The organism is Nocardioides taihuensis, assembly GCF_042657275.1.
Taxonomy (GTDB): Bacteria; Actinomycetota; Actinomycetes; order Propionibacteriales; family Nocardioidaceae; genus Nocardioides; species Nocardioides taihuensis.
Genome location: NZ_JBHSKD010000021.1, coordinates 1 through 46,028 on the forward strand (window position 1 = coordinate 1; position 46,028 = coordinate 46,028).

Here is a 46,028-nt window from a genome sequence, read left to right on the forward strand (position 1 = left end):
CGGAGGTTCTCGTTCGTTCAACCAGGCTCGCCGCTACCAACGTCCTGGCCGGGTACATCTAGGCTCACCCGCGTGAAGCGAGCCGTCCGACCTCCCACGCCGCACCCGTCGGGCGCGACCCCGCCCGACCTGCCGCCCGAGCTGGTCCCGCGCCACGTCGCGATCGTCATGGACGGCAACGGGCGCTGGGCCCAGGAGCGCGGGCTGCCGCGCACCGCGGGTCACGAGCAGGGCGAGCACAGCCTCTTCGACGTGGTCGAGGGCGCGATCGAGGTCGGCGTCCGCGCGATCTCGGCGTACGCCTTCTCGACGGAGAACTGGTCGCGGTCGCCCGACGAGGTGCGCTTCCTCATGGGCTTCAACCGCGACGTGATCCGTCGCCGCCGCGACGAGATGCACGAGCTCGGCGTGCGCGTGCGCTGGGCCGGCCGGAGGCCGCGGCTGTGGCGCTCGGTGATCAAGGAGCTGCAGGCCGCCGAGGAGCTGACCCGGGGCAACGACGTGCTGACGCTCACCATGTGCGTCAACTACGGTGGCCGGGCCGAGCTCGCGGACACCGCCCGCCGGATCGCCGAGGAGGTCGCCGCCGGCCGCCTCGACCCGCGCAAGGTCGACGAACGCGCCTTCGCCCGGCACCTCTACGTGCCCGAGGTGTCCGACGCCGACCTGGTGTGGCGGACGTCCGGGGAGCAGCGCCTCTCCAACTTCATGCTCTGGCAGGCGGCGTACGCCGAGCTGGTCTTCTCGGACGTGCTCTGGCCCGACGTCGACCGGCGCCACCTGTGGGCCGCGGTGGAGGAGTACGCCCGGCGCGACCGCCGCTACGGCGGCGCGACACCGAGCTGAACAACGGTTCAAAGCCCCCGCCGGCGCAAGATCTCCGGCGCCGTCCCCCCGAAGGTGAAGGACCGTTCGAACTCGTCCGACCCGTGACGAGTTCTGTCATCCTGTGCGTGGGGCGGTAACAGGAACACACGGTGCGTGGGGAGGAGGGGGCTGATGAGTCATGTGCTTCCTTCTCACGAGCCTGCCCAGGAGTCGCTGACCGGGCGCCTCTTCTTCGCCGAGGATCCCGACCCCCGCGTCCTCCAGGGCGTCTTCGCCCTCATGTGCTGCCTGTCCGGCGCGCTGCTCGTCGCCGGCGGCAGCACCGCCACGCTGGACTCCTGGCCCGGCCTCGCGCTGGTGATCCTGCTCGGCCTGAGCGGACTGGCCGCCCTCGTCCCGTGGGACCACGTCCCGACGTGGGCGCTGTGGGTCCTCCCGCTGGCCGACATGGCCCTGCTCGGGATGGCCCGGCTCAGCGACTCCTCCAACGGCATCGGCATCCTGGTGGTGGTGCCCGCGATCTGGCTCGGACGGCAGTTCGGACGCCGGGGGGCCGTGGTCTCCGGCATGGCGGCCGTCCTGCTGGTCGGCGTCCCGAGCATCGCCTACTTCGGCGTCAGCGGGACCGACCTGGCCCGGCTGGTGGTCATCCCGCTCGTGGCCGCCTGGGCCGCCGCGGCCGTGGCCGCCGGCATCGAGGCCATCGAGCGTGGCCGGCGCGAGGCCGAGCGACGTGGCGAGCGGCTGACCGAGGCGCTCGAGGAGCTCGACCACCAACGGCTCTTCTCCCAGGCGATCCTCGACACCGTCGACGTCGGTCTGGTGCTGCTCGACAAGGACGGCGACTACCGGGCCATGAACCGCCGGCATGCCGACTTCATGCGGCTGGCCTTCCCTGACGGTCATGACGGCCGGGCCGGCCAGACCGGCCGCGTCTACCTCGCCGACGGCACCACGCCGTACACCAGTGAGCAGATGCCAACCACCCGGGCAGCGCGGGGCGAGGAGTTCGACGACGCGCGCATGTGGGTCGGTGCAGATCCGCGCACCCGCCGCGCGCTGTCGGTCTCCGCCCGCAGCGTGGTCAACGAGCAGGGCGAGTTCGCCGGCGCCGCCCTCGCCTACAAGGACGTCACCGACTTCATGCGCGCCCTGCGGGTCAAGGACGAGTTCGTCTCCTCGGTCTCCCACGAGCTGCGCACGCCGCTGACCTCGATCCGGGGGTACGTCGACCTGCTGCTCGAGCAGCCCGGGCTCGATGAGGAGTCGACCCAGTTCCTCGGCATCGTCAGCCGCAACGCCGACCGCTTGGACCGGCTGGTCGCCGACCTGCTGCACACCGCACAGGTCGACGAGGGCCCGATGCACGTCGTCCGCACCCGCACCGACCTCTCCGCCGTGGTCCGCGAGTCCGTCGAGGCCGCCCTGCCGGTCGCCGACATCGCGGGGCTCTACCTCGACCTCGAGACCCCCGAGCACCTGTGGGTGATGGTGGACGCCCAGCGGATCGCCCAGGTGGTCGACAACCTGATCTCCAACGCGATCAAGTACACCCAGCAGGGCGGGGTCTCGGTCCGGGTGACCGAGGACCTCACCCGCGTGGAGATCGCGGTCAGCGACACCGGCATCGGCATCGAGGCCCGCGACCGCGACCGGCTCTTCACCCGCTTCTTCCGCGCCCGGCACGCCGAGGAGCAGTCGATCCAGGGCGTCGGGCTCGGCCTGTCGATCACCAAGTCGATCGTGGAGAGCCACGGCGGACGCATCGAGGTGGAGAGCGAGATCGGCAAGGGGTCGGTCTTCCGCGTCCGGCTGCCGCTGGACGCGGTGGCCGCCGAGTAGCGGCGCACGCGACGACCTCCCGACGTCATACGTCCCGGCGGTCCTGACCGACGGGACGTATGACGTTCGCGGTGGGTCAGCGGCAGCGCGGGCAGGTGCCGAAGATCTCCAGGGTGTGGCTGACGTCGGAGTAGCCGTGCTCGTCGGCGATGGCGCGGGTCCAGCGCTCGACGGTGGGCCCCTCGACCTCGACGGTCGAGCCGCAGTCGCGGCACACGAGGTGGTGGTGGTGGGTGCCGGAGCAGCGCCGGTAGATCGCCTCGCCGTCCTCGGTGCGCAGCATGTCGACCTGGCCGGCGTCGGCGAGCCGCTGGAGGGTGCGGTAGACGGTCGCGAGGCCGACCTGCTGGTCGTTGCGCGCCAGCAGCTCGTGGATCTCCTGGGCGGAGCGGAAGTCGGTGAAGGTGCCGAGGACGTCCGCCACGGCCCGTCGCTGCCGCGTCGGCCGCCCGCCGGTCGGGGTGGGCTCAGTGCTCGTCATAGTGCGCTCCGTGCGGTGCGTGCCGGTGGCCGCCGTGCACGTAGTCGACGTGGTCACCGTGGGGGACGGCGACGTGGCCGCAGTCGGGGCCGTGCTCGTGCGGGTGCTCGTCGGTCACGAGGTGCTCCTCGGGCACCGGCCCCGGGAAGGGCGCCCGCAGGCGGGCCCGGTGCCGCAGCCAGGCGCCCACCGGCCAGGTGATGACGAACCCGGCCAGCGCCAGCAGCACGATGCTCGAGCCCGGCGCCACCGTCACGCGGTACGACGCGAGGGTCGCGATCACCAGCCCGCCGACCGAGGCGAGCACGCCGACCAGCATCGCGGCGCCGAGCGTGCTGCGGAACGACCGCGTGAGCTGCTGGGCGGTCGCGACCGGCACCACCATGAGCGCCGAGACGAGCAGCAGTCCCACGGTCCGCATGGCCACGGTCACGCTGACCGCGGCCAGCACCGCGACCATGATGTTGTAGACGCGCACCCGCAGCCCGGCCACCTGGGCGAACTCCGGGTCCTGCGCCACCGCGAACAGCTGCGGCGACAGCCCGACGCACAGCCCGACGACCACCACGGCGAGCCCGATGGTCACCCAGACGTCGGTCGCCGAGATGGTGAGGATCGAGCCGAAGAGGTACTGCTGCAGCCGGGCCGCGCTCTCGCCGCCGAGGCCGGTGAGGAAGACGCCGCCGGCCAGGCCGCCGTAGAAGAGGAGCGCGAGGGCGACGTCGCCGTTGGTGTGGCCGCGCTCGCGGATCACCTCGATCAGCACGGCCCCGAGGACCGCCACGACGACGGCGGTCCAGGTGGGGGAGGTGCCGGTCAGCAGGCCGAGGGCGACACCGGTCACGGCCACGTGGCCGATGCCGTCGCCCATCAGGGCCAGCCGGCGCTGGACGAGGTAGGTGCCGACGGCGGGCGCGGCCATGCCCGTGAAGAGGGCGGCCAGCAGGGCGCGCTGGAGGAAGGGCAGCGAGAACAGCTCGAGCGTGCTCATCGGCGTTCCTCCGTCCGGGGCTCGAGCGGCGAGGCGACGTGGGGGGCGTGGTCGTGGTGTGCCGGGCGCTGGTGGTGGTGGGCGTGCGCGAGCGCGTCGTCGGGCACCGCCCCGTCGTGGACGACCCGGCCGTCGCGCAGCACCACGGCCCGGTCGACGAGGTCGGTGAGCGGGCCCAGCTCGTGCGCGACCAGCACGATCGTCGCGCCGTCGGCCTTGAGGGCGGCGAGCGCGTCGGCCAGCGCCTGCTGGTTGGCCGCGTCGACGCCGGCGGTCGGTTCGTCGAGGAAGAACAGCTCGGGCTCACCCGCCAGCGCGCGGGCGATCAGGACCCGCTGCTGCTGGCCGCCGGAGAGCTGCGCGACGCCGTCGTTGGCCCGTCCGGCGAGCCCGACCAGGGCCAGTGCCCGGTCGACCGCGGCCCGGTCGTCGCGGCCCAGCCGCCGCAACAGGCGCCGGTGGGTCAGCCGCCCGGCGGTGACCACCTCGCGCACCGAGGCCGGCACCCCTGCGGTCGCGCCCGGGCGTTGCGGCACGTAGCCGACGCGGCGCCAGTCGTGGAAGTCCGCGAACGGCGTGCCGAAGAGCGTCAGCGTGCCGCCGGTCAGCGAGCGCAGGCCGGTGAGGGCACGCACGAGCGTGGACTTGCCCGACCCGTTGGGACCGAGCAGGGCGACGAACTCACCCTCCTCGACGGTCAGGTCGATCCCGCGAAGCACGGGGCGACCCGCGATCGCGACGGAACCCCCGGTCAGCTCGATCACGCGCATCCGTTCGCCTCCTCCAGCGCGGCCAGGTTCTCCCGCATCAGCGACAGGTAGTCCTCGTCGGCAGTCTCCTCGTCCCGGCCCTCGATCGGGTCGAGCACCGCGGTCTCGACACCCACGTCCTGCGCGAGGGCGGCGGTGAGGCGTGGGCTGGCCAGCCGCTCGGAGAAGACCGTGGTGATCCCCTCGTCGCGCACCAGGTCCTGGAGCCGGGCGAGGTCCGCGGCGGTGGGCTCGGCCTCGGGGGAGAGGCCGGCGACCGGGGCGAAGGCGAGCCCGTAGCGCGCCAGGTAGCCGAACGCATCGTGCGAGACCACCACGGTGTCGCGCTCGCAGTCGGCCAGGCCGCGCTCGTACGCCGCGTCGAGGCGGGTCAGCTCACGGCGCAGCTCGGCGGCGTTCGCGGCGTACTCGTCGGCGCCGGCGGGGTCCACCTCGGCCAGCCGGTCCGCGACGGCGTCGGCCAGGTCGGCCATCCGCAGCGGGTCGAGCCAGAAGTGGGGGTCGGTGCCGTCGCCGTCCTGCAGCGGCTGCAGGTCGGCGACGTCGGCGGCGTCGAGCACCTCGCCGGCGGCGTTCTGCTCGACCCCGTCGTCGACGGCCGGCTGGAAGCCGCTCTCGTAGACGACCAGGTCGGCGCCGGCGAGCTCGGCGGTCTCGCGGATCGTGAGCTCGAGGTCGTGCGGCTCGGTGCCGGGCTGCGTGAGGAGCGAGACGTCGACGCGGTCGCCGCCGACCTCCTCGGCGACGAAGGCGAGCGGGTAGAACGCCGCGGCCACCGAGACGCCGTCGGGCTCCTCGGACAGCGCCGCGCAGCCCGAGGCCGCCAGGGCGAGAGCGCCGGTGGCGGCGAGGGTGAGGGCCCGGACGTGCAACTGCATGAGAACCATTCTCAGTTCAGTTGAGAACGATTGTCAACTGCGGTCGCGGGGCCGGCACGGCCTACGCTGCGCGGGTGCTGGTCGTCACCCGTTTCCGCGTGCCCGAGCCCGAGGGCGAGGCGTTCCGCGCCGACCTCGACCGGGCGCACGCCGCGCTGGCCGAGCGCCCCGGCTACCTCGGGGGCCACGTGGGCCGCAACACCGACGACCCCGAGCTGTGGGTGCTCGTCACGACCTGGGAGCACGTGGGCGCCTACCGCCGCGCGCTCTCGTCGTACGACGTGAAGCTGCACGCGGTGCCGACGCTGGGCCGGGCGCTCGACGAGCCGAGCGCCTACGAGGCCGCCGAGCCCGGAAACCCGCTCAACGTGCACGACAGCCGCTCGTTAGGCTGATCCCTCCCGGTCGTCAGCCAGCCGACCGACCACCCCGAACGGAGCCTCCGTGGCCAAGCCGCCCCCCTCGACCGTCGACAACGTCGTCTCGCTCGCCAAGCGGCGAGGTTTCGTCTACCCGTGCGGCGAGATCTACGGCGGCACCCGCTCCGCGTGGGACTACGGCCCGCTCGGCGTGGAGCTGAAGGAGAACATCAAGCGCCAGTGGTGGAAGTCGATGGTCACCATGCGTGACGACGTCGTCGGCCTCGACTCCTCGGTGATCCTGCCGACCCGCACCTGGGAGGCCAGTGGCCACCTGAGCACGTTCAGCGACCCGCTGACCGAGTGCCAGTCGTGCCACAAGCGGTTCCGCGAGGACCACCTCCAGGAGGAGTACGCCCAGAAGAAGGGCATCGCCGACCCCGACTCGGTCGACATCAACGAGTCGGTCGCCTGCCCCAACTGCGGCGCCCGCGGCTCGTGGACCCCGCCTCGCGCGTTCAACATGATGCTCAAGACCTACCTCGGCGTGATCGAGGACGAGTCGGGCCTGCACTACCTGCGCCCCGAGACCGCGCAGGGCATCTTCCTCAACTTCCAGAACGTCGTGACCTCGAGCCGCCGCAAGCCGCCGTTCGGCATCGCCCAGATGGGCAAGTCGTTCCGCAACGAGATCACCCCCGGCAACTTCATCTTCCGCACCCGCGAGTTCGAGCAGATGGAGATGGAGTACTTCGTCAAGCCCGGCGAGGACGAGGAGCTGCACCAGTACTGGATCGACGAGCGGACCCGCTGGTACACCGACCTGGGCATCGACCCGGCCAACCTGCGGCACTACGAGCACCCCAAGGAGAAGCTGAGCCACTACGCGAAGCGGACCGTCGACATCGAGTACCGCTTCGGCTTCTCCGGGCGCGACTTCGAGGAGCTCGAGGGCATCGCGAACCGCACCGACTACGACCTCACCCAGCACAGCAAGCACTCGGGCCACGACCTGTCCTACTTCGACCAGGCGGCCGACGAGCGCTACGTGCCCTACGTGATCGAGCCGGCGGCCGGTCTCACCCGGAGCCTGATGGCGTTCCTCATCGACGCCTACGTCGAGGACGAGGCGCCCAACACCAAGGGCGGCGTCGACAAGCGCACGGTGCTGCGGCTCGACCCGCGGCTGGCGCCGGTCAAGGTCGCGGTGCTGCCGCTGTCGCGCAACGCCGACCTCTCGCCCAAGGCCCGTGACCTGGCCCGCGAGCTGCGGCGGAGCTGGAACGTCGACTTCGACGACTCCGGTGCGATCGGTCGCCGCTACCGCCGCCAGGACGAGATCGGCACGCCGTACTGCGTGACCGTGGACTTCGAGACCCTCGACGACCACGCGGTGACCGTGCGCGAGCGCGACACGATGAGCCAGGAGCGGATCTCGATCGACGCGATCGTGCCGTGGCTCGCTGAGCGGTTCGTCGGCTGCTGAGGCTCCTCCGCGGGCACAATGGCGCCCATGACACGACGCCACGGTCCGGTCCGCCGGACGCTGTCCGGACCGGCCGTCGGGCTGGTGCTCGGCCTGGCCCTGACCTCGACGCTGGCCGCCTGCTCGGGTGACGACGACGAGCCCGGCTCCGGGGAGTCGTCCGCGGGCGCGGCCTCGCCGTACCTGCCGGTGCCCGACGGCGTCGAGCTGACGCCGCAGGGCAGCGAGCTGGCGCTGGGCGACCGGGCGACCGTGGCCTACGAGCTCAACCAGGTCGACCAGGTCGCCGTCGTCGACATGACGGTGACGCGGATCGACAAGGCGACGTTCAAGCTGTTCGAGGGCTGGAAGCTCAGCGACGAGACGAAGTCGACGACGCCCTACTTCGTGCACGTCGACATCACCAACGTCGGTGACACCGACCTCGGCCGGCGCCCTGTCAGCCTCTACGCCGTCGACGGCGACAACACCCTGGTCGAGGCGTCGACGTTCCAGAGCGTCTTCAAGCCCTGCGACGGCGCGGTCTACCCGAAGAAGTTCGGCAACGGCGCCTCGACGAAGGCCTGTCTCGTCTACCTCGCGCCCGACCACGGCGAGGTCACCGCCGCCAGCTTCCGACCGACCGAGGCGTTCAACCCGATCGTGTGGACCGGCGAGATCACCACCGCGGAGCCCACCACCGAGCCGTCGAAGAAGCCGGGGAAGAAGGACCAGGGCAAGCAGGGCTGATTGGGCGCCAGCCCGTCGAGCCGCGACAATGGGCGGCATGTCCGTCCTGCCCGCGCCGCCGCTGACACTGGGTCCGCTGCGCGTCGCGACGCCCGTGGTGCTGGCCCCGATGGCGGGCATCACCAACGCGGCGTACCGCCGGCTGTGCGCCGAGCAGGGGGCCGGGCTCTACGTCTGCGAGATGATCACCAGCCGCGGCCTGGTCGAGGGCGACGCCGTCACCCGGTCGATGCTGGTCTTCGACGAGCTCGAGACCGTGCGGTCGGTGCAGCTCTACGGCACCGACCCGGTCTACGTCGGCAAGGCGGCCGAGATCCTCTGCGCCGAGTACGGCGTGGCCCACATCGACCTCAACTTCGGCTGCCCGGTGCCCAAGGTGACGCGCAAGGGCGGCGGGGGAGCGCTGCCGTGGAAGCGCGGCCTGCTCGCCGAGATCCTCACCGCGGCGGTCGCCGCCGCCGCGCCGTACGACGTGCCGGTCACCATGAAGACCCGCAAGGGGCTCGACGACGACCACCTGACCTACCTCGACGCCGGGCGCATCGCCCAGGAGACCGGGGTCGCGGCGATCGCGCTGCACGGGCGCACCGTGGCCCAGGCCTACTCGGGCCGGGCCGACTGGGAGGCGATCTCGGCGCTCGTCGACCACGTCGACATCCCGGTGCTCGGCAACGGCGACATCTGGGAGGCCGCCGACGCGCTGCGCATGGTCGAGCAGACCGGCGCCGCAGGCGTCGTGGTCGGCCGCGGCTGCCTGGGACGACCGTGGCTGTTCCGCGACCTCGCCGCTGCGTTCGCCGGCGAGCAGGTGGAGACCCTGCCGACGCTCGGCGAGGTGCGCGACGTGATGCGCCGCCACGCCGAGCTGCTCGCCCAGCACATGGGGGAGGAGAGGGGCTGCAAGGAGTTCCGCAAGCACGTGTCGTGGTACCTCAAGGGCTTCCGCGCCGGCGGCACCCTGCGCCACTCGCTCGCGCTGGTCGACTCGCTGGCCACGCTCGACGCCCTCCTCGCCGAGCTCGACCCGGACGAGCCGTTCCCGGCCCACGAGCTCGGCACCCCGCGCGGCCGCCAGGGCTCGCCGCGCAGCAAGGTGGTGCTCCCCGAGGGGTGGCTCGACGACGCCGACGGCGCCGGCTCGCACCTGCGCGAGGACACGGCGGAGACCACCGGCGGGTGACCGACGACACGCCGCCGGGCGCGGGGCCGGGTTTGGGGCGTGCAGACGGGGTATGACAGTGTCGACGCTTCGTCGCTCGGGCGCCCCCTGCCTGTGCGGCACTCCCTCTCGGGACTGACCCCCGTCAGCAACAGCAAAGGATCAACGCTGTGGCCCACCGCCACAAGCGGGACGCCGATGCCCGCCGCACCCCCAGGAAGCTTCCCCGCGCCCGCACGCTGGCCGGGCCGATCGCCCTCCTCGCGACCGTCTCGGTCGTGGGCACGGGCGTCGCCTTCTCCGAGCCGAGCACCCGTGAGGTCCTCGTCTCCAGCAGTGGCTCCTCCGTCTCCGCCGCCGGCGACGAGGTCGAGCGGAGCACCACGTCGCGCTCGACCTTCTCGCGCGCCGGCTACGAGAAGGCGGTCGACGACTACGAGCGTCTGCTGACCCGGGAGGCCACCGAGCGTGCGATCAAGCGGGCGGACACCCGGCTGTGGACGACCGCCCCGCTCAACCTGTGGCTCTCGCCCGACCGCGCCGCCGGCAAGACCGGCGTCCTCGAGGCGGGGGAGAAGGTCCTGGTCACCGGTCGCAAGGCCCGGGGCCGCATCGAGATCGTGGTCGGCGGCAAGGCGCGCTGGGTGACCGGCGGCTACCTGTCGAAGGACAAGCCGAAGCCGGAGCGCGCGAACGCCGGTGTCCCCGAGGTCGGCGGCGCCTGCACCAACGGCACCAGCGTCCCGTCGGGCGTCAGCCCCCACATCGCCGCCGTGCACGAGGCCGTGTGCGCGAACTTCCCGGAGATCACCACCTACGGCACCTTCCGTGGCGACGGCGAGCACGCGCAGGGCATCGCGGTCGACATCATGGTCAGCGGTGACCGCGGCTGGGAGGTGGCGGAGTTCGTCAGGGCCCACCACGACGAGCTCGGCGTCCAGTACGTCATCTACAGCCAGCACATCTGGTCGGTCGACCGGGCTTCCGAGGGCTGGCGCCCGATGGAGGACCGCGGGTCCACCACGGCGAACCACTACGACCACGTGCACGTGACGACGTACTGAGCGGTCGGCGGCCCCTGCGTCGGTCCCGGGTCCTAGAGTCGTCCCGATGGAGTCCCTCGAGGCCTACGACGACGCCGCGCGCGCCCGGTTCGTCGACGAGCTGCCCAAGCGCGTCGACGCGCCCGAGCGCACGCCGTTCGAGCGCGACCGCGCCCGGGTGGTGCACGCGGCCGGGTTCCGGCGGCTTGCGGCCAAGACCCAGGTGGTGGGGCCCCAGACCGACGACTTCGTCCGCAACCGGCTGACCCACAGCCTCGAGGTGGCCCAGGTCGCCCGCGACCTGGCCCGCGCGCTGGGCTGCCACCCCGACATCGCCGAGACCGCCGCGCTGGCGCACGACCTCGGCCACCCGCCGTTCGGCCACAACGGCGAGCGGGTGCTGGCCGAGCTCAGCGAGTCGTGCGGGGGGTTCGAGGGCAACGCCCAGACGCTGCGGCTGCTCACCCGGCTCGAGTCCAAGACCGTCGACGAGCACGGCCGCTCGGTCGGGCTCAACCTGACCCGGGCCACCCTCGACGCGTGCGCCAAGTACCCCTGGCCGCGGGCCCACGCGGGCGAGCCGCAGGGCGTGCACGCCGACGGCTCCCCGCGCCTGGTGCGCAAGTTCGGGGTCTACGACGACGACAAGGCGGTCTTCTCGTGGCTGCGCGAGGGCGTCCACGGCACCCGGCTGTGCGTCGAAGCGCAGGTGATGGACCTCGCCGACGACGTCGCCTACTCGGTGCACGACGTCGAGGACGGCGTCGTGGCCGGCCGGATCGACCTGACCCGGCTCGACCGCGAGGCCGTCTGGGAGACCGTGCGCGACTGGTACCTCCCTGACGCCGACGACGCCGAGCTGGGCGACGCCCTGGCCGGGCTGACCGACGTCCCCTCGTGGCCCTCCACCGCCCACGACGGGTCGCGGGCGAGCCTCGCGGCGCTGAAGAACCTCACCAGCGACCTGATCGGCCGGTTCTGCGGTGCGGCACAGTCGGCCACCTTCGCCGACGGCGCACTGCGGTTCGTGCGCCACGAGGCCGACCTCGTCGTGCCCCACCGGACCCGGCTCGAGATGGCCGTGCTCAAGGGGATCGCCGCTCACTACGTGATGCGCGCCGACGACCGGGTGGCCGCGATGGTCCGCCAGCGCGAGCTGCTCAGCGAGCTGGTCGCCCTCCTGGCCCACCACGGGCCCGACGCGCTCGACCGGCCGTTCGCCGACGACTGGGCGGCCGCGACCGACGACCCCGCCCGGCTGCGCGTGGTGGTCGACCAGGTCGCGTCCCTCACCGACGCCAGCGCGGTCACCCGCCACGAGCAGCTGCGTCGCGGCACCCGGCGGGGCGCCCGGTGACCGGCCCGCTGGTCTGGCTGCCCTTCGAGCCGGAGCTGCTCGGCGACCCGCCCGCCGGCCTGCGCTACGAGACCGTCGACCCCACGGTCGAGGTGCCGGCCTCGGTCGACGAGGTCGAGCTCTACGTCACGCCCTACTCCGTCGGGCCGGCGGTCGCCGAGGTGATCCCGCGGATGTCCCGGCTGCGCGTCGTGCAGACGCTGTCCGCCGGCGTCGACAACGTCCGCGACGCGATCCCCGACGGCGTGAGGCTCTGCAACGGCCGCGGCATCCACGACACCTCGACCGCCGAGCTCGCCCTGACGCTCGTGCTGGCCTCGCTGCGCGGCGTCCCGGAGTTCGTCCGCGCCCACGACCGCCACACCTGGGCCTACCAGTGGCGACCCGCGCTCGCCGACAAGCGCGTCCTCCTCGTCGGGTACGGCGCGATCGGCGCCGCGATCGAGGCCCGACTCACACCCTTCGAGGTCGAGGTGGTCCGGGTCGCCCGCTCGGCGCGTGACGGCGTCCACGCGATCGACGACCTCCCGGCGCTGCTGCCCGGGGCCGACGTGGTGATCCTCTCGGTGCCGCTCACCGACGCCACCCGCGGCCTGGTCGACGCCGACTTCCTGGCCCGGCTCAAGGACGGCGCCCTGCTGGTCAACGTGGCCCGCGGCGCGGTCGTGGTCACCGACGACCTCGTCGCCGCGCTCGCCGCCGGCCGGATCACCGCCGCCACCGACGTCACCGACGTCGAGCCGCTGCCCGCCGACAGCCCGCTCTGGGAGGTGCCCGGCCTCCTGATCTCCCCGCACGTCGGCGGCGCGTCCAGCGCGATGTGGCCCCGCGCCCACCGCCTGGTGCGCGACCAGCTCCACCGCTTCGCCGCCGGCGAGCCGCTGTGGAACGTGATGACGTCCGACTACTAGGCACGGCCTAGACTCCGCGACGTGGCAGGACGGATCCGCGAGGAGGACATCGCCGAGGTGCGCGAGAAGGCGCGCATCGACGAGGTCGTCTCCTCCTACGTGACCCTCCGGCCCGCCGGCGGCGGCTCGCTCAAGGGCCTGTGCCCCTTCCACGACGAGAAGTCCCCGTCGTTCCACGTCACCCCGTCGAGAAATTTCTACCACTGCTTCGGGTGCCAGGAAGGCGGGGACGTCCTCAACTTCCTGATGAAGATCGACGGGCTGACCTTCGTCGAGGCGGTGGAGCGGCTCGCGGACAAGTACGGCGTGCAGCTGCGCCGCGAAGAAGGCGACGTCCTCGACGACCGACCCAAGGGGCCCGCCCGCGCGCGGCTGATCGAGGCGCACCGCGTCGCGCAGGAGTTCTACGCCGGCCACCTCGCCGCGCCCGACGCGGTGGAGGGGCGGCGGTTCCTCGACGAGCGCGGATTCGACCAGGAGTCGGCGGCCCGGTTCGGCATCGGCTTCGCCCCGCGCGACGGGGAGTCGCTGCTCACGCACCTGCGCCAGCGCGGCTTCCACGACGAGGAGACCGTCGCGGCCGGGCTCGTGGCCATCGGCCGCTCGGCGTACGACCGGTTCCGCGGGCGGCTGCTCTGGCCGATCCGTGACGCGAGCGGCGACACGATCGGCTTCGGCGCCCGCCGGATCTTCGACGACGACAAGATCGAGGCCAAGTACCTCAACACCCCCGAGACCCCGATCTACAAGAAGAGCCAGGTGCTCTACGGCCTCGACCTCGCCCGCCGCGACATCGGCCGCTCGAGCCAGGCCGTCGTGGTCGAGGGCTACACCGACGTGATGGCGTGCCACCTCGCCGGGGTCACGACTGCCGTCGCCACCTGCGGCACCGCCTTCGGCGACGACCACGCCCGGGTCCTGCGGCGGTTCCTGCACGACCACGAGGAGTTCCGCGGCGAGGTGATCTTCACCTTCGACGGTGACGCCGCCGGTCAGAAGGCCGCGCTGCGTGCCTTCGGCGGCGACCAGAACTTCGTCTCCCAGACCTACGTCGCTGTCGAGCCCGACGGCCTCGACCCCTGCGACCTGCGCATCCAGAAGGGGGATGCCGCGGTGCGCGAGCTGGTCGCCCGCCGGGTGCCGCTCTACCGCTTCGTGCTCTCCAACGTGGTCGCCAAGTACGACCTCGACCGGGCCGACGGCCGCGTCGACGCCGTGCGCGAGGGCGCGCGCCTGGTCTCCTCGATCCGCGACAAGTCCAAGGTCGACGCCTTCGCCCGCGAGCTCGCCGGGATGGTGGGCGTCGACATCGAGGAAGCCCGCACCGAGGTACGGCGCGCCGCCAACCGCAGGCCCGCCCCCGCGCAGCCCGACCGCCGGGCCGCCACGGCCGCGGCCTCCGAGGCGCCGGCCACCCCGCGCCAGCAGCTGCCCGACCTGCGCGACCCGCGGTTCTCCATCGAGAAGGAGACGCTCAAGCTGGTGATCCAGCACCCCGCAGCCGTCGGGCGCAGCGCGGTCGACGTCGACGGCGACGACTTCACCCACCCGACGTACCGCGCCGTGTGGCAGCTCGTGTCGGCCGCGGGCGGGCCGCCCGCCGCCGCGAACGAGCCTGCCTGGGCCGGGCGGCTGCGCGACGCCGCCACCGACCCGGCGGTCTCCTCGGCGATCGCCGCGCTCGCCGTCGAGCCGCTCCTGACCGCCAAGGAGCCCGACCACACCTACGTCGCCGCGCACGTCTACCGGTTGCAGGAGCTGACCGCGTCGCGCCGGATCGCCGACCTCAAGTCGCGGCTCCAGCGCACCAACCCGGTCGAGCAGGCGACCGAGTACAACCGGATGTTCGGAGAGCTGGTCGCCCTCGAGAGCCACCGCCGCAACCTCCGCGAGCGTGCGGTCGGCGCCTCGTGAGGCGCCGTACCCGCCCTCCGGTCGAGGTGGCCGCGGGGGAGAAGGTGCTCGCGTGGGCGCAGGCCGCGGGCGGAGAGGTCGTCGCGGGCACCCGTGACGCCCTCTACCTCGACGGCGCCCGGGTGCCGTGGGAGGAGGTCGAGTCCGCTGACTGGGACCTCGACCACGAGCGCTTCCGCGTGAGCGAGGTCGGCACCTGGGGCGAGCCGCGCCCGGTGCACACGTTCACGATCCGTGAGCCGGGCAACCTGCTGGTCCTGGTCCGCGAGCGGGTCACGGCGAGCGTCGTGCTCCAGCGCCACGTCCCGTACTCCGGTCGGCGCGGCCTGCGCGTGGTCGCGCGGCGGGCGCCGCGGGGTGACCGCGGCATCTCCTGGTTCGTCGAGTACGACGAGGGCGTCGAGCCCGACGACCCCGACGTGCAGGCCACCGTCGCGGCCGCGCTGGCGGCGGCCCGCGATGAGGTCGGCGATCCCGGGCCCGCCGCCACCGAGGGCGATTTCTCGTGATCCTCGCGGCTTGCTAAGGTTTCCGTCGCGCGATCCCCTGTAGCTCAACTGGCAGAGCATTCGGCTGTTAACCGGAGGGTTGTTGGTTCGAGTCCAACCGGGGGAGCACAGCACCGGGACGGCCCGATCGGCGGAGCGAGAGCTCCCCGACCGGGCCGTTCCGTCGTCTGCGGCTGCGCCCTACTCGCCCCAGCCCATCGGGAACACCTCGAACGCCGCGCCGAAGGGGACGCCGAGCCGCTGCCCGGTGACCCGGGCGATGCCCTCGAGGAACTCGCGGGGGTCGAAGTTCTCCCAGCCGAGCCCCTCGATGTAGGCCTCGTGCGCCTGCAGCGAGGCGACGCCGAGGTCGAAGCTGTCGGTGATGTCCACGGCGTGCTCGGCACCGGGGGAACCGAAGGCCCACACCTCGCGCACCCCGTCCCAGGCGCCGAACCCGGCCGTGACCTGGTCGTTGAAGATCCAGCGGTTGCCGGCGTCGCGGACGGCGTCCAGCACGGCCCGCCCGACCGCGATGTGGTCGGCCTGGTTGAGGTTCTTGCCGCCCCAGGTGTCGCGGAAGTTCCCGGTGATCACGATGTCGGGCTCGTGCGTGCGGACCGCCTTGCAGATCAGGCGCCGCAGCTCGACGTTGTACTCCAGCACGCCGTCGGGGAGGCCGAGGAACTGGACCTCGTGCACCCCGACCAGCCGCGCGGACTCGATCTGCTCGGCCTCGCGCAGCGCCTTGGCCTGGTACGGCGCGAGCGCGTCGATGCCCGCCTCGCCGCTGGTGACCATGCAGTAGGCGATGTCCTTGCCCTGCGAGGTCCAGCGGGCCACCGCAGCGGCTGCGCCGAACTCCATGTCGTCGGGATGGGCCACGACGCACAGCGCGCGGTCCCAGTCCTCCGAGAGCGGGGTCAGGGGAGGCGGCCCCTGCTGCTTCTTCTTGCCGTTGCTCATGGGTCCGAGCATGCCAGCGATTCGCGCTTGTGGCCCGCACCGACGTCCGGTTGGGTGTCGCCATGGCGCAGGCGGGGGAGTGGGCGCAGGTGGGCCTGCGGCTCCCGCCGCGCAGCCCCGTCTGGGCGACCGAGGCGTTCCGCGACGAGCTGGTCGGCTGGGCGGCCGGGGAGGTCGGGGAGGTGCTGCGCGCGGAGCGCGTCAAGCTGCGGCCCTGGTCGACCGTGTGGCGGGTCGAGGCGGTCGCGGGCGTGTTCTACGCCAAGCAGAGCTGCGAGCTGCAGTCGTCCGAGACCGGTCTCGCCGCGCTGCTGGCGGACCTCGATCCGCACCGGGTCGTCGCCGTCGCCGCCACTGACGAGCGACGGGGGTTCCTGCTCACCCCCGACCACGGCCGCCCGTTGCGCGAGACCGCTGAGGAGGACGACCTCGAGGGCTGGGGCCGGGTGCTGCGCTCCGCCGCCGAGCTGCAGCGCGACCTCGTGCCGCACGTCGACGCGCTGCGCGAGGTCGGCCTCGCCACGATCGCGCCGGGCGACGCCCCGTCGTACGTCGCACAGCGCCTCGACTCGTTCGCCGCCCTGCCGCCGGAGCACCCGATGCGCCCGGACGCCGACACGGTCGCCGCGGTGGCGGCGCGACTCCCCGCCGTCCAGGAGTGGGCCGACGAGGTGGAGGCCCTCGGGCTGCCGCTCACCCTCAACCACAACGACCTCCACGACAACAACGTCTTCCACGTCGGCGCCGAGCTGCGCTTCTTCGACTTCGGCGACGCGCTGGTCACCGAGCCGCTGGGCGTGCTGCTGATCCCGCTCGACATGCTCGGCCGCCGCCTCGGTGCCGGGCCCGACGACCCGCGCCTCGTGGCGCTGGTCGAGCCGGTGCTCGAGGTGTGGAGCGACCTCGTCCCGCTCGCCGAGCTGCGCGCGGCGTTGCCGGCCGCACTCCGGCTCGGACGCCTCGGCCGGCTCGAGACCTGGCTGCGCTGCTGCCCGTCGATGACCGACACAGAACTGGCCGAGTGGGGTCCGGCCGTCGCCGACTGGCTCGGCACGCTCGCGCTCGACCCGCCGCTCGCGCGGCTGCCCGGCTGAGGCGCTCCAGCCCGGCGCCGGAGCTCGCGATACCTTCTGTCCTCCGGGGCGGTAGCTCAGCCGGTCAGAGCAGAGGACTCATAATCCTTGGGTCGTGGGTTCGAGCCCCACCCGCCCCACCAAAATGTTTCCGCAGGTCACCCCACGAATCACGCCCGTCGAGGCGTCGCTCGCTGCAACCGTTGGACCCCGTTTGGACCACGAGTCCGCGCCGGGCGGACCCGCCCGGGTGTCGGTGCCCCTTGGCAGGCTGGAGGGAATGACCGAGTACCAGAGTGTTGAGTTCCACCCGATGTACGGCGTGGTCGGCAAGTTCGTCATGTGCTTCGGCGAACTTGAGTTCTGGGTCTACTACGCGTTGGGGACGTTGACCGACCAGTGGTACGTAGACGTGGCAGCCCAGGGCTTGGGCAACGCCATAGAACGTCTCCGCAAGGAGGCCAAGCGACTGCCCGAGCCGCACCGCTCGCAGTTGCGTGACGAACTGCTCTGGGCCAAGGGCGCAACCGAACTGCGCAACGCCGTCATTCACGGCATGTGGTTCCCCGACCTCAATGACGAGGTGTACACGAGCCATCGACCCAAGCCCCTCCGCTTGACGGTCGAGGAGAAGGCCCAACGCACCGACGAGGAACGCAAGGCGCACCCGAAGATCAACAAGCGGTTCACCGGCGATCAACTGCTGGAGACCGCGTTGCGTGCAGGGAAGCTTGCGGGCTACATCCAGGTGGATGTGATGCGGGCTATCCCCGGCGATGACGACGACTTGGACTAAGGCGGCACATGCGACCTGCACAGGTATCCATAGGCCACAGGGGAGCAGTAGCGTCGGTGCAGAGTAGTTGAAGCGTGAACTACCGAACCGATGGAGGCTGTTAGGCCCGCGACTAGCAACACCCGACACGCTGTCTCTCGCTCGACCGGGGCGACCACCTGGACGCGCAAGGAGGGGGACGGGTGGAAGACCGACTGTCTCAACCACGGCGCGACGACCACCGCTCCCAACCGGGGCGCGGCGTGGAAGAACGGCTCGACCCCGGCTCAGTTCTGCCCGAAGTGCAAGGCCATCGCCAGCGGCAAGGGTGAGAAGCTTGCAGCCGGCCGGCTGGACCTGCCCACCCCCACCGCCAAGAGGGCCGCGCCGAAGAAGGCGCACCCAAGGCCACCCCGGCCAAGGCTGCCCCGAAGAAGCCCGCCACCGCCGAGGCGACCGCGACCAAGGCGGCCAAGTGATGACCCGGTTCGTCTGGGTCACCGACCAGAACGGCGAGCACTGCGCCGCAACGGTCGTCGGGGTCGGCAAGACCGCCCGGCCCGAGGCCGTGCAGGTCACCTTCCGCTTGCCCAACGGCGACACCCACAAGGCGACGATGCGCCCCGACGCGGTCATGCGCGAGGGCGACCCGTGGGGACCGGGCGGCAAGTTCATCGAGTCCGGCCTCAAGCCGGTGAAGGGTCGCGCCAAGGCCTGACCCCGACCGACCTCTGCCTGTTGGGTGGGGGTCGGATCACATGCGGGCGTCAAGGTGCGCCCGCCCCGAGCACGGGGGACGCCCGCAGGCGGGCGCACGGGCGGCAGCGTAGGGGCGCTGCATGAACGGCGCGGGGCCTGTCTAGGCGACCGGCAAGCGGCCCGTAGGCGGATGTGAAGCCCCTTGGCCAGCCGAACCCCCACCCGAGGGCCCTAAGTGGCGGCAATCCCCACTAACGGACCGGCAGGGTGTGTCCCCGCCGATCCGCTCCCGAGCCTCGGGCCGCGGACCCGGCGACGACGCACGCTCATGCCGAGTTGAGTGCGGAGGGCGGACGGCCAACGTCATACGGTTCGCCGGCCAGGACCGTCAGTTCGTACGACGTCCCGGAACGCACTCAACTGCCGATGAGCGCTCGGCGGACCGACCAGCCGTGTCACGATTGGCGTGTGCTGAACGAGACGCTGGTATCTCGCTTCTATGCGGAAGTGTGGAACGCCTGGGACGCGGACGCTGCTCGCGAACTGCTGCACCCAGAACTGAGGTTCCGCGGATCGTTGGGCAGACGCACGCAGGGGATTGCTGAGTTTCTCGGCTACGTCGCCGACGTCCGTGTCGCGTTCCCCGACTTTCACAACCACGTCGAGGATCTGGTCACTGATGGGCCGAGTGCGGTGGCACGACTGTCCTACTCCGGCACTCATCGCGGCACTGTTCTGGGCGCTCCACCGACCGGCAATCGCGTGGAGTACGACGGGATCGCGTGGTTCACCTGTAGCGCTGGCCGCATTGTTGACGGCTTCGTGCTAGGAGACATCGAGGCGCTGCGCGCCCAACTGGTTGCAGCCCCGACCAAGTAGTCCCGTCAGTGCACCGAAGGGCTCTTCGTCAAGACGTCGGCGGCAATGCACTCACCTGCCGCATAGCGTTTCGCTGCGGCCATACGGTCGTGCCCGTGTACGCGCGACCGGACTTTCGCGAGGTCGGGACCATCTCAACGCGCGGAGACGTGGGGTTGGCCATGACTCGGAACTACCTGGAGATGACCCGAGATTCGGTTCAGAAGTGGCAGATCCAGAAGGACGGCGCCCGCCGCCCCGGGCGGCGATGACGCTGACGGAATCCTCAACATCCGACAGGCGAGAACGTTCTCTTCGCCAGGGCCTCCAAAGTCCGCCAGCACGCCTGACTTCGCCACCGGCGGCCTCAGGACTCGCGCAGACCCCAGATGAAGGGGCGCTCTTCGGGCACGGTTTCCCTCCTCGCATCGAACCGTCCGATCCGGTCACGCTCCGTAGCCTTCGCAGCGTGTGTCTGCTGCCCACCTCCGGGCATGCCGCAGGATGGGCGGTCGTCGCATTCACGGGGCGACTCGTCCCCACATGTGGTTCGGCGTCCAGTTGGTCTCGGACGCCCACGTTCCGTGCTTGTCATCGAGAACGTAGGCCTGCGCGGGGTCATCGACCGGGACGGCGATCGTTGCGCTCCCCGCGTCGCCGGGGCGGGTGTCGTACTCGACCCAGGCGCTCGGGTAGAGCAGGGTCGTGCCGTCCGGGGACCATGCCACGGCGCGCGGGTACCACGACGTGCCGGCACCGATCGTCGGCGGTCGAATCGTCGTCAGCGATCCGTCGGCGACATCGGCCACCACGACCCGGTGCTCCTCCAAGCCGCCGCCAGGGATCAGCTGTTGCCAGGCGATGCGGTCCCCGGCCGGTGACCACTCCGGCCCGATGCCGTGGTTGGCGGTCCCCATCTCGTCGACCAGTCGCCGCGCGTTGCGGCCGTCCGCGTCAGCGACCCACAGGGACGACCCGGCCGACGGGTCGGCCGGGGCGACGCCGTCGCCGGCCCAGGCGAGCATCGACCCGTCCGGCGCCCACGTGAACTGGCTGGCCACCACGTCCGCCAGCTGACGCGTCTCGCCGGTCGACATCGAGTACACGCTGACCGGCGTCGGCCGCCCGTCGCCCGAACCCGGCCCGAGGTCGCCGGCCATCGCCAGCTCGTCGCTGCCCGGCCGCCACTCCACGTCCGAGGGCCACACGTCCGGCAGGTGCCGGACGGCGCCGGACTCGATCTCGATGACCAGGACCTCGCCCCCGCCCGGCACCGCCGCGTACGCGCCGTCCGGCGACCAGATCGGGCAGGGCCGCGGGATGACGTCGTCGGTGGCGCCGGTGAACCACGGCAGGTCGATCTGTGTCGGCTCCCCGGTGGTCCCGTCCCGCCCGACCGGGACGACGACGATCAGGGCGCCTCCGGAGGGGTGCTCCCACGTTCCGCCGGCGTACTGGCCGAACATCAGCCTCGTGCCGTCCGGTGACCAGGCCGGGCACGTCTCACCGGTCGCATCCGAGCCGGGGACCTTCACGGTGCGGCTCGCTGCGCCGGGTCGAACCAGGTGGATGTCGCCGTCACCGTCGAAGGCCAACCAGCCGTTCTCGCCGGTCGCCGGCGCCGGCAGGTGCGGGCCGGCCGGTTCGGGAGCCCCCCGGTCGGTGTCGAGGCCGGCGATCGCCAGGACCGTCCCGCCCACCGCGGTGGCGGTGACCGCGGCGACCGCGGCGAGCCGGGTGCCGCGCCTGCGTCGAGCCCGACGGTGCAGGTCGTCGAAGTCCGGCAGAGCACTACGCGCCGCAAGCCCCTCGACTGCGTCACGCAGCCCGGTGAACTCAGACATGGGGTCCCTCCTCTGCCACGAGCAGCTGGCCCAGGGCCGCCCGGCCCCGCGAGAGCCGCGACTTGACCGTCCCCGGAGGCACCCCGAGCGTTGCCGCCACGTCCTCGACACTGAGGTCAGCCAGGTGGTGCAACGCGATGGCCTCGCGCTCGCCCGCCGGAAGGCGCCGCAAGGCAGCCAGCAGCACCAGGTGCTGATCGGAGCCTGACGTCTCCCCGGCGCTTGCGTGGTCGACGAGACGGGGTTCCTCCACGAGCCGCGGCGCCAGACCGCGGAAGCGCTGCGCTCGGCGCCACCGGCGGCGGGCCAGGTTGACGGCAACCGTACGCAGCCACGCCTCCGGGTTGTCGAGGTCCAGCAGCCGTCCCGGCCGTTCCAGCCCGCGCACGAACGCCTCCTGAACCACGTCCTCAGCCTCCCGGACACTGCCCGTCACGCCGATGAGCTGCCCGAGCAGGCGCCGATAGGACGCTGCGTAGAGTTCCCGGATCCTGGCCTCGCTGCTGGCGTCGTCACCTGCCGCGCTGCCGCGCCCGCTCACGGTGTCGCCATCGGTGGCGCTCATGCGGCACCTCCCCTCGCATCACAAGCACGAGTCACGACAGGGTCGGTCAGGTTGCATCGTCCCGCGATATGGCCCGACTGGCCGAGCGGGCTGGACCGCCCGCCCTGCGACGGCCACGCCGGCATGCGGCAGGACGCCTCCACTCCCGCCGACGTCACTTCAAGCGCAGGCAGCTGCGTCCTGATCTGCCGATGCGCGGGCGATACTCAGCAGGTGCGCAGCGACTCGGGGAAACTGCGAGAGTTCGTGGGCTTCGTGTGCCCGGACGACGACTTCTGGGATCAGACCGGACTCCTGCTCCTGGCCCCGGATGTCACCGCGGCCGGCGTCGCCGCCCGCGACGCCTACGGCGACGGCTTCGAGTGTCGTTGTGGAACGCAGAGGACGCGACGACGCCAAGGTAGGCGCGATCGTGAAGCGCACCTCCGGCAGCTGGTTGCGCACTCATCAGCCGATGAGCGCTCGCGGCCACGTTCCCGTCCTGTCGCAGGTTCGATGGTCAAGCGCCGCGTGCTCGGCTTGCAGGAAACCACGATGTTCAGACGCACGGTCGGTGCGAGAGAATCCCGGCCCATGGAGAGCTCCCTTGGTCCGCTCGCCGACACCGGGTGGCAGGCCGCTCGCGCATTGGCACACCGGGCCTTTGTGGACGAGCCCTTCACAGTCGAGAGGTACGGGGAACCGATCCTGGATCGCTGGGGCGGGTCCTGGGCGCTGTACGCCTCCCTCGCAGGTACGCCGTCGACACTTGCCCTGGGAGCCAGGGCAGATGGAGCCTGACCCGCTTCTCCGGGAACGGGTGGTCGGGTGATCATGCTGTTCCTTCAGCGGTGTGGAGGGCCTGGGAGCGCGCGTTCTGGCATCACCGGCACCACTGCTGCTCGAAGTCGGTGGGTTGGAGCGCCGGGGCAAGCTGGGCTGATTGCGAGCCATGGCCGCTGGGTTCTCGGGCGCGCCCCGCCTGACTCTGCTGGTCCACCTGGTTCGCTGCTCGCGGGTTCGTGTCAACAGAAGTCTTCTCCTGTGATCGGCGCTCGCGGCCGATTCGAGGCATCCGGACACACCGACGCGAGCGCAGGGAGTCGAGGCGCCGCGCAGGTGGGGACGGTGTCGAGACCCTGGCTGAGCGAAGCCCCCGGAAGCGCACCAAGGGAGGTCGTCGCGCCCAGCCCGAAAACCTTGCGACCCTCCGTCACTACCGCATCACCCAAGTAAAGGACCTGGCGGGCGTTCTCGAGAACGGCATTCTGAGGGGGGCGGTGATCACACCTTGCCGACGTCGTGACATCGGCCAGTGGCGGGCGACGTCGCACTCGGAATCAGGGTGGGTGCCGACGGGTCTGGCGCGCATCCTCGGTCGATCTCGCCTCTTCGCGGCAGACTTCGGCCGTATGGGGGAACGAGGGAACGTGATCACGATCGTCGGCATCGCCGTGACGCTGGTCGGCTACTTCGGCCAGCACGGCCTGACGAGGCTCAGACAGCTGGAACCCGATCTCTTCGCCTGGTGGAACCGTTCTTGGTGGGTCCGGAGGGTGCGGGCCTCTGGCGCGATTACCCGACGGCCGTTCGATTGTTGGAGTTCTCTCTGACCGGACCAGGGCCGCGCTTGGCCAGTTCGGTGGTCGGGGCCGAGGATCTCAGGTGCTGGCCGCTGGGTGCTCCTCGCCTGACCGCTGGTCGCGCAGGCGCGCCAGCGCATCGCGAGCATGCGACTTGACCGTTCCCACGGAGATGCCGAGGGCGGCAGCCGTGTCGGCCTCGGTGAGGTCGTCGAAGTAGCGCAACACCAGCACGGCGCGTTGCCGCGGGGACAGCGTGCGCAGGTCCTCGAGCAGTGCGATGCGGTCGGTGCTGTCGTGATGCATCGCCTCGGGGACCGTGTCGGTGGTGACCTCTCGCCAGCGGTGTGCGCGCCATCGGCTCACGGACTCACGCGCGAGCACCTGCCGGACGTATGCCTCCGGGCGGTCCTTGATCCGCGACCACTTCGGCACCACCTTGACCAGCGCCGACTGCACGAGGTCCTCGGCGTCGTGATGATTGCCGGTGAGCAGGTACCCGGTCCGCAGCAGCGCGTCTCTCCGCGCGACCACGAACTCCTCGAAGGAGGCGTACCCGGTCATGACGCGCCGCCATCATCTGCGCCGAGTGCTTCACCGATCAGATCGGTGGCAAACCTGACCCGCATGAGCGGTCCTGAGCCCGCGGTGTCGACAACTTCCCGCACGGGCGCGTCCACCTGTGGAGCGGGGTCTTCGAACGGATAGTCGGCGCTGGGCCTTTCGACGGCGACGACTCTGCCGTTGCCGTCGTGAGTGAGCACGGTCTCCGAGCCGATGACGCCCACCACGTCGCACAGCACCAGCTCGTAGAACGGTCCCTTCCTGTCCTGGAAGGCTGGCTGACACGTGTGGTCAACGGATCGTTCGTCGTACCACGGGTCGATGCCTGCGCTGGTCCCGAGGGAGGACGACCCTGGGTAGGTGTACAGGTCGACCAGCCTGGGTGCGGTGCCTGGCTCCCACGTCCATCCGTCGGCGTCGGACCCAGCCGCAACGTGGCCGACGAGGTGGGTCGCATCGACCCAAGTGTACCCCGCGCGGACCCCGAACTCGAACGCCGGCTGGTAGATGTCGCCGGTGACCACGTCGCGCGCGACGAGCTCGCCCGTGGGGGAGGTATAGGCGATGCGGCGCCCGTCGGGCGACAGGGCGATCCCCGCGTCGAATGCGTCGTCGAGATTGAAGGACACGTCAATCGGGAGCGTCCCGAACTTTCCGGTCGCCGCCACCAGGCCGACGGCTTCGGGTGCACCGCCGTCCGTGGCGTAGATGCCGCCCTCCGCGCCGGGAGACAACCAGACCGCAGCCAGCGGTCCGGGGGTCTCCCCGAGGTCTGGCAGCTCCTCCCCCGCGGGGTACTCGATCGGCAGCGTGATGCCATTGCTCTCCGCCGGCGCGACGTCGGGGCGGTTGCCATCGCCATCTGCGAGGCGTACCCCGATGCCGATGCCGACGGCGCCCACGACCACCAAGGTGGCCGCGACTGCCGCGGTCCGAACGCGATGCGCACGTTTTCCGCGCGCCCAGAGCTCGGCCGCGGGTGCGCCTCCCGTCGGTGCCTCGTTGGCCAGCTCCGCCAGCCTGTCGCGCAGCGTGTCCATGACTGCCTCCAAATGCCTCACTCATAAGTACGCGATGAGTGAGGCATTTGGAGGGGTCAATCCGCCGAGCGGATGCCTCGAGTGCCCTACGCCGGACAAGAGGCCGGACATGGCAGCGCCACCAGGCCACGAAGATCAAGAATCCCGGGGACGCCGATACCACCAGACTCGTCGACGCACCCCGTCTGCGGCATCAGCGGACGGCTCAGGAAGCCCTTCGCCGGACCAGACCCCACACGAGCAACGCGACGAACGCCACGAAGACCAGGAACTCGGCAACACCGGTGCCGAACACACCGACACCCCAAGACTCCCTAGCGCATCCGACCGGCGGCGTGAGCGTGCGTGAGGACCGCTGCCGTTCGCTCCTCGCTGGTGACCTGGGGTCGGCGCATGCCCCATGGTCAGGTCGGCTACGTCGAGGGCTTGCGGGGACACATCGGCCACGCTCCGGTGATCATGACTTGCGCCGGATGCGCCGTGCTCGACGAGTCAGGTCGCGTGCTGCTGCAACGGCGTGGTGAAGCCGGGGGGCCGTGGGGTCTACCGGGGGGTGCCTTGGAACTCGGCGAGACCTTGGAAGCGGCCGCGTTGCGCGAGACACGGGAGGAAACCGGCCTCGACGTACGCCCAGACGAACTCCTCGGCGTCTACACCGGGCCTCTACACACCTATGCAAATGGCGATGTCGTGCAGGCGGTCGTCGTGGTGCTCACGGCAACACGGATCGGAGGCAACCTCTCGGCCGACGGTTCAGAAGCGGTCGACCTGAGGTGGTTCGCACCTGACGACCTGCCCACGCCGATCTTCGGTCCGCATGAGCCGATGCTTGATGATCTGCGACAGGGACGCCGAGGACGCTGGGTCTGAACCCTGGGGTCTCAGCACGTATCCGGGCCACGCGACCGGTCGGCATGCGCGGAAGGCTGACGACATCGACATCACCAGCCGCAGCGCGAGTCTGGGCGCGGGAACTGGCACATCAGTAGCCTGTCGTTGTGTCCCGCAGGTCGGAGCGACAAGCTGCCCAGGAGATTGTCACGGCATACCACGAAGCCCAGTTGGGTGAACTGGTACAGCACCTGGGCGACGCGTTCGACCGGGTTCCGCGCGGGTGAGCCCGACGCCTTTGAGGTAGACCACGTCGTCCTTGAGTTCAGCCGCGCCGCGAGGGAGCTCTGGAAGTTCTGCAACACCACCGACGTCGAGTTCACGGCGCAGGTCGTCTCCGAGCGCGCGCCGGCCGACTGGTGGGAGCGAGGCGCTCCCCGACGTCCGTGAGGCGTGGTCTTCTGATCGGTTACGACTTTCCTCACAGGTTCAAGGCGCCGGCTCCGCCGGCGCGCTCCCGGGGGCCCGCGCTGCGGGCGGCTCTGGAGCGCCGTCCTCGCGCACCCCGTCCGCCGCGAGGGTGGGAGCGACCCCGACCGTGGATTGCCCGGAGACCCGGCGGGGCTGGCTATCGGGGTCGCGGCGGGGGAGTGGGACGCTTCGGAGGGGTCCGCAACCAGTCCGCACCCGCGGTCGAATCGACTCGAAACCACTGCACTGGCGCGAACGACCTTTCCTTCAACTGAGCGGGATTCGCCGTTCCGGCCGTCTCTCGGAATGCTGTCCGAACACCCTCATCATCCTTGGGTCGTGGGTTCGAGCCCCACCCGCCCCACCTGGGTGTTGCCGTCGCAGGCACGCCTGCACACCGTGGGCGACGAGTAAGACGAGGCGAACCACTGGTGCAGTGAACGGACGCTCATCCGGCAGGGGAGTGCTGTTGGCCGTCCATCTGCCGTCCGGACCTCCCCGCAGAGCCAGGCAACGTCGCCCCCGAGCACCGGCAGGGGTCAGTCCTGCTTGCGCGCCTTCTTCCTGGCCTCCGCCAGGTCGCCGAGGCGCTTCGCGTCGGCGCGAGCGCGGCCGGCTGCCTGCTTGGCTCGGCGGGCGTCGTCCAGCTCGTTCTTCGACCTGCGCCGGGCCGCCTCCTTCTTGGCGTCGGCGGCGGTCTCGACGCCTGCCTGGCGCTCCTCGACGGCCGCGGTGCGGGTCGCGGCCCGCTTGTCGGCGGCGGCCTTCTTCGTCGCAGCCGACTTCGAGGCCTTGCGCCTGGCCTCCTGCTTGCCACGCGCCTCGGCAGCGGCGGCCTGCTCGAGTCCGGAGACGGCTCGCTGCTGGGCGGCCGTGCGCTTTCGGGCGGCCTCCTGACGGCCCGCGACGGCCGTCTCGCGGGCCTGCCGGCGGCTCTGGGCGGCTTCCTGCTCCAGACGGACAGCCGTCGCGAGCGTGGCGGCGCGTGTGGCGCGCTCGTTCCCCCGGTCGGTGATGTCGGTGTTGCGCAGGAGAGCGCCGGCGACCTTGTCGGCGGACCCGAGGGCGCGATCCAGACTCGTGCGCGGGACGGAGTCCTCGGGGAGCCGGTCGGCCAGGCTCCGGTCGACGAGGACGAGGGGGAGGCGAGCGATCTCGTAGGGAAGGGCGATGAGCTGCTTGATCATGGCGGTCCTCAGTTCTTGGTCCGGGCGCGCAGCTGCGCGGCCCGTTGGTCGGCGGCGATGGCCTCGCGCTCGAGCCGGAGCTCCTCAGCGGCGGCTCGCTGCTCGGTCGTTCTCGCGTCGGTCGCGATGGCCTCGGCCTCCCGGAGCCGGCTCTCGGCGAGCTTCTCCGCGGACTCCTCGGCAGCCTGCTGGCCGGCGGACTCCTGCAGGTCGGCCTCACGGGCGGCGACCGCGTGCTCGTCGTCGCGCTGCTGCTCGACGACGGACTCGTCGCGCTCGGCCTGGGCGCGTGCCGCGGCCTTCTGCTGTGCGGCCTCGCGACTGGCCTCGTTGACCTCCTGGGCCGCCTGCGCCCGCTCGGAGTCGGCGATGGCCTCCTGCGCCACGGCCTCGCGACGGTTGCGGGCCCCTGCCTGCCGGAGCTGTCCTTCCTCCACCAGGGTGTCCTTGCCGGTCACGGCGCCGGCCACCTCCTTGGCCCTCCCGGCGACGGTGTCCATCAACCCCTGCCGAGCCTCGGATGCTGCCTGGTCGTTCGTGTCGTTGCTCATGACCTCCAGTGCCCGCCCGCACCACCTGCACTCTCGCTCGCCGAGTGACCTGCGACTCGGCGCACCCGACTCCGACGGGTCGGATGAGGGTCCCGGTCGGGTCGGGCCGTTGGACCCTGATCGCTGAGGCGACCCCCTCCGTACGGTCGGTACGTGAGCACCGTCGGATCCCCGGCCGGTGATCGAGCCGCCGGCCTGCGAAGCCTGGACAGCGTCCTGGAGCACCTGCCTGCGCGGGTGGCGTACGTCGACCGCGACCTCCGGGTCCGGTTCGCCAACACCGCGGTGGCCCGGTGGTTCGGCCTGACGCTCGACGAGATCATCGGGATCGACATGCGCGAGCTGCTCGGCGACGCGACCTTCGAGCTGAACCGGCCGCACATCGTCGCCGCGCTCGCCGGCCACGGGCAGACCTTCGACCGGACCCTGGTCAACCACGAGGACGAGGTCCGGCACACCCAGGTCAGCTACGTCCCGGACAAGAGCGACGGTGAGGTCCACGGCTTCTTCGTGATGAACGTCGACGTCACCTCGCGCGTCGAGGCGCAGCAGGCGCTGGAGGAGGCACAGAGCCTCGCCCACCTCGGCAGCTGGTCGTACGTCGTCGCCACCGGCGAGATCATCTGGTCGCGCGAGCTCTACCGGATCTTCGGGGTCGAGGAGGGCTGCTTCACGCCGTCGCTCGAGGCGCTGAACGCGATGGTGCACGTCGACGACCGCGACGAGGTCGTCAGGCGTCGGGACCTCGCCATCAGCAGGGGCGTGCCGTACGAGGTGCACGCACGGATCTGCCGGCCCGACGGCACCGTCCGGGAGGTGGTCTCCCGCGCGCGCGCGGTCGTCGACGAGCACGACGACGTGGTCCGCCTGACGGGCACGCTGCAGGACGTCACGGAGGAGAACGAGGCTGCGCGCGAGCTCGCCCGCGTGAACACCGAGCTGGTGCAGCTGAACGAGCTGAACGCCGACGTCGTCGGCATCCTCGGGCACGACCTGCGCGGGCCGCTCGCCGTCGTCCTCGGCTACCTCACCCATCTCGACGAGGCCTGGGAGACGTCGTCCGAGGAGGAGCGCCGGGCGAACGTGAGTGAGGCCCGCTCGGCAGCCGTGGGGCTCCGCACCCTCCTCGACGACATCCTGGCGCTGGCCTCGGTGGAGTCGGGCATGATCATGGCCGAGGTGTCGAGCCACGACCTCGGCCACCTCGTGGACGAAGCGATCGCGGCAGTGCCCGGTCGCACCGACTTCGCCGTCCGGGGCGACCGTGGCCTCCAGGTGTGGTGCGACGCCTTCCACGTGCGGCAGATCATCGCCAACCTCGCCGGCAACGCGGTGCGGTACGGCGAACCGCCGTTCGTCATCACCCTCGAGGGCTGCGACGACACGGTGGCCGTCACGGTGACCGACGCCGGGCCGGGCGTGCCCGAGCAGTTCGTCGCGCACCTGTTCGACCGGTTCGCGCGGGGCCCCGGCGACCACCGGGCCGGCAGCGCCGGGCTGGGCCTCTACATCGCGCACCGTCTGGCCGAGGCCAACGACTGCACCCTGACCTACCGCCCCTGCCCGGCCGGACGCGGTGCCGAGTTCACGCTGACACTGCCGCGTGTGGGATAGGCCGCAAGGCCTTTGGCCTCTGGGAGCCAACCGTGCGCGCGACTAGGTTGGACGCATAGGGCTGCTCCACGGGGGAACGGCCGCTCTGAAGAAAGGCCAGTCGATGAAGAACACGACTCGTCACGCTGCCGCGGTCCTCGGGACGCTCGCCGCCGCGACCACCATGATTGCTGTGGCGCCCGCCCAGGCCGTCGACCTGGCGCCGAGCCACGTCACTGTCCGGACCACGGACGACACGCCCGCGTCCGGCGAGACCTTCCGCCTCAAGGGCGCTGCCTTCTCCATGGACGAGAAGGTGCCTGCCACCATCCGCGTGCAGGCCTGGCGCAACGGCGAATGGGTCCACCTGAACGGTGCCACGATGCACACGAACCAGATGGACACCTACAACATGCGCATCATCCTGCAGCAGAAGGGTGAGCGGACACTGCGCGTCGTCGCCAACCCTGACGGGGACGACATCAAGATCGCACGTCACCAGATCACGGTCACGGTCCACTGACCGCGGCCCGGCTCGTCCGCGCGCGGGCACGACCCGCGTCGCGGACGGGTCGGTCGTCGGTCGTGACCGGACGATCAGTCCCTCCGCAGCCGCGCGAGCGGGTCCGGCTGCTCTTCTGCCGAGGGAGCAGCGGCCCCGGCTTCCTTCGCCGCAGCCGCCCGAGGGGTGAACTGGCGCGCCTTCGACCCCTGCGGGACGAAGAGCCGCGTGCCGCGCTGGTCGGCGGGCTTCGACTCCTCGACCACGATCGGGTGCTCGCGCGCGTAGTCGTCCTGCCGGATGCCGGTCACCTGCCAGGACACCTTCGCGCCCGGCTTGCCACCCGCGATGACGAAACGGTTGTCCTCGATCTCGGACTTGACGTGCAGCCGCGGGCCCGGCGCCCCGATCGCGGTGAGCTGGTAGCGGTAGTCGCGGTTGAGGACGCCGAAGTAGTCGGGCAGCGTCACCTCGGCCTCGCCCGAGCCGTCGAGCACGACCACGCCGTTGTACACGTTCATCATGTCCGGCGACTCGACGAAGGAGTGCGACAGGTACTTGTGCTCGGGGTCGAGCGGGTGGTCGATGCGGAACGAGCCGGCTGACTTGTACAGCGTCCCCTGCACGGCCGCGTTGCCGATCGAGTAGAGGCCCCACGACGCTGATCCTCCGACCTGCCCCATGACCGCGTACCCGCCGCTGCCGTCGGCATAGCCGTAGACGCCGTACGACGGCCCCTGGCCCCACACGCCGACGTAGCTGGAGTCGCCCCGGACCCCGGCGGTGCGCGCGCCGAAGCCGCGCACCCCGTACTGGCCGCCTTCACCCTGGACCGCCGAGGAGTTCGTGTCCGAGCTGATGCCATGGACGCCGATGACCCCCTGGGCCTGGATGCCACGACCCGAACCGCTGTAGGCGTAGACCCCGTAGCTGGGTCCGTTGGCGTAGAGGCCGTACGTGCTCCCCGACGCGTAGACCCCGGTGGGGCCGTACCCGTACACCCCGTAGCTGGTGCCGGAGAAGATGCCGCCGTACGACCCGCCGGAGCCGACCACGCCGCTGTAGGCGCCGGACCCCTGCACCCCGATGTTGTTGGTCGACGTGCCGGCGACGCCGATCCCGCCCTGGGTGGTGCCGGCGACGCCGCTCCCGCTCGTGGACTGCCCCGTCACGCCCGAGCCCGCGGAGCTGACCCCGCTGACGCCGGTGCTGGTCGACGTCGTGCCGGTGTTGGTGCCCTGGACGACGCTCGCGGTGCTGCCCCGGACGTCGAGCACGACGGCGGGAGCGTTGGTACCGATGCCCACGAGGCCGGTGGGCGCGACGCGGAGCCGCTCCGTCGGTGTCCCGCCGCTGGGGGTGGTCTTGAAGATCAGGGGAGCCGTGTTCCTCGGGCCCAGGTAGTTCGTGCCGTCGGTGGTGATGCCCGTGTTCCCGCCGCACTTCCAGGCCGTGGTGGCGGACGCAGCGTCCGCCGGTGCGGCCGCGACGACACCGGCCACGCCCGCGGCGGCGGTGCCGCCCAGCACGAACATGGCCCGCCGACCCAACGTCGGTCGGTCCCGCGGCTCGAGCGCCTCACCCCCGGTGGCGCGGTCGCGGAGAGGGACTCGGGAGCCTGCGGGTGTCGTCATGGGAGCCTCGGCATCTCGTGCGGACGACATCCCGAGCTGCCAGCGAAGTGCGTGTCTCGCATCGTCCGACCGGGCCGACGGAATTGTCCAACCGCGTCCAGACCGGTCCTTCCTGTCAGGGACCGATGCGGTGCACACCCAGGGCCGTGCCGATCGCATCCTCCTCGTAGCGGAAGTGCGAGAGGAGCAGGGCGTGGAGGTGGGTGAACTGCCGGCTCAACCGCTCCACGGCCGACCGGTCGTCGTCACCGTCCCGGGCCAGCGCGACCAGGGTCTCGTCGACCCGCTCGAGGACGGCGTGGACCACCTCGTGCTCGAGGGTGAGCCGGTCGAGCACGTCACGCAGGCCGCCGTCCGCCGAACGCAGCGGCGGGTAGACCCACGCGTCCTCGATCTGGTGGTGGTGGGTGATCGCCCGGCACACCTGGCCGCACCAGGAGCCGAGCTGCTGGTAGGTCTCGGTGAGGCCGAGCGCGTGCACGGCCGCACGCGCCTCGCCGACGTCGGCGTCGCCCTGGACGACCCGGGCCACCACCTCGGCGACCGTGGCCAGCCCCTGCCGGAACATGTCGTGCACCGCAGCCAGGTGCTGACCGGCCTGCAGGTCGCCTGCCGTGGCCGTCGGGTACGACGGGGGAGCGGGCCGCTCGCTCTCGTCCCACCCGGGCAGGTCGTCCACGACCCCAGTGTCGCACCGGAGACCTCAGACCCCTTGGCCCCACTGCCCGCCGACCCCGTAGCCCGGCTGGGTGAAGACCGTGTAGCCGTGGATCCCGGCCCACGTTCGGGCGGCGTGCTCCAGCTGGCGGCTTCCACAGTTGAGGTAGTACTCCGCGAGATCGAGGTCGCCGTACGACATCAACGCCGTGGCGAGAGCGTCCTCGGTGCCGCGCTGCCCGATGTCGACGAGGGGATAGGCCAGGGCGATGTTCGACGGGTTCTGGAGGAGCGGCAGCAACGAGGTGACGTCACGCCTGAAGACCTGCACCAGTGCCGTGCCGGCCATCCCGTGCGTCGGGACGGTTGCTGCTCAGGATCTGCACCAGAGTCCCCCTGGACGACGGATTCCCGAGGATGCCCAGCGCCGTCACGGCGAGCCGACGCGCCGTACGCCACTCGGCGTCCGCCGCCGTCGTGCTCGTCGGTCGCAGCGCGACCCTCTCCACCGCAGGTGCGGAGCGACGATCCCCGAGCCGTTGCAGGGCATGGAGGGACGCGATGACGACGATGGCGTCGCGGGAGTCCAGGAGCCGCTCGACCGGCTTCACGGCGTCCCTGTCACCGATCCGTCCCAGGGCTGTCGTCGCGCTGACGACCACGTCCTGCCGGTGATCGGCCAGCAACGGCAGCAGCTCGTCGACCGCCTCCGCATCCGTGATGCCGGCCAGCGCCGTGGTCGCGCACCGTGCGACGCGTTGGTCCTTGCTCTGTGCGAGCTGGTGCAGTGTGGCGACACCCGCCTCGCCCTCGCGGGCGACTTCGTCCATGGCGCTGCACCGCGAGACCGCGGACAGGCTGGTGTCCTTGGCGCGACTGATGTCGTCCTCGAGCGAGCTGCCGCAGCCGGACACCACGAGGGCTGTCGTAGCGGCCAGGGCAGCGGCCCGCATCAGGCGTCCGTGTCGCGTGCGAGTCAGGTGAGCAGAGTTCGGAAAGAGCGCATCGCAGAACCTCCTCCGGGTCAGGGCTCGCAGGTCCCCGAGCCGTCCGCGGGCTCACCTCCAGACAAGCCTCCCGCGACGCCACGCACCAGAGGCGCAAGGCCTCTTCGAGGACGCCCGGTGTGCACGACCGGACGTGGGCGAGGCAGGATCGGGGGATGGCCGAGGACTACTGCGAGCTGTGCGACCTCCCGCTGAGCACCTGCGTGCACGGGCTCCCTCCCGAGCCCCCGAAGCCGGTGAAGGCCGCGCCCGCGCCACGTGCGCCCCGCGCCCCGCGGGCACCCCGGGCGACCACGACCCGCACGAGGGTGGAGCCGGCGCGGCCACCGCGGCGTCGTACACCGCCGGAGCTGCTGGCCCCGGTGATCCTGGACGTCCTGCGTGACCACGGCGGCGAGGCGGAGGCCGACGACGTGCTGGCCGAGGTCGAGGTGCGGTACGCCGAGCGGTTCCTCGCCCAGGACCACGAGACCGGGCCGCAGGGCGAGCTCCGCTGGCGCACGGCCGCCCGCACCGCGCGCAAGGCGCTGGCCGACGACGGCCTGCTCGTGGCTCCGCGCCCGGGCCTCTGGTCGCTCACCGAGCGCGGCCTCCGGGCCTGACGCGCAGGAGCGGCCCCGGAACATGGGGAACCGCTCCCGATGCCCGCACTCCCCGGTGGGTCCGATCGTGGGACGGCCGGCGGCACCCTGCCGCCGGGTCCCACGAAGGAGAACACCATGACGATGACCCGCTTCATCATCGAGCGCCAGATCGAGGGCGCCGGCAACCTCACCCCCGCCGACCTGGCCGGGATCGCCCGGACCTCGAACGAGGCCGTCGCCTCGCTCGGGGTGCCCTACACCTGGGTGAACAGCTACGTCGCCGGCGACAAGATCTACTGCGTGCACGAGGCCGAGGACGCCGAGACGATCCTCGAGCACGCCCGCCGGGGTGGGTTCCCGGCGGACCTCGTCACCGTCGTCGCCAACGAGTTCGGTCCCCACACCGCCGAGCAGGCCGCGCAGCAGTGATCGCGGGGATCGCCGGCTCGGCCTACGCTGAGCCCGTGGACCTGCTCGAGCGGGACCGCGAGGTCTCCGTCCTCGACGCCACCCTCGCCGCAGCCGCCGGCGGCGAGGGCGGCGGCGTGGCCGTGGCCGGGGACTCCGGGACGGGGAAGTCCTCCGTGGTCGACGCCGCGGTCTCCGCGCGTGACGACCTCCGCGTGCTGCGCGGCGCGTGCGACCCGTTGTCGACCCCGCGCCCGCTGGGTCCGTTCCGCGACCTGGCCGGCCTGGTCGGGCTCGAGCGCCTGCTGCGCGGTGACGAGGCGCTGCTCTCCACCGTGTGCGAGGAGCTGTACGACGCGCTGCGGGCCGCGCCCAGCGTGCTCGTCGTCGAGGACCTGCACTGGGTCGACGCGGCCTCGGCCGAGGTGCTGCGCTTCCTGGCCCGCCGGGTGGAGTCGCTACCCCTGGCGCTGCTCGTCACCTACCGGGGCCACGAGGTCGGCCCCCGCCACTCGGCGCGTCCGCTGCTGGGCGACTTCGCCCGCCTCGAGGGCCTGCGCAGCCTCGACCTCGCCCCGCTGTCCCTCGCCGCGGTGACCGCGATGGTCGACGGCACCCGCCTCGACCCGGCGCGCGTGCACGGCGTCACCGGTGGCAACCCCTTCTTCGTCGCCGAGGTCGTCAAGGACCCCGACCGCCCGCTGCCGGCCTCGGTGCGTGACGCCGTGCTCGGCCGCACCGGAGACCTCGACCCCGCGGACTTCGAGGTGCTGCAGCTCGTCGCCACGGCCCCCGACCGGCTCGACGACCGGGTGCTCCCGGTGCTCGGCATCGACCTGCCCACCCTGCGCCGCATCGACACCACCGGGCTGATCACGCGCGCCCGCGGCGGCCTCCTCTTCCGCCACGAGCTGGCCCGGCAGGCCGTCGAGTCCACGATCCCCGCCGGCGGAGGCCCGCGCCTGCACGCCTCGCTGCTGGAGGCGCTCGAGCGCAGCGGGCTCAGCGACCCCGCCGTGCTCACCCACCACGCCGTCGCGGCCCGCGACTCCGTGCGCGCGGCGTCGTACGCCCGGGAGGCAGCGGAGGAGGCGAGCCACGCGGGGTCCCACACCGAGGCCGCGGCGTTCTACGCGACGGCGCTCGAGCACCTCGGCGACTCCGCCGACCTCGAGCGGGCCGACCTCCTGGTCAACGTCGCCTTCCAGCAGTACATGACCAGCCGCCTGCCCGAGGCCATCGCCAACGCCCGGGCCAGCTTCCGCCTCTACGAGGCCGCGGGCGACGCGGCCGGCTTCAGCCGGGCGCAGGCCGCAGCAGCGGTCTACGAGTACTACAACGCCCGGCGCCGGCGGGCCGAGGACCTCGTGCAGCGGGCGGAAGCCACCGGCGACGACAGCTCGTTCGGGGAGGCGCGCGCCACCCACGGCTACCTGGCGTACATGGCCAACGACTACGACTTCGCCCTCGGCTGCTACGTCGACGCGGAGGGGTGGGACGACCGGGCGCTGCTGATCAGGGGCTGGTACGTGCGCGACTCCACCCGCCTCTCCGCCGGGGAGCACGATGCCCGGGCGCGTCTCGTCGACCACGTCGAGGAGGCGAGGGAGCTCGGGTACGACGAGCTCGCCTCGACCGGCTACTCCAACCTCGCGTACCTCGACGTGGAGCACCGTCGGTACCGGCTCGCGGAGCACGTGCTCGAGGAGTCGATCCCGTTCACCGTCGAGCGCGACATCCCGATCTGCCGGCACTGGCAGACCGCGATCCGCTCGCGGATGCACTTCAACCAGGGGCACTGGAGCGCCGCGCTGGAGGACGCCGACCGGGTGCTCCACGAGGACGGCATGCCGCTGGCCACCCTCTGGCCCCATGTCGTGACCGGCCTGGTCGCACTGCGTCGTGGGGAGCCCGAGCCGTCGGGCAGCGGCCTCGAGGAGGCCTGGCGCCTCGCGGAGCAGATCGAGGAGCCGCTGCGGTGGCTGCCGGTGCTCGCGGGCCTGGCGGAGCGCACCTGGATCACGGGGGAGAAGGACCGCCGGGTCACCGACGACGCGCCGGCCCGGCTGGCGGAGCTCGGCACGATGCCCGGGACGGCCTGGGCAGCCGGTGACCTGGCCCTGTGGCTGCGCCGCGTGGGGGTCGCGGCCGAGCCGCCCGGCGAGGTCGCCGAGCCGTTCCGCCTGGCCCTCGAGGGACGCCACGAGGAGGCCGCGTCGTGGTGGCACCAGGTCGGGGAGCCGTTCGCCGAGGCGATGGCGTGGGCCGACTCCACCGACCCGGCGCCCCGGGTGCGCGCGGTCGAGATCCTCGACCAGCTCGGCGCGTTCGCGTCGGCCGACCGGCTGCGCCACGAGCTCCGCGCCGCCGGGGTGTCCGCCGTCCCGCCCCGCCCGCGGGCCAGCACGATGGCCAACCCGGCGGGCCTCACCAACCGCCAGCTCGACGTGGCGCGGCTGGTGGCCCGCGGGTTCACCAACGCCGAGATCGCGGCCCGGCTGTTCATCTCGCCGAAGACGACCGACCACCACGTCTCGGCGGTGCTGGCCAAGCTCGGCCTGCCCAACCGCCGTGCGGTGGTCGTGCAGGCCGACGAGCTCGGACTGTCCTGACCGACCCCGGGGCAGATGCCGATCGACACCCTGGGGGAGGGTGCTGGGGAGCGGGCCGCTAGTTGAGGACGCGCATGGTCGGCGGGACGCCCTCGCCCCGCTGCTCGACACCCTCGGTGAGCTCGGCCAGCGCGGTGAGCGCGACGTTCTGCGAGAGGGGCCCGAAGGACACGCGCGAGACGCCGAGCTCCTCGAGCCGGCGCAGCGGGGGGTGCCCCGGGATCGCGATCAGGCTGACCCGCTGGGGCCCCAGCGCGGCGACGAGCTCCTCGACCTGGGCCTCGCCGAGGCGGGCGGGGACGAAGACCACCGGGGCTCCGGCGTCGAGGTAGGCCTTGCCGCGCCTGATCGCCTCGGCCAGGTTGTCGGCCGGGTCGCGCTCGCGGCCGAGGTGGAAGGCGTCGGTGCGGGCGTTGAGCACGAAGTCCACGCCCTCCTGCTCGGCCACCTTCATGATCGCCTCGACCTGCGCCACCGCCTCGGGCAGCGGCTTCATCTGGTCCTCGATGTTCGCCCCGACCACGCCGATGCCGATGGCCCGGCGCACGGTCTCGGCCGCGTCCCCGTAGCCGCCTTCGAGGTCCGCGGTGACCGGCAGGTCGGTGTCGGCGACGATCCGCCCGACCGCCTCCAGCATCAGGTCGAGGGGGATGTTCTCGCCGTCCTCGTAGCCGTACGACGCCGCGATCGAGTGGCTCGCCGTCGCCAGCGCGCGGGTGCCCTCGACGCCGGCGACGACGCGGGCGCTGATCACGTCCCACACGTTGACGAGGGTGAGCAGGGCGGGGTCGCGGTGCAGGCGCAGCAGCTCGGCGCCCCGGTCACGGGTCTTCTGGTCGGCCATGCGCCCAGCCTGCCATCCCTGCCCACGCCGCAACTAGCGTGGAGTCGTGCAGCGGACCTCGCGCCGGCGGGCGTACTTCTGGCTGATGGGCACCTGCCTGGTGCTGATCGTGCTCGCTTGGAACGTCGTCCGTTTCTGGTCGACAACCGCTGCCGTGGTGATGAGCGCGGTCGCCGCCGTCATCCCGCCGGTGGCGGTGATCGTCGGGAACCTCGGTGCCCTCGACGACCACCAGGACGACGACGCGGGGTGACCACTCAGGCCAGCAGCCCGTCCGGCCGGTAGCTCTCGCGGTAGGCCAGCACGGCCGCACGGCCGCGCTCGAGCGTCGCGGCCAGCCGCTCGACGGCGCCGTCGGCCGGTCGCGCACTGCCGGCGTCGGCGAGGTGCTCGAGCTCGCGGGCAGCGGTGGCGACGGCGACCACACCCAGGTTGCCCGCGCTGCCGGCCAGCCGGTGCGCGGCCTGCTGCAGGGCGGCCACGTCGGCGTCTGCCACGGCCGACCGGATGGCGTCCAGGAGCTCGGGGGACCCGGCCACGAAGCGGCCGATCGCCCGGTCGAGGTACGACGTGTCGCCGTCGCCCATGTCGCGCAGCATGTCGAGCCGCTCGAGGTCGAGGCCCTCGACGGCGGGTGCAGGAGCCGGCGCCGTTCCCATGCGCCGGGCCGGGAGCGACCGGCCGCGGCCCAGCCGGGTCGCGAGCACCGCGGTGAGCGCCTCGGGGTCGACGGGCTTGGTCAGGAAGTCGTCCATGCCCGCGGCGAGGCAGCGCTCGCGCTCACCCTCGACCGCCGCCGCGGTCATCGCCACCACCGGTATCCGCGCGCCGGCCCCGTCGCGCGCCCGGATCTCGCGGGTGGTCGCGTAGCCGTCGAGCCGCGGCATCTGCACGTCCATCAGCACCAGGTCGTAGTCCGCGGCCGCGAGCGCCTCCAGCGCGAGCACGCCGTCATCAGCGGTGTCGGCCTCGTATCCCATCGACTCGAGCAGCCCGACCGCCACCATCTGGTTGACCGCGTTGTCCTCGACGACCAGGATCCGCCGCCGCTCCGACGGCAGCCCCACCACCGGCGAGACCGACGTGCTGTGGGGGCCGACCTCGGCCACGTGGGTGAGCAGCGCGTTGCGCAGCGCCCCGACGGCGAGCGGCTTGACCAGGCACTCGGTGATGCCGACCTGGCGCAGGAAGTCGTCGTCGAGGTCACCCGTCGGGGAGAGCAGCAGCAGCGTCACGTCGTCGTAGCCCGCGAGGCCGCGCAGCTCGCGGGCCAGCGTCAGGCCGTTGCCGTCGTTGCCGGGCAGGGCGAAGTCCATCAGCACGACGTCGTACGGCGTGCCCAGGGCGGCCGCGTCCAGCAGCCGGGCCACCGCCTGGCCCACCGTCGTGGCGCTGTCGGTCTGCAACCCCCACCGGCCCAGCTGCGGTGCGAGGAGCTCGTGGTGGTGCTCGGCACCCACGACCAGCATCCGGCGTCCGACGAGGTGGTGGCGGGCGTGCTCCTCCTCGGCGTCGCGGACCGCACCGACCGGGGGCTCGAACAGTGCGGTGAAGGTGAACACGCTGCCGCAGCCCGGCACGCTCTCCACCCCGATCTCGCCGCCGAGGGCGCACACCAGCTCGCGGGAGATGGCCAGCCCGAGGCCGGTGCCGCCGTGCACGCGCGTGGTCGAGGTGTCGGCCTGGGTGAAGACCTCGAACAGCTCGTGCATCGCCTCCGACTCGATCCCGATGCCGGTGTCGGCCACGCTCACCGCGACCCTGACCAGGTCACCGGTGCGGTCGGCGGACGCGCGGACCACGACCTCGCCGGTCTCGGTGAACTTCACGGCGTTCGCGGTGAGGTTGAGGAGCACCTGGGCGAACCGCACCGGGTCGCCGCACACGATGTCGGGCACGGTCGCGTCGCAGGCCGCCACGAGGTCGAGCCCCTTCTCGCGCGCCGACTCGCCGAGCACGCTCAGCACCTGGTCGAACACCGGTCGCACCTGGAAGTCGACCTGCTCGAGCTGCAGTTTGCCGGCCTCGATCTTGGAGAAGTCGAGGATCCCGTTGATCAGCCCCAGCAGCGACCGGCTGGCCACCTGCACCCCGGAGGCGAGCTGCTGCTGCCGGGGGTCGAGCCGGGTGCGTAGCAGCAGGTCGGTCAGGCCGATCACGCCGTTGAGCGGGGTGCGGATCTCGTGGCTCATCGTGGCCAGGAACTCCGACTTCTGCCGGGAGGCCTCCATCGCCGCGTCGCGGGCGTCGGCCAGCGCGCGCTCCGCGTGCTCGCGCTCGACCACCCGCGCCAGCTGGAGGGCGACCTGGTCGGCCATCGTGGAGATCATCTCGTGCCGGAAGAGCGGCGGGGCCGAGGTGATCGTGATGACCGCGTAGACCTCGTCCTCGAAGAGCACCGGGAACCCGATGGTGAGCCGGGCGTCGTCCCACAGCGCCGTAAGCTCCGCGAGGCAGCGCCGGGCCAGGTCGAGCTCGACGGCCGTGGCCTCCGGGGTGGCGTCGTCGTCGGCGCGGTCGTCGTCGGAGACGTAGAGCGGCTGCACGTCCACCGCGCGACCGTCACCGCGCTCGTCGTACGTCGGCACGAAGGCGCGTGCCCGCGACCAGTCGTCGTGCAGCAGCACCAGCAGCCGCGCCTGCGCCAGCACGTCGTGCAGCGTGCGTGCCTCGTTGGCGGCGCTGGCGATGGCCTGCAGCAGCTGGTTCTGCACGACCTGGTCCTCGAGCGCGATCTCGGCCAGCTTGGTCTCGGTGATGTCCTGGAAGGTGCCGGTGACGGTCCGGGGCCTTCCGTCGGGCCCGCGGTGCACGACGCCGCGTCCACGCGTCCACAGCCACTCGCCGTCCACGTCGAAGCGCGCCTCGAAGACGAAGTCGTCGCCGTTGTCGAGGGCGTCGTCCACCGCCTGCTCGACCGTGCTCCGGTCGTCGGGGTGGACGTCGTCGAGCACGGCGGCGTAGGCGGTGGGGAAGTAGTCGTCGTCGAGGCGGAACAGGGACATCAGGCCGTCGGAGCCCCGGATCTGGTCGGCGTCGAGGTCCCACTCCCACGTGCCGATCCGGGCGATGGCCTGACCCTCGGCGAGCTGGCGCCGGCTCTCGGCGAGCGCGTCGCGGGTGCGCCGGCGTTCGTCGTAGTCGGCGATCTGGTGCATGGCCAGCGGCCCGTGGTCGTCGGTGGCCGGGAGGAGGGTCTCGCTGACGAGCCCCCAGAAGGTGGTCCCGTCGGGGCGCACGAAGTGCACCTCGACGTCGCCGGGGGTTCGCCGCCCGGCACGGAGCTCGAGCAGGTGCTCGCGGAACTGACCGCGTCCCACCTCGTCGAGCGCGTCGAAGACGGTCGGGCAGAAGTCCTCCTGCCCCACCCCGAACATGGCGGCGATGGCGGCGTTGCCGTGGACGGTGCGACCCTCCAGGTCGAACACCCAGATGCCGTCCGTGGAGTGCTCCACGACGGCGTGGTAGAGACCTTCGAGCTCCACGTCCACCCTTCCCTCTCCCCGAGCGTCACCATAGACAAGATCTTGACTATTCGTGGAGGATCTGCAGAGGTGGTGCGGGCGCTCGCCGACCCGTCAGGCCTCCGCCGCGATGAGGTAGTCGCCGTCGCGGTAGTCGAGCGCCAGGGAGACCGACTCCGGTGCGCGCGGCTCGCCGCCGTTCAGGGTGTAGGAGACCAGGTAGTCGACGGTGAGCGCGTCGGGGTCGGCGGAGACGCTGACCAGGCGTGCGTCGGCGACGGTGTTCCAGAACCCCAGGTAGCCCGAGAGACCGCCGCTGTCGGCCTGGAAGCCCGGCGTGAGCATGTCGTACGCCGCCCGCGGGCGGGACGCGGCCGTCGCGAGGTAGTCGGCCACGAACTCCTTCATCGCCGCGCGTGACGGGCCGTCGGCCGGGGTGGGGGTCGGTGTGGGGGACGGCGTGGTCGGCGCCGAGGACGAGGAGGGCTCCTGCGACCGTGTGCGGCCGGTCCGGTCCGCGCTCGGCGTGGTGTCGGAGGTGGGTCCGGCCGCCGGGTCCTCGTCCCCGCCGCCGAGGGCCAGGGCGGTGCCCAGGGCGGCAGTCAGCAGCAGCACGACGACCGCGGCGACGACGACGGGCCACCGCCGGCGCGGCTCGTCGCGGTCGGTCTCGTCGTCGACGGGCTCCGGCGCGGGAGGTGCCGCCCGTGGAGCAGGGGCGGGGGCCGGCACGGGCGTCGGTGGCGGCACGGGGGCCACGGGCGCGACGACGGGCGCGGTGTCGCCGGCACCGACCTCGGGCTCGTGGTCGGTGAGGCGGTCGCGCACCTGCGCCATCGACCAGCGGCGCGCGGGGTCCTTGGCCATGGTCGCCTCGAGCACCGGCGCCAGCCACCCCGCCGACGCCAGCCGCGGCGGGTCCTCGTGCACGATCCGGTAGAGCGTGCCCATCACGTTCTCCGGGCCGGTGCCACCGCTCGCGCCGTACGGCGGGTGGCCGGCGAGCGCGTGGTAGAGCGCGGCGCCCCACGACCAGACGTCGCTGGTGTCGCTCGCCGAGACGCCGGAGGCGACCTCGGGGGCCAGGTACGACGGTGACCCGGTGACCATCCCCGTCTGCGTGAGCGTCGCGTCCGCCTCGGCCCGGGCGATGCCGAAGTCGGCGAGCTTCACCCGACCGTCGGTGGTGACCAGCATGTTGGAGGGCTTGACGTCGCGGTGCACGATGCCGGCTGCGTGTGCGGCGGCGAGGGCGTCGGCCGCCTGCACCAGCAGCCCGGCTGCCTCGTCGGGAGGGAGGGGACCGCGGTCGCGCACCAGGTCGGCCAGCGTGGTGCCCGGCACGTGCTCCATGACCAGCCAGTGCTGGTCGCCCTCGCGCACGAGGTCGAAGACCGCCACGACGTGGGGGTGGTTGAGGCGGGCCGCCAAGCGTGCCTCGCGCTCGGCCCGCTGCAGGTCGATCGTGTCGATGCCCTGCCCGATCCGCTTGAGGGCGACCTCGCGCCCCAGCAGCTCGTCGCGCGCCAGCCAGACCGAGCCCATGCCGCCGCGGCCGATCTCGCGCACGGGGCTGTAGCGGCCTGCTACCCGGTCGGTCGTCACACCCACGTCGCTCCTCCCTGTCGCGTCACTGTTCGTCTCCCGGTCGTGCCCTGGTCGTCCCTGCCGGCCGTCCGCCTGCCCGCGCCGCGAACCCGGTGGGCGGGCACGCACCCGATGCGGCAGGCTGGTACCTCATACCCGAGACCGAAAGGCCGTACGCGTGTCCATCGACCCGACCCTCCTCGACGACCTCGAGTGGCGCGGCCTCGTCGCGCACTCGACGGACCTCGCCGCCCTGCGCGAGGCCCTGACGGCGGGCAGCGTGCGGTTCTACGTGGGCTTCGACCCGACCGCGTCGAGCCTGCACATGGGCAACCTCGTCCAGCTGGTCACCGCGCGTCGGCTGCAGGACGCCGGCCACACGCCGTACGTCCTCGTCGGCGGTGCCACCGGGATGATCGGCGACCCGCGCGACTCCGGCGAGCGCACGCTGAACTCGCTCGACACCGTCAAGGAGTGGACCGAGAAGGTGCGCCGCCAGGTGTCCGGCTACGTGTCGTTCGAGGGTCCGAACGCCGCCACCGTGGTGAACAACTACGACTGGACGGCGTCGCTGTCGGTCATCGACTTCCTGCGCGACATCGGCAAGCACTTCCCGGTCAACCGGATGCTCGGACGCGAGACCGTACGGCGCCGCCTCGAGTCCGGCATCAGCTTCACCGAGTTCAGCTACGTGCTGCTGCAGTCGATGGACTTCCTCAACCTGCACCGCGACCACGGCGTCACGCTGCAGTTCGGCGGCTCCGACCAGTGGGGCAACATCACCGGCGGCGCAGACCTCATCCGCCGCACGGACGGCGCGACCGTGCACGCCTTCGCCACGCCGCTGGTGACCAAGGCCGACGGCACCAAGTACGGCAAGACCGAGGGCGGGGCGCTCTGGCTCGACCCGGAGCAGCTCTCGCCGTACGCCTTCTACCAGTTCTGGCTCAACGTCGAGGACGAGAAGGTCGGCGAGCTCCTCCGCATCTTCACCTTCCTCTCCCGCGAGGAGATCGAGGAGCTCGAGCGGCAGACCGAGGAGAAGCCGTTCCTGAGGGCCGGCCAGAAGGCGCTGGCCGAGCAGGTCACCACGCTCGTCCACGGCGCCGAGGAGACGGCACAGGCGCAGGCGGCTGCGGCGGCGCTCTTCGGCGGCGGTGACCTGACCACGCTGAGCCCCGCCACCCTGGGCGCCGCGCTCCGCGAGGCGGGGGCGGCGCGCGTCGACCGGGCGGCCGGCATCCCGGGCGTGGTCGACCTCCTCGTCGAGACCGGCCTGGTGAAGAGCAAGGGGGAGGCTCGGCGGACCATCGCCGAGGGCGGCGCCTACCTCAACAACGTCCGGGTCGAGGACCCCGACGCCGTGCCGGGTGACGACGACCTGCTCGGGGACGCCTGGCTCGTGCTGCGCCGCGGGAAGAAGAGCTTCGCGGGCGTCGAGGTCTGCTGAGCCGTGGGTCGGCCCTGGCGGGAGCAGCTCGAGGATCGGGCGCGCGCCGCGCTGCCGGCTCCGGTGTTGGAGTACGTCCTCCAGGGCGCCCGCGAGGGCGTCACGGCCGCGGAGGCGACGGAGGCCTGGCGGCAGGTCCGCTTCCTCCCACGCGTCCTGCGCGACGTGACCGAGGTCGACCTCTCCGTCGACCTGCTCGGCCGTCGGGCCCGGGTGCCGTGGGGCGTGGCACCCAGCACCCTGCAGCGTGCGGTGCATCCCGAGGGCGAGCTGGCGATGGCGCGCGCCACTGCCGCGGCCGGCACCGTGATGGTCGTGTCGAGCAACGTGGGCACGCCGTTCGCCGAGATCGCCGCCACGGGCGTCCGCTGGTGGGTGCAGGCCTACCTCCCCGCCGACCGATCCCTGGCCGACGGGCTGCTGACGCGGGCCCGTGACGCCGGCGCCGAGGCGGTCGTGCTCACCGTCGACACCCCGGTGGTCGGCACCAAGTACACCGCCGGCGCGCCGGTCTGGGACGTCGTCGACCCCGCCCTGCTGCGCGTGAACTTCGACGCCGGGTACGACGACGACGCACCCGGCGCGGTGAAGGCGACGGACCTCGGCCCGGCGGACCTCGCCCGGCTGCGCGAGGTCACCGGCCTGCCCGTGCTGGTCAAGGGCGTGCTCCGCCCCGACGACGCCCGTGCCTGCCTCGACGCCGGTGCCGCGGCTGTCTGGGTCTCCAACCACGGGGGACGCCAGCTCGACCGGGCCGCCACCACCGCCGCGTGCCTGCCCGGGGTGGTGGCCGCCGTGGGGGAGCGGGCGCCGGTGTACGTCGACGGCGGCCTGCGCTCCGGCCTCGACGTCCTCGCGGCCCTCGCGCTCGGCGCCGACGCCGTCTTCCTGGGCCGGTCACCGCTGCTGGCCCTCGTGGACGGCGAGGGCGGGGTCGCCCGGCTCCACCGCGACCTGGCGGCCGAGGTCGACGAGGCGCTCCGCCTGGCCGGGTGCCGCAGCGTGGCCGACACGCCCGCGCTGCTGCTCACCGACCGCCGCGACGAGCGTCGACAGGGGCTCTGACCTGCGGAAACGCGATCGGGCAACCTGTGTGGTCCGGGTCACCCGGAATCGATTTGGACTTCTCGCCGGTCTCCCCTAGTGTTCTCCGGGTCGCCAGGGAGCGGCGGGAGGCAAGACCGAGTCCGGTCGGGCCTCCGGCCCCGGGTCGGCCACCCCCCATCTCACCTCACCGGTTCTCCGGCCGTGCGCCTCGCGCACAGCTCGGAAATCTGGGCCGGTGACGTGCGCCGGGGTGAGCGCGAAAGGTTCGCGAGCGTGCGGATTTGCACAGCGCGAAAACCACTCGCTAAAGTACGGAAAAGCCGCAGAGCGAGCGAGAGATCGCAGACCTGCGAGCGTCTGATGTTTGAGAACTCAACAGTGTGTCGATAGATCGACGGATTAGTTTGTATCCCGTCC

The 46,028-nt window shown here is 72.1% G+C and carries 44 protein-coding genes and 2 tRNA genes; 28 read left to right on the forward strand and 18 right to left on the reverse strand.

Annotated features, from left to right (window positions below; genetic code table 11):
• The first annotated feature begins 72 nt into the window (after positions 1-72).
• Positions 73-846: an isoprenyl transferase gene (locus ACFPGP_RS16030; RefSeq protein ID WP_378591767.1), complete on the forward strand. Its 774-nt coding sequence runs from the start codon at positions 73-75 to the stop codon at positions 844-846.
• Positions 847-999: 153 nt separating this feature from the next.
• Positions 1,000-2,670, forward strand: coding sequence for an ATP-binding protein (locus ACFPGP_RS16035; protein WP_378591769.1), 1,671 nt, complete (start codon positions 1,000-1,002; stop codon positions 2,668-2,670).
• A gap of 76 nt (positions 2,671-2,746) precedes the next feature.
• Here the strand turns inward: ACFPGP_RS16035 and ACFPGP_RS16040 are convergent, their stop codons facing one another.
• From ACFPGP_RS16040 to ACFPGP_RS16055, 4 genes are read right to left on the reverse strand one after another with little or no spacing between them, the layout of a single operon-like run.
• Positions 2,747-3,151 (reverse strand): Fur family transcriptional regulator, encoded by a 405-nt coding sequence (locus ACFPGP_RS16040; RefSeq protein ID WP_378591770.1) that lies wholly within the window; start codon positions 3,149-3,151, stop codon positions 2,747-2,749.
• A complete protein-coding gene (locus ACFPGP_RS16045) occupies positions 3,138-4,142 on the reverse strand; it encodes a metal ABC transporter permease (protein ID WP_378591771.1) in 1,005 nt (334 codons plus the stop codon). The genes ACFPGP_RS16040 and ACFPGP_RS16045 overlap by 14 nt, the downstream gene beginning before the upstream one ends.
• Positions 4,139-4,912, reverse strand: coding sequence for a metal ABC transporter ATP-binding protein (locus ACFPGP_RS16050; RefSeq protein ID WP_378591773.1), 774 nt, complete (start codon positions 4,910-4,912; stop codon positions 4,139-4,141). The genes ACFPGP_RS16045 and ACFPGP_RS16050 overlap by 4 nt, the downstream gene beginning before the upstream one ends.
• On the reverse strand, positions 4,903-5,790 hold the full coding sequence (locus ACFPGP_RS16055) for a metal ABC transporter substrate-binding protein (protein ID WP_378591774.1): 888 nt from the start codon (positions 5,788-5,790) through the stop codon (positions 4,903-4,905). The genes ACFPGP_RS16050 and ACFPGP_RS16055 overlap by 10 nt, the downstream gene beginning before the upstream one ends.
• Before the next feature lie 74 nt (positions 5,791-5,864).
• Between ACFPGP_RS16055 and ACFPGP_RS16060 the strand changes: the two genes are divergently transcribed.
• The 10 genes from ACFPGP_RS16060 (at position 5,865) to ACFPGP_RS16105 (ending at position 15,363) form a co-directional block, all read left to right on the forward strand.
• Positions 5,865-6,185, forward strand: a complete 321-nt coding sequence (locus tag ACFPGP_RS16060) for an antibiotic biosynthesis monooxygenase family protein (RefSeq protein ID WP_378591776.1) — start codon at positions 5,865-5,867, stop codon at positions 6,183-6,185.
• Positions 6,186-6,234: 49 nt separating this feature from the next.
• A complete protein-coding gene (locus tag ACFPGP_RS16065; protein ID WP_378591777.1) occupies positions 6,235-7,635 on the forward strand; it encodes a glycine--tRNA ligase in 1,401 nt (466 codons plus the stop codon).
• 27 nt (positions 7,636-7,662) lie between these two features.
• Positions 7,663-8,364: a hypothetical protein gene (locus tag ACFPGP_RS16070; protein ID WP_378591778.1), complete on the forward strand. Its 702-nt coding sequence runs from the start codon at positions 7,663-7,665 to the stop codon at positions 8,362-8,364.
• Between the two features lie 37 nt (positions 8,365-8,401).
• Complete coding sequence (gene dusB, locus ACFPGP_RS16075) at positions 8,402-9,544, forward strand: tRNA dihydrouridine synthase DusB (RefSeq protein ID WP_378591780.1); 1,143 nt, start codon at positions 8,402-8,404, stop codon at positions 9,542-9,544.
• Between the two features lie 149 nt (positions 9,545-9,693).
• Positions 9,694-10,587: a VldE C-terminal domain-containing protein gene (locus ACFPGP_RS16080; RefSeq protein WP_378591781.1), complete on the forward strand. Its 894-nt coding sequence runs from the start codon at positions 9,694-9,696 to the stop codon at positions 10,585-10,587.
• A gap of 46 nt (positions 10,588-10,633) precedes the next feature.
• Positions 10,634-11,923: a deoxyguanosinetriphosphate triphosphohydrolase gene (locus ACFPGP_RS16085; RefSeq protein ID WP_378591782.1), complete on the forward strand. Its 1,290-nt coding sequence runs from the start codon at positions 10,634-10,636 to the stop codon at positions 11,921-11,923.
• Complete coding sequence (locus ACFPGP_RS16090; RefSeq protein ID WP_378591783.1) at positions 11,920-12,834, forward strand: 2-hydroxyacid dehydrogenase; 915 nt, start codon at positions 11,920-11,922, stop codon at positions 12,832-12,834. Before ACFPGP_RS16085 ends, ACFPGP_RS16090 begins: the two co-directional genes overlap by 4 nt.
• A gap of 21 nt (positions 12,835-12,855) precedes the next feature.
• A complete protein-coding gene (dnaG, locus tag ACFPGP_RS16095; RefSeq protein WP_378591785.1) occupies positions 12,856-14,748 on the forward strand; it encodes a DNA primase in 1,893 nt (630 codons plus the stop codon).
• The gene (locus ACFPGP_RS16100; RefSeq protein WP_378591786.1) at positions 14,745-15,257 is read left to right on the forward strand and encodes a hypothetical protein; all 513 of its coding nucleotides are present in this window, start codon (positions 14,745-14,747) and stop codon (positions 15,255-15,257) included. The genes dnaG and ACFPGP_RS16100 overlap by 4 nt, the downstream gene beginning before the upstream one ends.
• Positions 15,258-15,290: 33 nt before the next feature.
• A tRNA-Asn gene (locus ACFPGP_RS16105) sits at positions 15,291-15,363 on the forward strand.
• A gap of 74 nt (positions 15,364-15,437) precedes the next feature.
• On the opposite strand, the gene ACFPGP_RS16110 is transcribed toward ACFPGP_RS16105, so the two are convergent.
• Positions 15,438-16,202: a PIG-L deacetylase family protein gene (locus ACFPGP_RS16110; protein ID WP_378591787.1), complete on the reverse strand. Its 765-nt coding sequence runs from the start codon at positions 16,200-16,202 to the stop codon at positions 15,438-15,440.
• A gap of 62 nt (positions 16,203-16,264) precedes the next feature.
• Here ACFPGP_RS16110 and ACFPGP_RS16115 point away from each other — a divergent pair, with 62 nt between their 5' ends.
• From ACFPGP_RS16115 to ACFPGP_RS16135, 5 genes are all read left to right on the forward strand, one after another.
• A complete protein-coding gene (locus tag ACFPGP_RS16115; RefSeq protein WP_378591788.1) occupies positions 16,265-17,296 on the forward strand; it encodes a hypothetical protein in 1,032 nt (343 codons plus the stop codon).
• A 45-nt stretch (positions 17,297-17,341) separates the two neighbouring features.
• Positions 17,342-17,418 (forward strand) — tRNA-Ile (locus ACFPGP_RS16120).
• A gap of 137 nt (positions 17,419-17,555) precedes the next feature.
• The gene (locus ACFPGP_RS16125) at positions 17,556-18,071 is read left to right on the forward strand and encodes a hypothetical protein (protein WP_378591789.1); all 516 of its coding nucleotides are present in this window, start codon (positions 17,556-17,558) and stop codon (positions 18,069-18,071) included.
• A 457-nt stretch (positions 18,072-18,528) separates the two neighbouring features.
• Positions 18,529-18,768 (forward strand): hypothetical protein, encoded by a 240-nt coding sequence (locus ACFPGP_RS16130; protein ID WP_378591790.1) that lies wholly within the window; start codon positions 18,529-18,531, stop codon positions 18,766-18,768.
• A 449-nt stretch (positions 18,769-19,217) separates the two neighbouring features.
• On the forward strand, positions 19,218-19,628 hold the full coding sequence (locus tag ACFPGP_RS16135; protein ID WP_378591792.1) for an ester cyclase: 411 nt from the start codon (positions 19,218-19,220) through the stop codon (positions 19,626-19,628).
• A gap of 500 nt (positions 19,629-20,128) precedes the next feature.
• On the opposite strand, the gene ACFPGP_RS16140 is transcribed toward ACFPGP_RS16135, so the two are convergent.
• Together ACFPGP_RS16140 and ACFPGP_RS16145 are read right to left on the reverse strand one after the other, a co-directional pair.
• Positions 20,129-21,451 carry a TolB family protein gene (locus ACFPGP_RS16140; protein WP_378591793.1) on the reverse strand — a complete coding sequence of 441 codons (1,323 nt, stop codon included), beginning with the start codon at positions 21,449-21,451 and terminating at the stop codon, positions 20,129-20,131.
• Complete coding sequence (locus ACFPGP_RS16145; protein ID WP_378591795.1) at positions 21,444-22,016, reverse strand: RNA polymerase sigma factor; 573 nt, start codon at positions 22,014-22,016, stop codon at positions 21,444-21,446. The genes ACFPGP_RS16140 and ACFPGP_RS16145 overlap by 8 nt, the downstream gene beginning before the upstream one ends.
• 1,409 nt (positions 22,017-23,425) lie before the next feature.
• Between ACFPGP_RS16145 and ACFPGP_RS16150 the strand changes: the two genes are divergently transcribed.
• Positions 23,426-23,608 carry a hypothetical protein gene (locus ACFPGP_RS16150; RefSeq protein WP_378591796.1) on the forward strand — a complete coding sequence of 61 codons (183 nt, stop codon included), beginning with the start codon at positions 23,426-23,428 and terminating at the stop codon, positions 23,606-23,608.
• A gap of 48 nt (positions 23,609-23,656) precedes the next feature.
• Here the strand turns inward: ACFPGP_RS16150 and ACFPGP_RS16155 are convergent, their stop codons facing one another.
• On the reverse strand, positions 23,657-24,142 hold the full coding sequence (locus ACFPGP_RS16155; RefSeq protein WP_378591797.1) for a SigE family RNA polymerase sigma factor: 486 nt from the start codon (positions 24,140-24,142) through the stop codon (positions 23,657-23,659).
• Positions 24,139-25,182: a hypothetical protein gene (locus ACFPGP_RS16160; RefSeq protein ID WP_378591799.1), complete on the reverse strand. Its 1,044-nt coding sequence runs from the start codon at positions 25,180-25,182 to the stop codon at positions 24,139-24,141. Before ACFPGP_RS16160 ends, ACFPGP_RS16155 begins: the two co-directional genes overlap by 4 nt.
• A 393-nt stretch (positions 25,183-25,575) precedes the next feature.
• On the opposite strand from ACFPGP_RS16160, the gene ACFPGP_RS16165 reads away from it, so the two are divergent.
• Together ACFPGP_RS16165 and ACFPGP_RS16170 are read left to right on the forward strand one after the other, a co-directional pair.
• Positions 25,576-26,052 carry an NUDIX hydrolase gene (locus ACFPGP_RS16165; RefSeq protein ID WP_378591800.1) on the forward strand — a complete coding sequence of 159 codons (477 nt, stop codon included), beginning with the start codon at positions 25,576-25,578 and terminating at the stop codon, positions 26,050-26,052.
• Positions 26,053-26,247: 195 nt separating this feature from the next.
• Positions 26,248-26,463 (forward strand): hypothetical protein, encoded by a 216-nt coding sequence (locus ACFPGP_RS16170; RefSeq protein WP_378591802.1) that lies wholly within the window; start codon positions 26,248-26,250, stop codon positions 26,461-26,463.
• 560 nt (positions 26,464-27,023) lie between these two features.
• On the opposite strand, the gene ACFPGP_RS16175 is transcribed toward ACFPGP_RS16170, so the two are convergent.
• Both ACFPGP_RS16175 and ACFPGP_RS16180 read right to left on the reverse strand, forming a co-directional pair.
• Positions 27,024-27,671, reverse strand: a complete 648-nt coding sequence (locus ACFPGP_RS16175) for a hypothetical protein (protein WP_378591803.1) — start codon at positions 27,669-27,671, stop codon at positions 27,024-27,026.
• Positions 27,672-27,679: 8 nt separating this feature from the next.
• Entirely contained in the window at positions 27,680-28,222 is a 543-nt protein-coding gene (locus ACFPGP_RS16180; RefSeq protein WP_378591805.1) for a hypothetical protein, read from the reverse strand.
• Between the two features lie 153 nt (positions 28,223-28,375).
• Here ACFPGP_RS16180 and ACFPGP_RS16185 point away from each other — a divergent pair, with 153 nt between their 5' ends.
• Both ACFPGP_RS16185 and ACFPGP_RS16190 read left to right on the forward strand, forming a co-directional pair.
• Positions 28,376-29,836, forward strand: coding sequence for a sensor histidine kinase (locus ACFPGP_RS16185; RefSeq protein WP_378591806.1), 1,461 nt, complete (start codon positions 28,376-28,378; stop codon positions 29,834-29,836).
• Positions 29,837-29,939: 103 nt separating this feature from the next.
• Entirely contained in the window at positions 29,940-30,338 is a 399-nt protein-coding gene (locus ACFPGP_RS16190; protein WP_378591807.1) for a hypothetical protein, read from the forward strand.
• Positions 30,339-30,412: 74 nt separating this feature from the next.
• Here ACFPGP_RS16190 and ACFPGP_RS16195 read toward each other — a convergent pair whose 3' ends face one another.
• The 4 genes from ACFPGP_RS16195 to ACFPGP_RS16210 form a co-directional block, all read right to left on the reverse strand.
• On the reverse strand, positions 30,413-31,951 hold the full coding sequence (locus ACFPGP_RS16195; protein ID WP_378591808.1) for an autotransporter outer membrane beta-barrel domain-containing protein: 1,539 nt from the start codon (positions 31,949-31,951) through the stop codon (positions 30,413-30,415).
• Between the two features lie 115 nt (positions 31,952-32,066).
• The gene (locus tag ACFPGP_RS16200; RefSeq protein WP_378591810.1) at positions 32,067-32,630 is read right to left on the reverse strand and encodes a hemerythrin domain-containing protein; all 564 of its coding nucleotides are present in this window, start codon (positions 32,628-32,630) and stop codon (positions 32,067-32,069) included.
• Between the two features lie 24 nt (positions 32,631-32,654).
• A complete protein-coding gene (locus ACFPGP_RS16205; RefSeq protein ID WP_378591811.1) occupies positions 32,655-32,957 on the reverse strand; it encodes a hypothetical protein in 303 nt (100 codons plus the stop codon).
• Positions 32,920-33,561: a HEAT repeat domain-containing protein gene (locus tag ACFPGP_RS16210; protein WP_378591812.1), complete on the reverse strand. Its 642-nt coding sequence runs from the start codon at positions 33,559-33,561 to the stop codon at positions 32,920-32,922. Before ACFPGP_RS16210 ends, ACFPGP_RS16205 begins: the two co-directional genes overlap by 38 nt.
• A gap of 209 nt (positions 33,562-33,770) precedes the next feature.
• On the opposite strand from ACFPGP_RS16210, the gene ACFPGP_RS16215 reads away from it, so the two are divergent.
• From ACFPGP_RS16215 to ACFPGP_RS16225, 3 genes are all read left to right on the forward strand, one after another.
• Entirely contained in the window at positions 33,771-34,217 is a 447-nt protein-coding gene (locus ACFPGP_RS16215; RefSeq protein ID WP_378591813.1) for a hypothetical protein, read from the forward strand.
• A gap of 117 nt (positions 34,218-34,334) precedes the next feature.
• Positions 34,335-34,628 (forward strand): DUF4242 domain-containing protein, encoded by a 294-nt coding sequence (locus ACFPGP_RS16220; RefSeq protein ID WP_378591814.1) that lies wholly within the window; start codon positions 34,335-34,337, stop codon positions 34,626-34,628.
• Between the two features lie 35 nt (positions 34,629-34,663).
• Positions 34,664-37,219 (forward strand): ATP-binding protein, encoded by a 2,556-nt coding sequence (locus ACFPGP_RS16225; RefSeq protein WP_378591816.1) that lies wholly within the window; start codon positions 34,664-34,666, stop codon positions 37,217-37,219.
• Positions 37,220-37,277: 58 nt separating this feature from the next.
• On the opposite strand, the gene ACFPGP_RS16230 is transcribed toward ACFPGP_RS16225, so the two are convergent.
• Complete coding sequence (locus ACFPGP_RS16230) at positions 37,278-38,063, reverse strand: isocitrate lyase/PEP mutase family protein (RefSeq protein ID WP_378591817.1); 786 nt, start codon at positions 38,061-38,063, stop codon at positions 37,278-37,280.
• Between the two features lie 46 nt (positions 38,064-38,109).
• On the opposite strand from ACFPGP_RS16230, the gene ACFPGP_RS16235 reads away from it, so the two are divergent.
• Positions 38,110-38,316, forward strand: coding sequence for a DUF3099 domain-containing protein (locus ACFPGP_RS16235; protein WP_378591819.1), 207 nt, complete (start codon positions 38,110-38,112; stop codon positions 38,314-38,316).
• Positions 38,317-38,320: 4 nt separating this feature from the next.
• Here ACFPGP_RS16235 and ACFPGP_RS16240 read toward each other — a convergent pair whose 3' ends face one another.
• Together ACFPGP_RS16240 and ACFPGP_RS16245 are read right to left on the reverse strand one after the other, a co-directional pair.
• A complete protein-coding gene (locus ACFPGP_RS16240; protein WP_378591820.1) occupies positions 38,321-41,548 on the reverse strand; it encodes a response regulator in 3,228 nt (1,075 codons plus the stop codon).
• Positions 41,549-41,641: 93 nt separating this feature from the next.
• Positions 41,642-43,138 (reverse strand): serine/threonine-protein kinase, encoded by a 1,497-nt coding sequence (locus tag ACFPGP_RS16245; protein WP_378591821.1) that lies wholly within the window; start codon positions 43,136-43,138, stop codon positions 41,642-41,644.
• 154 nt (positions 43,139-43,292) lie between these two features.
• Between ACFPGP_RS16245 and tyrS the strand changes: the two genes are divergently transcribed.
• Positions 43,293-44,564 carry a tyrosine--tRNA ligase gene (gene tyrS / locus ACFPGP_RS16250; protein ID WP_378591823.1) on the forward strand — a complete coding sequence of 424 codons (1,272 nt, stop codon included), beginning with the start codon at positions 43,293-43,295 and terminating at the stop codon, positions 44,562-44,564.
• 3 nt (positions 44,565-44,567) lie between these two features.
• Positions 44,568-45,629, forward strand: a complete 1,062-nt coding sequence (locus tag ACFPGP_RS16255; RefSeq protein ID WP_378591824.1) for an alpha-hydroxy acid oxidase — start codon at positions 44,568-44,570, stop codon at positions 45,627-45,629.
• Positions 45,630-46,028: the final 399 nt, after the last annotated feature.

What these genes read in the sequence shown, in the direction of transcription:
- ACFPGP_RS16180 (WP_378591805.1), bottom strand. Translation starts at nt 28,222, where the DNA reads ATGAGCAACGACACGAACGACCAGGCAGCATCCGAGGCTCGGCAGGGG.
- ACFPGP_RS16145 (WP_378591795.1), bottom strand. Translation starts at nt 22,016, where the DNA reads ATGAGCGCCACCGATGGCGACACCGTGAGCGGGCGCGGCAGCGCGGCA.
- ACFPGP_RS16085 (WP_378591782.1), top strand. Translation starts at nt 10,634, where the DNA reads ATGGAGTCCCTCGAGGCCTACGACGACGCCGCGCGCGCCCGGTTCGTC.
- ACFPGP_RS16040 (WP_378591770.1), bottom strand. Translation starts at nt 3,151, where the DNA reads ATGACGAGCACTGAGCCCACCCCGACCGGCGGGCGGCCGACGCGGCAG.
- ACFPGP_RS16035 (WP_378591769.1), top strand. Translation starts at nt 1,000, where the DNA reads ATGAGTCATGTGCTTCCTTCTCACGAGCCTGCCCAGGAGTCGCTGACC.
- ACFPGP_RS16070 (WP_378591778.1), top strand. Translation starts at nt 7,663, where the DNA reads ATGACACGACGCCACGGTCCGGTCCGCCGGACGCTGTCCGGACCGGCC.
- ACFPGP_RS16125 (WP_378591789.1), top strand. Translation starts at nt 17,556, where the DNA reads ATGACCGAGTACCAGAGTGTTGAGTTCCACCCGATGTACGGCGTGGTC.
- ACFPGP_RS16195 (WP_378591808.1), bottom strand. Translation starts at nt 31,951, where the DNA reads ATGACGACACCCGCAGGCTCCCGAGTCCCTCTCCGCGACCGCGCCACC.
- ACFPGP_RS16130 (WP_378591790.1), top strand. Translation starts at nt 18,529, where the DNA reads ATGACCCGGTTCGTCTGGGTCACCGACCAGAACGGCGAGCACTGCGCC.
- ACFPGP_RS16115 (WP_378591788.1), top strand. Translation starts at nt 16,265, where the DNA reads ATGGCGCAGGCGGGGGAGTGGGCGCAGGTGGGCCTGCGGCTCCCGCCG.
- ACFPGP_RS16165 (WP_378591800.1), top strand. Translation starts at nt 25,576, where the DNA reads ATGCCCCATGGTCAGGTCGGCTACGTCGAGGGCTTGCGGGGACACATC.
- ACFPGP_RS16190 (WP_378591807.1), top strand. Translation starts at nt 29,940, where the DNA reads ATGAAGAACACGACTCGTCACGCTGCCGCGGTCCTCGGGACGCTCGCC.
- ACFPGP_RS16055 (WP_378591774.1), bottom strand. Translation starts at nt 5,790, where the DNA reads ATGCAGTTGCACGTCCGGGCCCTCACCCTCGCCGCCACCGGCGCTCTC.
- ACFPGP_RS16220 (WP_378591814.1), top strand. Translation starts at nt 34,335, where the DNA reads ATGACGATGACCCGCTTCATCATCGAGCGCCAGATCGAGGGCGCCGGC.
- ACFPGP_RS16230 (WP_378591817.1), bottom strand. Translation starts at nt 38,063, where the DNA reads ATGGCCGACCAGAAGACCCGTGACCGGGGCGCCGAGCTGCTGCGCCTG.
- ACFPGP_RS16140 (WP_378591793.1), bottom strand. Translation starts at nt 21,451, where the DNA reads ATGTCTGAGTTCACCGGGCTGCGTGACGCAGTCGAGGGGCTTGCGGCG.
- ACFPGP_RS16160 (WP_378591799.1), bottom strand. Translation starts at nt 25,182, where the DNA reads ATGGACACGCTGCGCGACAGGCTGGCGGAGCTGGCCAACGAGGCACCG.
- ACFPGP_RS16110 (WP_378591787.1), bottom strand. Translation starts at nt 16,202, where the DNA reads ATGAGCAACGGCAAGAAGAAGCAGCAGGGGCCGCCTCCCCTGACCCCG.
- dusB (WP_378591780.1), top strand. Translation starts at nt 8,402, where the DNA reads ATGTCCGTCCTGCCCGCGCCGCCGCTGACACTGGGTCCGCTGCGCGTC.
- ACFPGP_RS16155 (WP_378591797.1), bottom strand. Translation starts at nt 24,142, where the DNA reads ATGACCGGGTACGCCTCCTTCGAGGAGTTCGTGGTCGCGCGGAGAGAC.
- ACFPGP_RS16205 (WP_378591811.1), bottom strand. Translation starts at nt 32,957, where the DNA reads ATGGCCGGCACGGCACTGGTGCAGGTCTTCAGGCGTGACGTCACCTCG.
- ACFPGP_RS16215 (WP_378591813.1), top strand. Translation starts at nt 33,771, where the DNA reads ATGGCCGAGGACTACTGCGAGCTGTGCGACCTCCCGCTGAGCACCTGC.
- ACFPGP_RS16175 (WP_378591803.1), bottom strand. Translation starts at nt 27,671, where the DNA reads ATGATCAAGCAGCTCATCGCCCTTCCCTACGAGATCGCTCGCCTCCCC.
- ACFPGP_RS16045 (WP_378591771.1), bottom strand. Translation starts at nt 4,142, where the DNA reads ATGAGCACGCTCGAGCTGTTCTCGCTGCCCTTCCTCCAGCGCGCCCTG.
- ACFPGP_RS16210 (WP_378591812.1), bottom strand. Translation starts at nt 33,561, where the DNA reads ATGCGGGCCGCTGCCCTGGCCGCTACGACAGCCCTCGTGGTGTCCGGC.
- ACFPGP_RS16050 (WP_378591773.1), bottom strand. Translation starts at nt 4,912, where the DNA reads ATGCGCGTGATCGAGCTGACCGGGGGTTCCGTCGCGATCGCGGGTCGC.